54 protein-coding genes (1 of these 54 only partly in view) are annotated in these 55629 nt (G+C 69.2%); 36 read left to right on the top strand and 18 right to left on the bottom strand.

The window, feature by feature from the left end; genetic code table 11:
• A protein-coding gene (pulA, locus tag ACRDPS_RS11430; protein ID WP_431501757.1) for a pullulanase-type alpha-1,6-glucosidase crosses the window boundary here: on the top strand, positions 1 to 293 show its 3' portion. The gene continues 5068 nt to the left of window position 1, outside the view; the window shows 293 of its 5361 coding nt (coding positions 5069-5361); its start codon lies off the left edge, out of view; its stop codon occupies positions 291 to 293.
• Positions 294 to 822: 529 nt separating this feature from the next.
• Here the strand turns inward: pulA and ACRDPS_RS11425 are convergent.
• From ACRDPS_RS11425 to kstD, 3 genes are all read right to left on the bottom strand, one after another.
• On the bottom strand, positions 823 to 2289 hold the full coding sequence (locus tag ACRDPS_RS11425; protein ID WP_431501756.1) for an FAD-binding protein: 1467 nt from the start codon (positions 2287 to 2289) through the stop codon (positions 823 to 825).
• A gap of 78 nt (positions 2290 to 2367) precedes the next feature.
• Entirely contained in the window at positions 2368 to 3297 is a 930-nt protein-coding gene (locus ACRDPS_RS11420) for a MaoC/PaaZ C-terminal domain-containing protein (protein WP_431501755.1), read from the bottom strand.
• Complete coding sequence (gene kstD / locus ACRDPS_RS11415; protein ID WP_431501754.1) at positions 3297 to 5045, bottom strand: 3-oxosteroid 1-dehydrogenase; 1749 nt, start codon at positions 5043 to 5045, stop codon at positions 3297 to 3299. Before kstD ends, ACRDPS_RS11420 begins: the two co-directional genes overlap by 1 nt.
• A 183-nt stretch (positions 5046 to 5228) precedes the next feature.
• Here kstD and hsaA point away from each other — a divergent pair, with 183 nt between their 5' ends.
• From hsaA to ACRDPS_RS11395, 4 genes are read left to right on the top strand one after another with little or no spacing between them, the layout of a single operon-like run.
• On the top strand, positions 5229 to 6422 hold the full coding sequence (gene hsaA / locus ACRDPS_RS11410) for a 3-hydroxy-9,10-secoandrosta-1,3,5(10)-triene-9,17-dione monooxygenase oxygenase subunit (RefSeq protein WP_431501753.1): 1194 nt from the start codon (positions 5229 to 5231) through the stop codon (positions 6420 to 6422).
• Positions 6422 to 7351 carry a 4,5:9,10-diseco-3-hydroxy-5,9,17-trioxoandrosta-1(10),2-diene-4-oate hydrolase gene (gene hsaD, locus ACRDPS_RS11405; protein WP_431501752.1) on the top strand — a complete coding sequence of 310 codons (930 nt, stop codon included), beginning with the start codon at positions 6422 to 6424 and terminating at the stop codon, positions 7349 to 7351. The genes hsaA and hsaD overlap by 1 nt, the downstream gene beginning before the upstream one ends.
• The gene (gene hsaC, locus ACRDPS_RS11400; protein WP_431501751.1) at positions 7348 to 8247 is read left to right on the top strand and encodes an iron-dependent extradiol dioxygenase HsaC; all 900 of its coding nucleotides are present in this window, start codon (positions 7348 to 7350) and stop codon (positions 8245 to 8247) included. Before hsaD ends, hsaC begins: the two co-directional genes overlap by 4 nt.
• Before the next feature lie 30 nt (positions 8248 to 8277).
• A complete protein-coding gene (locus ACRDPS_RS11395) occupies positions 8278 to 8859 on the top strand; it encodes a flavin reductase family protein (protein WP_431501750.1) in 582 nt (193 codons plus the stop codon).
• 7 nt (positions 8860 to 8866) lie between these two features.
• Here ACRDPS_RS11395 and ACRDPS_RS11390 read toward each other — a convergent pair whose 3' ends face one another.
• The 3 genes from ACRDPS_RS11390 to ACRDPS_RS11380 are packed head-to-tail and all read right to left on the bottom strand — an operon-like array spanning position 8867 to position 10075.
• Positions 8867 to 9157, bottom strand: coding sequence for a hypothetical protein (locus ACRDPS_RS11390; protein ID WP_431501749.1), 291 nt, complete (start codon positions 9155 to 9157; stop codon positions 8867 to 8869).
• Between the two features lie 19 nt (positions 9158 to 9176).
• Positions 9177 to 9587, bottom strand: a complete 411-nt coding sequence (locus tag ACRDPS_RS11385; protein ID WP_431501748.1) for an RpiB/LacA/LacB family sugar-phosphate isomerase — start codon at positions 9585 to 9587, stop codon at positions 9177 to 9179.
• Between the two features lie 35 nt (positions 9588 to 9622).
• Positions 9623 to 10075 carry a nuclear transport factor 2 family protein gene (locus tag ACRDPS_RS11380; protein WP_431501747.1) on the bottom strand — a complete coding sequence of 151 codons (453 nt, stop codon included), beginning with the start codon at positions 10073 to 10075 and terminating at the stop codon, positions 9623 to 9625.
• A 131-nt stretch (positions 10076 to 10206) separates the two neighbouring features.
• On the opposite strand from ACRDPS_RS11380, the gene ACRDPS_RS11375 reads away from it, so the two are divergent.
• Positions 10207 to 11034: an alpha/beta hydrolase gene (locus tag ACRDPS_RS11375; protein WP_431501767.1), complete on the top strand. Its 828-nt coding sequence runs from the start codon at positions 10207 to 10209 to the stop codon at positions 11032 to 11034.
• Positions 11035 to 11060: 26 nt separating this feature from the next.
• Here ACRDPS_RS11375 and ACRDPS_RS11370 read toward each other — a convergent pair whose 3' ends face one another.
• Positions 11061 to 11900: an LLM class F420-dependent oxidoreductase gene (locus tag ACRDPS_RS11370; protein ID WP_431501746.1), complete on the bottom strand. Its 840-nt coding sequence runs from the start codon at positions 11898 to 11900 to the stop codon at positions 11061 to 11063.
• A 137-nt stretch (positions 11901 to 12037) separates the two neighbouring features.
• On the opposite strand from ACRDPS_RS11370, the gene ACRDPS_RS11365 reads away from it, so the two are divergent.
• The 13 genes from ACRDPS_RS11365 to ACRDPS_RS11305 all read left to right on the top strand — a co-directional run bounded on the left by ACRDPS_RS11365 (position 12038) and on the right by ACRDPS_RS11305 (position 23739).
• Positions 12038 to 12829 carry an enoyl-CoA hydratase/isomerase family protein gene (locus ACRDPS_RS11365; protein WP_431501745.1) on the top strand — a complete coding sequence of 264 codons (792 nt, stop codon included), beginning with the start codon at positions 12038 to 12040 and terminating at the stop codon, positions 12827 to 12829.
• 54 nt (positions 12830 to 12883) lie between these two features.
• Positions 12884 to 13450: a TetR/AcrR family transcriptional regulator gene (locus ACRDPS_RS11360; RefSeq protein WP_431501744.1), complete on the top strand. Its 567-nt coding sequence runs from the start codon at positions 12884 to 12886 to the stop codon at positions 13448 to 13450.
• Positions 13451 to 13483: 33 nt separating this feature from the next.
• Positions 13484 to 14710, top strand: a complete 1227-nt coding sequence (locus ACRDPS_RS11355) for a cytochrome P450 (RefSeq protein ID WP_431501743.1) — start codon at positions 13484 to 13486, stop codon at positions 14708 to 14710.
• A complete protein-coding gene (locus ACRDPS_RS11350; RefSeq protein WP_431501742.1) occupies positions 14707 to 15486 on the top strand; it encodes an SDR family oxidoreductase in 780 nt (259 codons plus the stop codon). Before ACRDPS_RS11355 ends, ACRDPS_RS11350 begins: the two co-directional genes overlap by 4 nt.
• Positions 15483 to 16868: a cytochrome P450 gene (locus ACRDPS_RS11345; RefSeq protein WP_431501741.1), complete on the top strand. Its 1386-nt coding sequence runs from the start codon at positions 15483 to 15485 to the stop codon at positions 16866 to 16868. Before ACRDPS_RS11350 ends, ACRDPS_RS11345 begins: the two co-directional genes overlap by 4 nt.
• On the top strand, positions 16865 to 17089 hold the full coding sequence (locus tag ACRDPS_RS11340) for a ferredoxin (RefSeq protein ID WP_431501740.1): 225 nt from the start codon (positions 16865 to 16867) through the stop codon (positions 17087 to 17089). The genes ACRDPS_RS11345 and ACRDPS_RS11340 overlap by 4 nt, the downstream gene beginning before the upstream one ends.
• A complete protein-coding gene (locus tag ACRDPS_RS11335; protein WP_431501739.1) occupies positions 17090 to 17797 on the top strand; it encodes a hypothetical protein in 708 nt (235 codons plus the stop codon). It abuts the gene before it with no gap.
• On the top strand, positions 17794 to 19275 hold the full coding sequence (locus tag ACRDPS_RS11330) for an aldehyde dehydrogenase (protein WP_431501738.1): 1482 nt from the start codon (positions 17794 to 17796) through the stop codon (positions 19273 to 19275). Before ACRDPS_RS11335 ends, ACRDPS_RS11330 begins: the two co-directional genes overlap by 4 nt.
• 265 nt (positions 19276 to 19540) lie before the next feature.
• Complete coding sequence (locus tag ACRDPS_RS11325; RefSeq protein ID WP_431501737.1) at positions 19541 to 20287, top strand: SDR family oxidoreductase; 747 nt, start codon at positions 19541 to 19543, stop codon at positions 20285 to 20287.
• Positions 20265 to 21185, top strand: a complete 921-nt coding sequence (locus ACRDPS_RS11320; RefSeq protein WP_431501736.1) for an NAD(P)-dependent oxidoreductase — start codon at positions 20265 to 20267, stop codon at positions 21183 to 21185. Before ACRDPS_RS11325 ends, ACRDPS_RS11320 begins: the two co-directional genes overlap by 23 nt.
• 17 nt (positions 21186 to 21202) lie before the next feature.
• A complete protein-coding gene (locus ACRDPS_RS11315; RefSeq protein ID WP_431501735.1) occupies positions 21203 to 21640 on the top strand; it encodes a carboxymuconolactone decarboxylase family protein in 438 nt (145 codons plus the stop codon).
• The gene (locus ACRDPS_RS11310; protein ID WP_431501734.1) at positions 21637 to 23250 is read left to right on the top strand and encodes an FAD-dependent oxidoreductase; all 1614 of its coding nucleotides are present in this window, start codon (positions 21637 to 21639) and stop codon (positions 23248 to 23250) included. The genes ACRDPS_RS11315 and ACRDPS_RS11310 overlap by 4 nt, the downstream gene beginning before the upstream one ends.
• A gap of 63 nt (positions 23251 to 23313) precedes the next feature.
• Positions 23314 to 23739 carry a nitroreductase/quinone reductase family protein gene (locus tag ACRDPS_RS11305; RefSeq protein WP_431501733.1) on the top strand — a complete coding sequence of 142 codons (426 nt, stop codon included), beginning with the start codon at positions 23314 to 23316 and terminating at the stop codon, positions 23737 to 23739.
• Between the two features lie 6 nt (positions 23740 to 23745).
• Here the strand turns inward: ACRDPS_RS11305 and ACRDPS_RS11300 are convergent, their stop codons facing one another.
• Positions 23746 to 24453 (bottom strand): class I SAM-dependent methyltransferase, encoded by a 708-nt coding sequence (locus ACRDPS_RS11300; RefSeq protein ID WP_431501732.1) that lies wholly within the window; start codon positions 24451 to 24453, stop codon positions 23746 to 23748.
• 98 nt (positions 24454 to 24551) lie between these two features.
• Here ACRDPS_RS11300 and ACRDPS_RS11295 point away from each other — a divergent pair, with 98 nt between their 5' ends.
• The gene (locus ACRDPS_RS11295) at positions 24552 to 26129 is read left to right on the top strand and encodes an alpha/beta fold hydrolase (protein ID WP_431501731.1); all 1578 of its coding nucleotides are present in this window, start codon (positions 24552 to 24554) and stop codon (positions 26127 to 26129) included.
• Here ACRDPS_RS11295 and ACRDPS_RS11290 read toward each other — a convergent pair.
• From ACRDPS_RS11290 to ACRDPS_RS11275, 4 genes are read right to left on the bottom strand one after another with little or no spacing between them, the layout of a single operon-like run.
• Positions 26126 to 27391 carry a hypothetical protein gene (locus tag ACRDPS_RS11290; protein WP_431501730.1) on the bottom strand — a complete coding sequence of 422 codons (1266 nt, stop codon included), beginning with the start codon at positions 27389 to 27391 and terminating at the stop codon, positions 26126 to 26128. The two genes, ACRDPS_RS11295 and ACRDPS_RS11290, sit on opposite strands and share 4 nt — an antisense overlap.
• Positions 27392 to 27402: 11 nt before the next feature.
• Positions 27403 to 29013, bottom strand: coding sequence for a succinic semialdehyde dehydrogenase (locus ACRDPS_RS11285; protein WP_431501729.1), 1611 nt, complete (start codon positions 29011 to 29013; stop codon positions 27403 to 27405).
• A gap of 42 nt (positions 29014 to 29055) precedes the next feature.
• Positions 29056 to 30678, bottom strand: coding sequence for a GMC family oxidoreductase (locus ACRDPS_RS11280; RefSeq protein ID WP_431501728.1), 1623 nt, complete (start codon positions 30676 to 30678; stop codon positions 29056 to 29058).
• Between the two features lie 2 nt (positions 30679 to 30680).
• Entirely contained in the window at positions 30681 to 31844 is a 1164-nt protein-coding gene (locus ACRDPS_RS11275) for a steroid 3-ketoacyl-CoA thiolase (protein WP_431501727.1), read from the bottom strand.
• Positions 31845 to 32076: 232 nt separating this feature from the next.
• Between ACRDPS_RS11275 and ACRDPS_RS11270 the strand changes: the two genes are divergently transcribed.
• On the top strand, positions 32077 to 33300 hold the full coding sequence (locus tag ACRDPS_RS11270) for a cytochrome P450 (protein WP_431501726.1): 1224 nt from the start codon (positions 32077 to 32079) through the stop codon (positions 33298 to 33300).
• 23 nt (positions 33301 to 33323) lie between these two features.
• On the opposite strand, the gene ACRDPS_RS11265 is transcribed toward ACRDPS_RS11270, so the two are convergent.
• Positions 33324 to 33821, bottom strand: a complete 498-nt coding sequence (locus ACRDPS_RS11265) for a GNAT family N-acetyltransferase (protein WP_431501725.1) — start codon at positions 33819 to 33821, stop codon at positions 33324 to 33326.
• Between the two features lie 11 nt (positions 33822 to 33832).
• Entirely contained in the window at positions 33833 to 34453 is a 621-nt protein-coding gene (locus tag ACRDPS_RS11260; RefSeq protein WP_431501724.1) for a TetR/AcrR family transcriptional regulator, read from the bottom strand.
• A gap of 118 nt (positions 34454 to 34571) precedes the next feature.
• Here ACRDPS_RS11260 and ACRDPS_RS11255 point away from each other — a divergent pair, with 118 nt between their 5' ends.
• The 8 genes from ACRDPS_RS11255 to ACRDPS_RS11220 are packed head-to-tail and all read left to right on the top strand — an operon-like array spanning position 34572 to position 42511.
• Positions 34572 to 35393 (top strand): MlaE family ABC transporter permease, encoded by an 822-nt coding sequence (locus ACRDPS_RS11255; RefSeq protein ID WP_431501723.1) that lies wholly within the window; start codon positions 34572 to 34574, stop codon positions 35391 to 35393.
• Positions 35393 to 36226 (top strand): ABC transporter permease, encoded by an 834-nt coding sequence (locus ACRDPS_RS11250; RefSeq protein ID WP_431501722.1) that lies wholly within the window; start codon positions 35393 to 35395, stop codon positions 36224 to 36226. The genes ACRDPS_RS11255 and ACRDPS_RS11250 overlap by 1 nt, the downstream gene beginning before the upstream one ends.
• On the top strand, positions 36223 to 37263 hold the full coding sequence (locus ACRDPS_RS11245) for an MCE family protein (protein ID WP_431501721.1): 1041 nt from the start codon (positions 36223 to 36225) through the stop codon (positions 37261 to 37263). Before ACRDPS_RS11250 ends, ACRDPS_RS11245 begins: the two co-directional genes overlap by 4 nt.
• The gene (locus ACRDPS_RS11240; protein WP_431501720.1) at positions 37263 to 38300 is read left to right on the top strand and encodes an MCE family protein; all 1038 of its coding nucleotides are present in this window, start codon (positions 37263 to 37265) and stop codon (positions 38298 to 38300) included. Before ACRDPS_RS11245 ends, ACRDPS_RS11240 begins: the two co-directional genes overlap by 1 nt.
• Positions 38297 to 39271 (top strand): MCE family protein, encoded by a 975-nt coding sequence (locus ACRDPS_RS11235; RefSeq protein WP_431501719.1) that lies wholly within the window; start codon positions 38297 to 38299, stop codon positions 39269 to 39271. Before ACRDPS_RS11240 ends, ACRDPS_RS11235 begins: the two co-directional genes overlap by 4 nt.
• A complete protein-coding gene (locus ACRDPS_RS11230) occupies positions 39271 to 40362 on the top strand; it encodes an MCE family protein (protein WP_431501718.1) in 1092 nt (363 codons plus the stop codon). Before ACRDPS_RS11235 ends, ACRDPS_RS11230 begins: the two co-directional genes overlap by 1 nt.
• On the top strand, positions 40359 to 41417 hold the full coding sequence (locus ACRDPS_RS11225; protein WP_431501717.1) for an MCE family protein: 1059 nt from the start codon (positions 40359 to 40361) through the stop codon (positions 41415 to 41417). Before ACRDPS_RS11230 ends, ACRDPS_RS11225 begins: the two co-directional genes overlap by 4 nt.
• Positions 41417 to 42511, top strand: coding sequence for an MlaD family protein (locus ACRDPS_RS11220; RefSeq protein ID WP_431501716.1), 1095 nt, complete (start codon positions 41417 to 41419; stop codon positions 42509 to 42511). The genes ACRDPS_RS11225 and ACRDPS_RS11220 overlap by 1 nt, the downstream gene beginning before the upstream one ends.
• Before the next feature lie 23 nt (positions 42512 to 42534).
• Here ACRDPS_RS11220 and ACRDPS_RS11215 read toward each other — a convergent pair whose 3' ends face one another.
• The gene (locus tag ACRDPS_RS11215; protein ID WP_431501715.1) at positions 42535 to 43173 is read right to left on the bottom strand and encodes a TetR/AcrR family transcriptional regulator; all 639 of its coding nucleotides are present in this window, start codon (positions 43171 to 43173) and stop codon (positions 42535 to 42537) included.
• 101 nt (positions 43174 to 43274) lie between these two features.
• Here ACRDPS_RS11215 and ACRDPS_RS11210 point away from each other — a divergent pair, with 101 nt between their 5' ends.
• Positions 43275 to 45143 carry an acyl-CoA dehydrogenase family protein gene (locus tag ACRDPS_RS11210; RefSeq protein WP_431501714.1) on the top strand — a complete coding sequence of 623 codons (1869 nt, stop codon included), beginning with the start codon at positions 43275 to 43277 and terminating at the stop codon, positions 45141 to 45143.
• 30 nt (positions 45144 to 45173) lie between these two features.
• Entirely contained in the window at positions 45174 to 46286 is a 1113-nt protein-coding gene (locus ACRDPS_RS11205; RefSeq protein ID WP_431501713.1) for an oxygenase MpaB family protein, read from the top strand.
• 87 nt (positions 46287 to 46373) lie between these two features.
• Here the strand turns inward: ACRDPS_RS11205 and ACRDPS_RS11200 are convergent, their stop codons facing one another.
• The 3 genes from ACRDPS_RS11200 to ACRDPS_RS11190 form a co-directional block, all read right to left on the bottom strand.
• Positions 46374 to 47537: a thiolase domain-containing protein gene (locus ACRDPS_RS11200; protein ID WP_431501712.1), complete on the bottom strand. Its 1164-nt coding sequence runs from the start codon at positions 47535 to 47537 to the stop codon at positions 46374 to 46376.
• Between the two features lie 85 nt (positions 47538 to 47622).
• Complete coding sequence (locus ACRDPS_RS11195) at positions 47623 to 48678, bottom strand: thiolase domain-containing protein (protein WP_431501711.1); 1056 nt, start codon at positions 48676 to 48678, stop codon at positions 47623 to 47625.
• 10 nt (positions 48679 to 48688) lie between these two features.
• Positions 48689 to 49642: a Zn-ribbon domain-containing OB-fold protein gene (locus tag ACRDPS_RS11190; protein ID WP_431501710.1), complete on the bottom strand. Its 954-nt coding sequence runs from the start codon at positions 49640 to 49642 to the stop codon at positions 48689 to 48691.
• A gap of 150 nt (positions 49643 to 49792) precedes the next feature.
• On the opposite strand from ACRDPS_RS11190, the gene ACRDPS_RS11185 reads away from it, so the two are divergent.
• From ACRDPS_RS11185 to fadD8, 5 genes are all read left to right on the top strand, one after another.
• The gene (locus ACRDPS_RS11185) at positions 49793 to 50836 is read left to right on the top strand and encodes an LLM class F420-dependent oxidoreductase (RefSeq protein ID WP_431501709.1); all 1044 of its coding nucleotides are present in this window, start codon (positions 49793 to 49795) and stop codon (positions 50834 to 50836) included.
• Positions 50837 to 50964: 128 nt separating this feature from the next.
• A complete protein-coding gene (locus tag ACRDPS_RS11180; RefSeq protein ID WP_431501708.1) occupies positions 50965 to 51819 on the top strand; it encodes an SDR family oxidoreductase in 855 nt (284 codons plus the stop codon).
• Positions 51816 to 53066 (top strand): NADH:flavin oxidoreductase, encoded by a 1251-nt coding sequence (locus tag ACRDPS_RS11175; RefSeq protein WP_431501707.1) that lies wholly within the window; start codon positions 51816 to 51818, stop codon positions 53064 to 53066. Before ACRDPS_RS11180 ends, ACRDPS_RS11175 begins: the two co-directional genes overlap by 4 nt.
• The gene (locus ACRDPS_RS11170) at positions 53067 to 53783 is read left to right on the top strand and encodes a PaaI family thioesterase (RefSeq protein WP_431501706.1); all 717 of its coding nucleotides are present in this window, start codon (positions 53067 to 53069) and stop codon (positions 53781 to 53783) included.
• Positions 53784 to 53838: 55 nt separating this feature from the next.
• Positions 53839 to 55452, top strand: coding sequence for a fatty-acid--CoA ligase FadD8 (fadD8, locus tag ACRDPS_RS11165; RefSeq protein ID WP_431501705.1), 1614 nt, complete (start codon positions 53839 to 53841; stop codon positions 55450 to 55452).
• The last annotated feature ends 177 nt before the right edge of the window (positions 55453 to 55629 follow it).

The following is a 55629-nucleotide window of genomic DNA, read 5'->3' as shown; positions in this document are numbered from 1 at the left end:
CCGAGTTCCACCTGTCCACCACGGGAGAGGTCCAAGATCAGCTCCGGTTCCCGCTCTCGGGCGAGGACGAGACGCCGGGCGTCATCACGATGCGCCTCGGAGACCTCGTGGTCGTCTTCAACGCGACCACCACGGTCCAGCAGCAGACGGTGACGGAGGCCGCGGGGGCCGATTACGGCCTTCACCCGACACAGGCCGGTGGCGCCGACGACATCGTCAGGTCGGCCACGTTCGAGGCTGGTTCGGGCACCTTCACAGTGCCTGCCCGGACGGTCGCGGTCTTCACCCGCTGACCACGAAAAAGGACGCGGCCCCGGCGATGAGCCGGGGCCTGCGGCTCCTGAACCGAGCTCGGCCGCAGAGGGCTGTGGCTCAGGAAGGGCTGTTGCCGGCGATCGCGCCGACCACCACGAGCGTGATGACAACCAGGGACGCGATGACCATGAGGGCGACCGGGCTCCGGAAGTCGAACATGGGGATTCCTCTCGGCTAGTTCGGCGACAGGCGTCGAGCGGGGATCGATGGCCTGCGGACGCTTCGGGAATGCCAGGAACCGGCGACCCGGCTGGCGGTCCCGGTGTTCTCCGGGGCGTCCATGCCGAACTGAGACGATGACCTGAGCCCGTGGCGTCGCGTATACGTAACCAGACGTCGTCGGGACCGCGTAGGGCCCAAAGTCCCGATTTTACTCCGGGCCATTTATCTATCGAGCGATATGTGATATGGCAACAGTCTGCCGCTCGCGAGACAATCCAAACTTTACCGGGCCGCCGCCGGGGCCACGAGGCGCCCCCGCGCAGCCGGACGGAATCGTGGGGCAGATCACCTCGCCCCGGCCGCATGCCGGCCGGCGCGGCGCCCGAAGTACGACCCGTCTCCGAGCTGCATCCCCGAGGCGTACCCCTTGGCGTCCTGGGCGAGGTTCGCCGCACAGGCGCCGGCGGCGTAGAGGCCTTCGATCACGGAGCCGTCCCCGCGGCGTACCTCGCCCTCGATCGTGGTGGCCAGACCACCCATGGTGAACCCGGCGTACATCGCCTTGCCCAGGGAGAGGTCGTAGGCGCCCCACGGGCCGGTGCCCTGGGCCTCGGTCCACTCCGATGCCTTGTGGAGCTCCGGGTCCTCACCGGTGGCGGCGTGGGTGTTGTAGGAGGTCAGCGTCTGGTTCAGCGTGTCGAAGGGGACCCCGAGCCCGGCGGCCATCTCCTCGACCGTCTCCCAGCCGTCGATGAACGGGCACAGCGGCATCTGCGGGTGCTCGATGTGCAAGGAGTCGACGATCAGGTACGCCGCCGAGTCCGGTTGCTCCATGACGAAGGCCGCCGTACGCGCGTGGTAGGAGTCCTCGGGCACGAACCGCTTGCCGTGCTTGTTGACGATGATCCCGGTCAGCAGGATCGAGGGTGGGTAGAACGGAGCGGTCTGGAACGGCTCGTCCATGAACCGCCACTGCCCGCCCGCCGAGGCGCCCAGGCGCAGCCCGAGGCCGTCGTCGTAGGTGGAGGCCAGCGGGAAGAGCTTCTCGCCGAGCCGCGGCGTGTGCTCGGTGACCATGTCGGCGTTACCGACGAAGCCACCGGCGGCGACGATGACCGCGTCGGCGCGGATCGCGCCCCGCTCCTCGAAGCGGCGCCAGGCCAGGCCGACGACCTTGCCCGACTCCACGACCAGGTTGGTGGCGCCGGTCTCGTAGCGCACCGTCGCCGAGGTCTCGGCCAGCCGGTCCGCCATCCGGTCGACGACCAGCTTGGCGCCGCCGGTGTCACCGGGGACCGGCACCTTGTGTCCGCGCGGCGCCGGGACCGCGATGTCGCGGAACGGGTGGACCTTCTCGTTCCCGGTGTACATCAGTCCTTCGGTGCCGGGCTGGATGACGGCCTTGCCGGGCCAGAAGGTGCGCTCGAACTCGAAACCGAGGCCCTCGAGCCAGTCGAAGTGCTCAACCGAGTCCTCGCAGTAGGCCCGGATCTTGTCCTCCTCGGGCTCCTTGCTCACCGCACGGATGTACTTGAACATCTCCTCGGCCGAGTCCTCGATCCCGGTCGCCTTCTGCACCGCCGTGCCGCCGCCGAGGTAGAAGTGACCGCCGGCCATCGCCGAGGTGCCGCCGGGCTCGGCCGCGCGCTCCAAGAGGATCGTGCGGGCTCCGGCCCGGGCCGCCTCCAGCGCCGCGGCGCCGCCGGCCACGCCGAAGCCGACCACGATCACATCGGTCTGCTCCGTCCAGCCGCCGAAGCGCTCCTCGACGTCGGCGGGCGAGAGTACGTCGGGGAGTGTCGTTCCGCTCATGCCATCCTCCCGTGTAACACGTCGTTCGTAGGACTATCCGGTCGTTCTGATAGGGCGAGTAGTCCTACGAACAGCGTGTTACAGCTCGCGCGGCTCATCGCACCTCCTCGCTTCGGTCGCCTCCAGGTAGCAGTCGGCGAGGACCGGGGCGCCGTCGCGAGCTTCGTCGGCCGACGAGATCGTGGCTCTGATCAGGATCTTCCCGGCTTCTTGACCAGTTTCGTCCCAGGCCTCGATCGAGATCGTCTCGCCAGGGAAGACGATCCCGGCGAACCGGGCACCGAACCCGGCGACCCGGGTCGCGTCCCCGTCCAGGAGGAGGGCGGTCGCCTCGCGCAGCACGATGCCGTAGGAGCACAGCCCGTGCAGGATCGGCTTGGGAAAGCCGGCCTGCGCGGCGAACTCCGGGTCGGCGTGCAGCGGGTTGCGGTCACCGCACAGCCGGTAGAGCAGCGCCTGCTGCTCCGTGACGTCGTACGCAGCCACAGCATCGGGCGCGCGGTCGGGAACCGGCAGCGACGTCGACGGCCCGCGCTCGCCCCCGAAGCCGCCCTCCCCGCGTACGAAGATCGAGCTCCGGACCGTCCACAGGGGGTCGCCGGACGGGGTCGTGGCGACACCCTCCTGGACGATGACGGCGGCCTTGCCCTTGTCCCAGACCTCCACGATCCCGGTCGAGACGACGGCGTCGCCAGAGGTGGGGATCGGGCCGTCGACGTGGATCTCCTGGGAGCCGTGGAGCACCGAGGCGAGGTCGATGTCGCAGCCCGGCAGGTCGAGAGAGGGCGGCTCGGTGACGTGGAAGGTCGGCGCCACGACGCCGAAGGACGGCAGCACCGTGAGCGCCTCGGAATCCAGGGTGTAGCGAAGAGCGGCGGGGTCGGTCGCGTCGCCTGGCCGGGAGCCGGCGCCGATGCCGAGGTGGTAGAGGAGCACGTCGGACGAGCTCCACGAGAACGACTGGGACGGCAGCGAGGCGCCGATCGCCTTGGCGGGATCGATGGGCATCAGTTCCCCTTCTCGTTGGTTGGCACGGACTCGTCGTCGAGCTCTTTGAGGGAGGTGGCGCAGTCCTCGGCGGCGAGATAGCCGAAGACGAGAGCCGGTCCGATGGTGGCGCCGGGGCCGGCGTAGGTGCGGCCCATGACCGCCGAGGAGACGTTGCCGGCGGCGTAGAGGCCCTCGATGACGGAGCCGCCGGGCCGCAGGACGCGGGCTCGCTTGTCGGTGACCAGCCCACCCTTGGTGCCGAGGTCGCCGGGGGCCATCTTGACCGCGTAGAAGGGCGCCTGGTCGATGACGTTGAGCGAGCAGTTCGGCTTGACGGTCGGGTCGGAGTAGTACTTGTCGTAGGTCGACTCGCCCCGATGGAAGTCCTCGTCGACACCGGACTCGGCGAACCCGTTGAAACGCGTCAGCGTCTCGCGCAGACCGTCCGCGGGCACCTCGATCTTCTCGGCGAGCGCCTCGACCGAGGAGGCCTTCACGACCACCCCGCTCTTGAGCCAGCGGCCCGGGAACGGCTGGCCGGGCCCGAGGCCGGCGAAGATGTAGCGGCTGCGGTAGCGCTGGTCGAAGACCAGCCAGGCCGGGACGTGCGAGACACCCGTCCGTTCGCCCTTGTAGATCTCGTGGACGGCCTCGACGTAGGGGAGCGCCTCGTTCATGAAGCGCTTGCCCGCGCTGTTGACGATGATCGAGCCCGGCAGGTTGCGCTCGGCGAGCGCGAACCACGGCCGACCCGGGAACGGGATCGTCGGACCCCACCACGACTCGTCCATCAGGTCGGTGTCCGCGCCGGCGGCGATCCCGGCGAGGATCCCGCCGCCGGTGTTCGTGGCGGCGCCGGTGGTCCACTCGACCGAGGTCGGCGCGGGCAGGTACTTCTCCCGCATCTCCAGGTTGCGCTCGAACCCACCCGAGCCCAGGATCACCCCGCGGCGCGCCTGGATCACCTCGGTCGGACCGTCCTCGCCGCGGCGTACCTCGACGCCGACGACCCGGCCGCCCTCGGTGACCAGGCCGACGAGCTCGGTCTCGTAGCGGATCGGGACGCCGACGTCGTGCAGCCCCTTGCGCAGTCCGATGGCGAGCGCCGCGCCCATGGCGTACATCTTCTTTCCGAGCAGACCGGCGAGGATCCTCGCCACCGCGATCTTGACCATCGTGATGGGGCCCTTGAGGGTGCGCATCCCGAGGCTGATCTTGCGGAAGTCGGCCTGGGTGACGACCATGTTGGCCGGCGACTTCGTATAGGGCGGGTGCAGCCGCTTCAGCTCCTCGCCGATCACCCGCGCATCGAGCGGGACCGGTTCGACCGAGCGTCCGGCGCCGCGGCCTCCGGGCGCCTCGGGGTGGTAGTCGGCGTAGTCCGGAACCCATCTGAAGCGGGTCGGTGTGGACCCGGTGACGAAGGAGAGCACCTCGGGGCCGCGTGCGAGGAAGGTCTCGCGGCGCTCGGCCGGCACGACATCGCCCACGATCGACTCCAGGTAGAGGCTGGCCGCCTCGGGGGTGTCCTTCTGGTGCGCCGCCTCGAGGGCATGGTTGCCCGGGATCCAGACACCGCCGCCGGATCGGGAGGTCGATCCGCCGAAGTAGGCGCTCTTCTCGATGATGACGGTCTCGAGCCCGTGGCGGCGGGCGGCCGCGAGCGCGGCGGTCATCCCGGCACCACCGGCTCCTACGACGACGACGTCGTAGGTCTGGTCGCCGCCGGGCGCTTCGCTCCCCGGCTGCTCCGCATCGTCGCTCATTCCCATGGTGCTCCCTCAACCTCGTTGTCCCAGAACTGAAACACGTTCTACCATAGACGAATGTGAGTGAAACATGCCCGAGGACTCGACAAAACTGAAACGTGTTCTAGTATTGGTTCATAGGCAGCGTCCGATGCGCGCCGCCCGAGAACATCTGGGGACACCATGCAGGAAGGCAGAGCGGTGAGCGAAGTGACACAGCGCGCCCACAAGGACACACAGGCCGTCAAGGACGGGGTGCAGGACCTGCTGCCCACCATCCGCGAACGCGCCGAGGAGACCGAACGCCTTCGGGTGGTGCCCGAGTCGAGCGTCAAGGAGCTGGAGGAGGTCGGCTTCTTCAAGCTGCTGCAGCCGGCCCGTTTCGGCGGTCTGGAGGCCGACCCCGTCGACTTCTACACCTGCGTACGCGACATCGCCTCGGCCTGCGGCTCGACCGGCTGGGTCTCGAGCGTCCTGGGCGTGCACCCCTGGCAGATCGCGCTCTTCGACGACGAGGCGCAGCAGGCGGTGTGGGGCGAGGACCCCGACACCAGGGTCTCCTCGTCCTACGCCCCGGTGGGTAAGGCGGCGCTCACCGAGGGCGGCTTCAACCTCTCCGGTCGTTGGTCGTTCTCCTCGGGCTGCGCGCACGCCAGCTGGGTGCTGCTCGGCGGCCTCGTCTTCAACGACGAGGGTCAGGTGGTCGACTTCCGTACGTTCCTGGTGCCGCGCGAGCGCTACGAGATCGTCGACGTGTGGAACGTCGTCGGTCTGGCCGGCACCGGCTCCAACGACATCGTGGTCGAGGACGTCTTCGTCCCGGAGACCTTCACGCTCTCGATGGCCGAGACCGGGCGCTGCAAGGGGCCAGGTCAGGCGGTCAACACCAGCGACCTCTACAAGCTGCAGTTCCACTCGCTGTTCACCACCACGATCACCACACCGATCATCGGGATGGCCCGGGGCGCGTACGACGAGCACGTGACCATGCAGCAGAACCGGGTGCGCGCCTCCTACGGGGAGAAGGCGTCGTTGGACCCGTTCGCCGCGGTGCGTGTGGCGACGGCCTCCTCCGACATCGACGCCGCCTGGGCGCTGCTGATGAGCAACATCCGCGAGCAGCAGGCCCTGGTCGCGAACGGCGAGAAGATCCCGATCACCCAGCGGCTCCGGATCCGCCGCGACCAGGTCCTCGGCACCCAGCGGGCGATCGACGCGATCGACCTTCTCTTCGAGGCCTCCGGCGGCCGGGCTCTGGCCAACGGCACCCCGCTGCAGCGGGCGTGGCGCGACGCCCACGCGGGACGTGTCCACGCCGCCAACGACCCCGAGCGGGCGCTGCAGATGTACGGCGCCTCCGAGTTCGGGCACAAGGTCGACCCGGGGATGTACTGATGGCTCTCGCCAAGGACGACGTCGCCCACGACGTCACGATCAAGACCGAGGCGGCCGGCGAGATCTCGCTGCGCTACTACGACTTGGCGTTCAGCCAGGCGCGAGTCGAAGCTGACCAGCACCCCCTGGTGATGCTTCACGGCGGGGGTCCCGGGGCCTCGTCGTGGTCCAACTTCGGCTCGGCGCTGGAGGGCTTCGCAGCCGACTTCCGCACGATCCTGGTCGACCAGCCGGGCTTCGGCGCCTCCGACAAGCCGGAGGTGGTGGGCAACTACTACCGCTTCGCCGGCGACGCGGTGATCGCGCTCCTCGACAAGCTGGGCATCGAGAAGGTGCACCTGCTGGGCAACTCGCTCGGAGGCGGGACGGCGATGCGGATCGCGCTGACCTATCCCGACCGGGTGGGCCGGCTGGTGCTGATGGGGCCGGGCGGGCTCTCGCTCAACCTGTTCCACGCCGACCCCACCGAGGGCGTACAACGCCTGATGGACTTCTCCGGCGACCCCACTCGTGAGTCGCTGAGGGCGTTCATCTCGACCATGGTCGTCAACCAGAAGCTGGTCACCGACGAGCTGGTCGAGCAGCGGTTCGCCGACGCGACCGCACCCGGTGCGCGTGAGGCGATGGCTTCGATGGGCTGGTCGTTCTACAACCCCGAGACGGCCGAGGACGGCATGCTGTGGCGCGAGGCGCACCGGCTGCGTCATCACACGTTGCTCACCTGGGGACGCGAGGACCGGGTCAACCCGCTCGACGGCGCGTTCCCCGCTCTGAAGCTGATCCCCAAGGCGCAGCTGCATGTCTTTCCGCGCTGTGGGCACTGGGCACAGATCGAGGCGGCCGACGAGTTCCGCGAGGTCGCGGTCACGTTTCTGAAAAGGCACAGCCTGAAGGGGCACCGCGAACGTACTCCCAAGGAGAAGTCATGACGATCGACATCAAGTCCATGGGCTACGTACGCGTCACCAGCACCGACCTGGAGGCGTGGCGTACGTTCGCGGAGAAGGTCCTCGGGCTGGTGACCGCCAAGGGCCCGAATCCGGAGCATCTCTACTACCGCATCGACGAGGTCTCGGCGCGGCTCGTGATCGAGCCCGGCGAGGTCGACCAGCTCGGCTGTGTGGGCTGGGAGGTCGCCGATCACACCGCGCTGGCCCAGGCGCGCGAGCACCTGGAGAAGTCCGGCGTTCAGGTCGAGGAGGGCACGCCCGAGGAGCTCGCTGAGCGCCGCGTGCAGGAGATGCTCCGCTTCCGCGACCCCTTCGACAACGTCTTCGAGCTCTTCCACGGCATCACCTACGAGCGCCGCCCGGCGGTCTCGACGTACGGCCACACCTTCGTCACCGGTGATCAGGGGATGGGCCATGTGGTGATCCCGGTCAGCGACGACGTCGAGGCCCTGGAGTTCTACCGGGACACGCTCGGGTTCCGGCTACGTGACTCGATGAGCATGCCCGGCGAGTTCGCCGGCAAGGAGCCCGGCACGAAGATCTGGCTGCGGTTCCTCGGGATCAACCCGCGTCACCACTCGCTGGCGTTCCTGCCGTTCCCCAACGACTCCAAGTGCGTCCACATCATGCTCGAGGTCGACAAGCTCGACGACGTCGGCCGGGCGCTGGAGCGGGTCAAGAAGCACGGCGCCAAGCTTTCCGCGACGCTCGGGCGTCACATGAACGACGAGATGGTCTCCTTCTACGTGAAGTCGCCGGGCGGTTTCGACATCGAGTTCGGCACCGAGGGACTGCAGGTCGACGACCACAGGTGGGTCGCGCGGGAGTCCACTGCGGTCTCCTACTGGGGCCACGACTTCGGCGTAGGCCAGTGATCGGGTATGCGTATAGAGGTGCCAGACGGAATGTCTCCCGATGCCGCTGAGAGCTGGCCGCATCCGGAGCTGATCGAGTCCTTCCATGGTCGCTTCGACTTCGAGGCGCCACCGTCGCCTCCGGAGACCCCTGCCGACGCCGAGGCGGACGCGCTGTTCCGTACGGTGCTGGGCCGGTTCGCCTCAGGAGTGACCGTGATCTCCGCCCAGACCGCGGACGGACCGGTCGGGATGACCTGTCAGTCGTTCTCCTCGGTGTCGCTGCGGCCACCGCTGATCCTGTTCGCGCCGACCAAGTCCTCGCGCGCCTGGGCCCGGATCCGTCGCGCCGGACACTTCTCGGTCAACATCTTGGCCGCGGGCCAGGAGGCGGTCTCCAACCAGTTCGCCTCGCGCGCCGCGGACAAGTACGCCGACATCGCCTGGACCCCCTCGGCCCACCACGGCGACCCGCACCTCGATGGCGCCGTCGGCTACCTCGACTGTGCCGTCCACGCGGTCCACGAGGAGGGCGACCACTACCTCGTCGTCGGCCGCGTCCTCGGGCTCGAGGAGGGCTCCGCCTCCGAGCCGCTGCTCTTCTTCAGGAGCGACTACCGCGAGCTGGGTTGACGCTTCCTCAACCGTCGATGCCGCTGTTTGCCGCCCACAGCTGCCCCGCGCGGGCGGCGGCCGTGTTCACCAGGTCCACGATCTCGGGCCGGTCGGGGACCGGGAAGGAGACGTACGCCCCGCGGCCTCCCGCCGTCGGCCGTCCGTAGGCCTTCGCGGCGAGCCTGCCGTCGGGCAGCAGCCGTACGTTGAGGGTCATCAGTGTGAACTCCTCCTCGCGGCGTACGTCGGTCCAGCGGAGCTCGGTGGGGATGTTGACGTTGATCGCGAGGGCGCTGACCTCTGGTGCATCGCTCATGAGCCGAGTCTGCCAGGCCTCAGAACTGGTTGAGCCGGTCGATCGCCGCTGCCTCGTCGGGGTCGGTCCCGGTCTCGTCGAGGAACGCGTGGGTCACCTCGACGGCGACGTCGGGGGAGAGGCGCTTGAGGCTCATCGCGAGCACGTTGGCGTCGTTCCACAGCCGTGCGCCGCGGGCGATCCAGGGCTCCCACGCGAGGGCGGCGCGTACGCCAGGGATCTTGTTGGCGGCGATCGCCGTGCCGGTGCCGGTCCAGCACATCACCACGCCTACCTCGGCGCGGCCTTCGACGACCGCCTTGCCGACCCCGGCGCCTAGGTCGGGCCAGGAATCGTCGGCCAGGACCTCGACCTCACCGCGCTGCCGCAGGGCCGCGAGCACGGCTCGGGTGGTCTCGTTCTCGTCGTCGGCACCGAACACGATTCGCATGCTGTCGAACCTAGCCGGTTCCCGGCGTGCGCGTCTCAGGCGTGGGTGGCCGGTCCGCCGGGCCCGGTGAAGCGTGCGCTGGGGAGATCCTTCAGGCTGGTCGTGAGCTCCCAGGTGCGCTGGTAGCCGGTGTGGGCGATGCGCCAGCCCTGGGACGTACGGACGTAGTGGTCCTCGTAGAAGGCGGCACCCTCGAGGGCGAAGTCGAAGGCCGGGGCGAAGACCTTGTCGTAGAGATACCAGCGCCCCGTGGCCCGGTCTCCGTCGACCGCGATCTCGGGATGGTGGAGGTGGTGCATCGTGATGATCTCGGCGGCCAGGTTGGTGCGCATGTAGTCGACCAGTTCCTTCGGCGAGGCGAAGGAGAGACCGGCGTAGTCGGCGGTGGCGTCGTCGCTGAAGCAGGTCGCGAACTCGTCCCACTGCTTGGTGTCGAGGAGGCGTACGTAGCGGTACTTGAGCTGCTCGATCTCGCTGATGTCTCCCATCCCTCGATCATAGTAGAACGTGTTCTATGTGGGGTGGTCTAGGCGCCAGCTGTGGCGTGACGTTCGGCCGTCGGTCGGCCGAAGGTCATGACGGGATCGTCGTCCGGGGGCAGGATCGCGGTGTGGACGGGATGCTCGAGCTCCGCCGGCGGAGGGCACGGCTGCTGGCGAACCGCTACCTGACCTGGGTCTTCGGTTCGGACGATCCTGGGGTCGAGGTGCGCGAGGCGTGGGCGGGGGAGGTCCGGCTCCGTGTCCACCTCCCGCGAGCCCGCACGGACTCGGCGCGACCGATCGTGCTCGCCTTCCACGGCGGCGGGTGGTGCTGGGGATCGCCCGAACAGTCCCGCTGGATGACCGGGCGGATCGCCGCCCGCACGGGCGCCGTGGTGGTCGCTCCCGCCTACCGGCTCGCGCCGGAGCACCCGTATCCGGCCGCCGTCGAGGACTGCTGGGCCGTGCTGCGATGGGCCGTGGCGAACGCCGATGGCCTCGGCGCCGACGCCGACCGGATCGCGGTGCTGGGTGACAGCGCCGGGGGTACGTTGGCGGCGGCCGTCGCTCTGCGTGCACGCGACGAGGGCGGGCCGCGGCTCCGCGCCCAGGTCCTCGTCTACCCGCTCGTCGACCTCGTCGACCTGCGTGGCCCGGGGCTCGGCGGAGTCGTGGAGACCTACCTCGGCGGCGACGACTCGCTTGCCCGGGAGTGGCCGGCCTCGCCGTTGCGAGCCGCCTCCCATGTGGGCCTGCCGCCCGCCCTGGTCCTCACGGCGCGGTTCGACCCGCTGCGCCCGCAGGCCGAGCGCTACGCCGCGGCGCTGCGTACGGCTGGGGTGGAGGTCGCCGTGCACTGCCCGGTGACGGCGACCCATGCCTATCTCACCCTGCCGGGCATCTCGCCGGCCTCGCGAGGTGGCCTGGACCGGATCGTCGCCTTCCTGCGGACGCAGTTGGGCTGATCAGCCTGCGTGAGCGGCTCGCCTGATCAGCCGAGCTCGAGCCGTCCGGCGAGCTTGTCGAGATAGGTGAGCACGGCATCCGGCTCGGAGTCGGGAACGCCCCAGATCAGCTCGTCGGCGACCGCCCACTCGATGAGGTCCTCCGGCGTCGGCCGCTTGGCGACCAGCACCCGCACCTCGGGCTTGCCCTCGCGCCCGGCCGACTCCCACTCGTCCTGCAGCGTCTTCACCTTGTCGCCGATGCCGTCCTCGGTCGGGGTCGACATCCAGCCCTCGGCGTTCCGGGCGATCCAGCGCAGCGTCTTGGGGCCGCCGCCGGCGCCGACGATGGTCGGGATCCGGCCCTGGGGTGGCTTCGGGTAGGCCCAGGACGGACCGAAGTCGACGAACTCCCCACGGTAGGACGCCTCCTCCTCGGTCCACAGCGCCCGCATCGCCTCGAGATACTCCTTCAACGCGGTCCGCTTGCGGTCGCCCGGGATGCCGTGGTCGGCGAGCTCGTCGGTGTTCCAGCCGAAGCCGACGCCCAGCGAGACCCGTCCGCCGGAGAGATGGTCGAGCGTCGCGATCGTCTTGGCGAGCGTGATCGGGTCGGACTCGACCGGCAGCGCGACGGCCGTGGAGAGCCCGATCCTAGAGGTCACCGCGGCGCACGTCCCGAGCGTGACCCAGGGGTCGAGCGTACGCAGGTAGCGGTCGTCGGGGAGCTCGGTGCCGCCGGTGGGGTGCAGGGCGTCACGGCGCACCGGGATATGGGTGTGCTCGGGCACGTAGAACGTGTCGAAACCGCGCTCTTCGGCGGCTGAGGCGAGCTCGGCGGGCGCGATGCCGCGGTCCGAGGTGAACAGAACGATCCCGTGACGCATGGCACAACATTAGAACGTGTTCTAGTCTTTGGGGAAGGGGTCGCCGGAGTTCGAGGCCGGCGGCGATCAGAGGCGACGAGCAGGGAGAAGTGACATGGAAGCCGACCGCATCGTCGTGGCGTGCTGGAGGGGTGGACATGTCCGACCTGCTGCTGAGTGAGGACCGCGACCGCGTCCGTACGCTGACCCTCAACCGCCCGGACCAGCTCAACGCGTTCAACCAGGAGCTCTACGTCGCGCTCGCCGAGGCGCTGCGCGAGGCCGACGAGGACCCTGGCGTCGCCGTCGTACTGCTGACCGGCACCGGGCGAGCCTTCTCCGCGGGCACGGACCTCGTCGAGATGAAGCAGACCGCTGCCGGTGCCGACGATGCCGGTGCGTCACACGGGTTCGTGGGGCTGGTCGACTCGCTGGCCTCGTTCTCGAAGCCACTGGTCGTCGCGGTCAACGGGCTCGGCCTCGGCATCGGGGTCACGCTCATCGGCTTCGCGGACCTGGCGTTCGCCTCGACCGGGGCGAGGTTCAAGACCCCGTTCACCACCCTCGGGGTGGCTCCCGAGGCGGCCTCCAGCTTCCTGATGCCGCGGCTCGTTGGGCGCCAGAACGCCGCCTGGATGCTGTTGTCGGCGGAATGGATCAGTGCCGAGGAGGCGCGCGAGATGGGTCTGGTCTGGCGGGTCACCGGGCCGGACGAGCTGCTCGCGACGGCCCGGAGCCACGCCGCCACCCTTGCCGCGCGCCCGATCAGCAGCCTGGTCGCGGTCAAGGAGACCATGACCGCGCCCCTGCGCCCCGGCATCGCTGCCGCGCGGGAGCTGGAGAACGCCAAGTTCGCCGAGCTGATGGGTGCTCCGGCGAACGTCGAGGCACTGGTGGCCTTCGCCGAGGGGCGAGAGCCCGACTTCGCCAGCCTTCCGCCCGGTGCCTGAAACGTGTTCCAGAAAGTCCTTGCGAGAAGATAGAACACGTTCTAAGTTGGACACATGTCCAGTCAGACGTACGACACGAGCCGCTGCGGTCGCGACGGCCGCCAGGCGCGTACGGTCGACAGGCTTCTGGCCGCCGGCGCGGAAGAGCTGCGGGCCGTCGGACACGAGGCCCTGACGGTCCGCGGCGTGGCGCTGCGCGCCGGAGTCTCCTCGGCGACCGCCTACACCTACCTCGCCTCCAGGAACCACCTCTTCGTGGAGCTCTTCTGGCGACACCTCGCCGAGACACCGGCGGTCGATGCCCCCGGGTCCCGTGCGGAGCGGGTGCAGGCGGCCGTACGCGGACTGACGACCCGGATCGCACAGGAGCCGGCGCTCGCGGCGGCGGTCACGCCGGCGCTGCTGGGCAGCGACTCCGGTGTCGAGCGGCTGCGGCTGCGGATCGGCGCGGAGTTCGCGGCGCGGTTCGACTCGGCGCTGGGGGAGGGGGCTGAGGACGCCGTACGTGAAGCCCTGCTGCTCGCCTTCTCCGGAGCGCTGCTGCAGGCGGGGATGGGCCTGATGACCTACGACGAGATGGCCGACCGGCTCGCGCCGGTCGTCGCAGTGATCGTCGGATGATGCGATGTATCGAGCCTGTCGAGATGGAGTGAGATGACCAGCACCACCACCGAGATCTTCGATCCCTACGACTACGACTTCCACGAGGACCCTTACCCGGTTTACGCGCGGCTGCGGGAGGAGGCGCCGCTCTACCGCAACGCCTCCGACGACTTTTGGGCGCTCTCGCGCCATGCGGACGTGCACGCCGCGATGAAGAACGACTCCGCCTTCTCCAACCGGATGGGCGTCTCGCTCGACGCGAGCGCCTGGAACCAGGACGCCCACCGGGTGATGTCGTTCCTGGCGCTGGACGGGAAGGAGCAGACCAGGCTGCGCAAGCTGGTCTCGGCCGGCTTCACGCCTCGCCGGGTCCGCGAGCTCGCCCCTGGGGTGCAGGCGCTGACCGACCGATACCTCGACGGCCTGCTCGCCGTGAACGAGGACAGGGGGGAGGCCGACTGGATCGCCGAGCTCGCCGGGAAGCTTCCGATGGACGTCATCTCGCAGATGATCGGCGTCGCCGACGCGGACCGCGACGAGGTGCGGCGGCTGGCAGACCTGATGGTGCATCGGGAGGACGGCGTCCGCGACGTGCCCGAGGCCGGGATGGCGGCCGCGCTGGAGCTGATCGGCTACTACACGACGATGGTCGCCGAGCGACGGAAGCGCCCGAACGACGACCTCACCTCGGCTCTCATCCAGGCCGAGGTCGACGGCGACCGTCTCCGGGACCACGAGATCATCGCGTTCCTGATCCTGATGGTCGTGGCCGGCAACGAGACCACCACCAAGCTGCTCGGCAACGCACTCCTCCATCTCGGTGCGAACCCGTCCCAGATGAAGGACGTGTTCACCGGAACCGACCTCGTCGGGTCATGGATCGAGGAGACGCTGCGCCACGACACCTCGACCCAGATGTTGGCTCGCTGTGTCGCCGACGACATCGAGCTGCACGGCCAGATCGTCCCGGCCGGTGCCAAGCTGCTCGTCCTGATCGGCTCGGCCAACCGGGACGAGCGGGTCTTCACCGCGCCCACCGTCTTCGACGTCCACCGCTCACCCGAGGAGCTCGCGAAGAGCATGAGCTTCGGCGTCGGCCGCCACTTCTGCCTCGGCGCCAACCTCGCCCGGCTCGAGTCCCGGGTTGTGCTGGAGGAGCTGGTGCGGCGTACGTCCGGGTTCGAGGTCCACGCCGACCGCGCCGTCCGCGTGCATTCCACGAGCGTGCGCGGGTTCGCCGAGCTGCCCGTCACGTTCACCAGGAGGGCCGGACGATGAGCAAGTACGCACAGCCGGACCGACGCCCGGCGGTGATCACCGGCGCTTCCTCCGGGATCGGCGCGGAGACCGCGAAGGCGTTGGCGACGGCCGGTTTCCCGGTCGCGCTCGGCGCCCGGCGACTCGACCGGGTCGAGGAGATCGCGGCCGCGATCCGCGCCGACGGGGGAGAGGCGGTCGCGCACCCGCTCGACGTGACCTCGGACGAGTCCGTCGCCGAGTTCGCGGCGAAGGCGACCGCGGACCTGGGCGAGATCGAGGTCGTGGTCAGCAACGCCGGCGTCACCCACCCGGGCGCGACCGTCGATGTCCCCACGGAGACCTTCGCCGGCCAGGTCGACATCAACCTGCTCGGCGCGCACCGGATGATCCGTGCCTTCGGCCCGGGGATGGTCGAGAGGCAGCGCGGGGACCTCGTCTTCGTCTCCTCCGACGTGGCCCTGCGGCCGCGACCGTTCATGGGAGCGTACGCAGCCTCCAAATGGGGCCTCGAAGGCATGGTCAACGCACTCCGGATGGAGCTCGAGGGCACCGGTGTCAGGGCATCGATCGTGCGGCCCGGTCCCACCCACTCCGACATCGGCAACGAGTGGCCCGGCGAGCTCGGCGGCTTCGTCCTGGAGCAGTGGGTCAGGTGGGGTCTCGCCCGGCACCCGCACTTCCTCAAGGCCCGGGCGCTGGCCGACGCGATCGCGACGATCGTGACCGCCAGACGCGGGGTCCACATCAGCACCATCGACGTCGACCCCGAAGCGCCTGTGCAGGAGGCACGATGACGATCCCTACCGTCTCCACCGTCCTGGACGACCAGGACCCGAGCGTCCCCGAGATCATCCGCGGCACCGGGCACCTGCCCGAGATGCGGGTCGACCCGATCTCGCTGTTCACCCGGGTGCGCGAGGAGTGCGGCGACCTCGGTCGCTTCCGCCTCGCTGACAAGGATGTCGTCCTGGTCACCGGGGCCGAGGCCAACGAGGCGTTCTTCCGGGCGCCCGACGACGTGCTCGACCAGGCGGCTGCCTATCCGTTCATGACGCCGATCTTCGGCAAGGGCGTCGTATTCGACGCCTCTGCGGAGGAGCGGCAGCAGATGCTGAAGAACCAGGCGCTGCGCGGCGACATGATGCGCGGGCATGCGCAGACGATCAAGGCCGAGATCCGCCGGATGATCGCCGACTGGGGTGAGGAGGGGGAGGTCGACCTGCTCGACTTCTTCGCCGAGCTGACCATCTACACCACCTCGTCGTGCCTGATCGGGAAGCCGTTCCGCGAAGAGCTCGACTCGTCCTTCGCCCGGCACTATCACGAGCTGGAGCACGGGACCGACGCGATCGCCTACGTCGACGCGTACGCGGACATCGAGAGCTTCCGGATGCGCGACGCCGCTCGGGAGAGGCTGGTCGAGCTGGTGCAGGGGATCATCGACAAACGGGTCGCGCGAGCCAAGGCGAACGGGGGCAGCGTCCCGCGCGAGGAGCGCGACCTGCTCGACGTGCTGATCTCGATCGACATGGACACCGACACCATCACCGGGATCTTCATCTCGATGATGTTCGCCGGGCACCACACCTCCTCCGGCACCGCGTCCTGGGCGATGATCGAGCTGCTGCGCAACCCGTCGGTGATGTCTGATGTGGTCGCCGAGCTCGACGAGCTCTACGCCGACGGCAGCGATGTCTCCTTCCAGGCGCTGCGCTCCATCCCGGTGCTCGAGGCGGCGCTGAAGGAGACGCTGCGGCTGCACCCGCCGCTGATCATCTTGATGCGGCTGGTGCGCGAGGACTTCGAGCTGCTCGGCGAGACGATCCCGGCCGGGACTCTGCTCGCTGCCTCGCCACGGGTCTCCAACCGGATCGAGGCCGACTTCCCTAGGCATGCGTCCTTCGATCCGAGCCGCTACATCGACCCGCGTCAGGAGGACATGCAGAACCGCTGGACCTGGATCCCGTTCGGCGCCGGCAAGCACCGCTGCGTCGGCAACGCGTTCGCGATGATGCAGATGAAGGCGATCTTCTCGGTCATCCTGCGCGACTACTCGTTCGAGGCGGCACAGCCGCTGGAGTCGTACGCCGACGACTTCACCAAGATGGTCATCCAGCTCGAGCAGCCGTGCAAGGTCCGCTACCGGCGGCGGCCGCAGCGAGGTGGCTCCTCGTGAGACTCGCCGCTGACCTGGGGCTCTGCCAGGGCCACCAGGAGTGCCTCGTCGAGGCCCCGGAGCTCTTCGCTTTCGACGACGACGGCTACCAGGTCGTCGTACGCATCGCCGAACCGTCCGAGGAGCAGCTTCCCGCCGCGCGTGCGGCCGTGAGGTACTGCCCTGCTTTCGCTCTGACCTTGGTCGAAGCGGAGCCCGAGACAATCAATAGGGAGGACTGAATGGACCGCGCCGAGATCGAGGGGTTCTGGGCCCACTGGCTCGACCTCAACCGGCAGGCGGAGGCCGACCGCGACTGGTCGCCGCTGGCCGACGTGTATGCCGAGGACGCGACGTACGGCTGGATGTACACCCCCGACGAACACTTCATGGCTGTCGGTCGCGAGCAGATCCGCGAGTGGGCGCTCGGCACCGAGATGGCCGGGCTCGAGGGCTGGCACTACGACTACCAGGCGACGGTCATCGACGACATCAACGCGATGGTGATCGGCTTCTGGCGCCAGCGGGCCGGGATCACCGACGACGCGACCGGTGAGGAGTACGAGATCCTCGGGATCGGTGGCTCCTGGTTCGGGGTCGCGTCGCGGCCCGACGGCGACGGGCTGGAGTTCGCCTGGCAGCGGGACTGGTTCGACCTCGGCTCGACCGCGACCACGTTCCTCGACATCGTCAAGGCGAAGAAGGCGCCGCAGGGCCTGCTCGACCGGATGTCGCTGAACGGCATCGAGCAGCCCGGCCACTATCGGCGCGCCGACCTGCCGAGCACCGTCTGGCCCCCGCCGGTCGCCGCAGGCGTCCATGTGACCCAGCAGAAGCCGAGTCGGCTCGTCCTGACCGAATCCGTCGCCGAGCCGGCTCGTTCTGACGAGCCGACTCGACGCGATCTCACGTCAGGACGAGCCGACTCGACGGGGGAGGGGGAGCGATGAGGCGGGTTCCTGGCTGTCCGGTTCCTCAGCAGCTGGTCGACGGGAAGCTCGGCGCGGCCGGCTCCGGTGAGACGTACGCGATCCTCAACCCGGCCACCGGAGCCGAGATCGGGCGCGCTCCCGACTCCACAGAGGAGGACATGGACGCCGCCATCGCCGCCGCACGCAAGGCGTTCGACGAGACCGACTGGTCGACCGACCTGGCGCTGCGGATCCGGTGCCTGCGCCAGCTGCACCAGGCGATCCTGGACAACGCTGACGCGCTGCGCGAGCTGACGACCGCCGAGGCGGGGGCGCCCTCGTTCCTGGTGGCGGGGCCGCAGTTCGACACCCCGGTCGAGACGTTGAGGTGGACGATCGACCTGGCCGAGTCCTACGAGTGGGAACGGGATCTCGGCATCGGAGTCATCATGGGCATCTCCTCGCGGCGTACGGTGCGGCGCGAGGCCGTCGGGGTCGTCGCGGCGATCACGCCGTGGAACTTCCCCAACCAGATCAACCTGGCCAAGATCGGCCCCGCCCTGGCGGCGGGCAACACGGTGATCCTCAAGCCCGCCCCGGACACGCCGTGGTTGGCCGCGGAGCTGGGGCGGCTGGCGGCCCAGCACACCGACATGCCGCCGGGTGTGTTCAACGTCGTCACTCCACGCGACAACCAGGTAGCCGCGAAGCTGGCCGAGGACCCACGGGTCGACCTGGTCTCCTTCACCGGCTCGACGGCCACCGGTCGGGCGATCATGGCGGCCGCGGCGCCCAGCCTGAAGAAGGTCTTTCTCGAGCTCGGCGGCAAGTCCGCCGCGATCGTCCTCGATGACGCCGACGTCGCCTCGGCCGCCTCGATGGCAGCCTTCTCGGTTGCTGTTCACGCCGGGCAGGGCTGTGCTCTGACCACTCGGCTGCTGGTGCCTCGCGCGTCCTATGACGCGGCCGTCGAGGCGGCTGCGGCGACGATGGCCTCTCTCGGCGCGGGCGATCCGGCCGATGCCGGCACGATCTGCGGCCCGGTGATCTCCGCCGTCCAGCGGGACCGGATCCTGGGCTATCTGAGGCTCGCGAAGGAGGAGGGCGGACGGTTCGCCCTAGGCGGCTCCTCAGCGGTCCAGGACGGCGACCTCGCCGCTGGCTTCTGGATCGAACCCACCGTCATCGCCGGCCTCGACAACACCGCCCGCGTGGCCCGCGAGGAGATCTTCGGCCCGGTGCTCACGGTCATCCCGCACGACGGGGACGACGACGCCGTACGCATTGCCAACGACTCGCCCTACGGCCTCTCCGGCTCGGTCGAGTCCGGCTCCCTGGCTCGCGCCAAGTCCGTCGCCGCCCGGATCCGCACCGGCACCATCGGCGTCAACGGCGGCCAGTGGTTCGGCCCCGACGCCCCCTTCGGCGGCTACAAGCACTCCGGCCTCGGCCGGGAGATGGGCGTCGAAGGCTTCGAGGAGTACCTCGAGACAAAACTGATCGCAGAGCCAACATGATGCCGACCCGGCGCAACTGTCCCAAGAAATCCCGTCGAGTCGGCGCAAATGTCCCAGATTTCGATGCCGAGTCGGCGCCACTGTCCCAGGAATTCGCGTCGAGTCGGCGCAACTGCCCCACGGCGCCCGCGGGGGTGGGATGGGGTTGGGACAGACGCGCCGACTCGGCACCGAAATCTGGGGCAGACGCGCCGACTCGACGCCGGATCTTGGGGCAGTTGCGCCGACTCGGCATCAGAAGAGGGTTAGGAGAGAGGGGTAGGGGATGAGGTTCAGGGACAAGGTGATCGTCGTGACGGGGGCGGCGCAGGGGATCGGGGAGGCGTACGCGAAGGGGTTGGCTGCTGAGGGGGCTGCCGTCGTGGTCGCCGATCTGAACGAGGAGAAGGGGGAGCGGGTGGCGAAGGAGATCGAGGCTGCCGGGGGAGCCGCGACGTACGTGGCCTGTGACGTCTCCTCGCATGAGTCGGCGGCGGCGTTGGTGGAGGCGACGACGAGGACGTACGGCGGGATCGACGGGCTCATCAACAACGCCGCGATCTACGGTGACATGGCCTTCGACCTGCTGATCACGGTGGACTGGGACTACTACGAGAGGTTCATGAGCGTGAACCTCAACGGTGCCCTGGTGATGACCCGCGCGGTCTACCCGGCGATGCGGAAGCGGGGCGGCGGGGCGATCGTCAACCAGTCCTCGACCGCCGCTTACCTCTACTCCGGCTTCTACGGCCTGGCCAAGGTTGGCATCAACGGGCTGACCCAGCAGCTCGCCCACGAGCTCGGCGGGATGAACATCCGGGTCAACGCGATCGCGCCGGGGCCGACGGACACGGAGGCGACCCGGACGCAGGCCGGTGATGCGGCCAAGGAGATGACGAAGTCGATGGCGATCAAGCGGCTCGGTACCACCGAGGACATGGTCGGAACCGCGAAGTTCCTGCTCTCCGAGGAGTCGTCGTGGATCTCGGGCCAGATCATCGCCGTCGACGGTGGCGGGACGTTCCGGCTTTGATCACCACACGACCACTGCGGCCACTCGACCGGCGGAGGAACCGGCTGTGACGCGCGCAGGCTTTGTCGGACTCGGCAACATCGGCAGGCCGATGGCGCTGCAGCTTGCCGGCACGGACGGCATCGAGGTGTCGGTCTACGACGTCGTGCCGGAGCCCGTCGAGGAGCTGTGCGCCGCGGGCGCGAAGGCGTCTGCGTCGGTCGCGGAGCTGGCAGCGTCCGTCGAGGTGCTCAGCGTGATGGTGCGCGACGACGATCAGGTGCGCCAGGTCCTCTCCGAGGTCCTGGCGGCCCGCCGGCCAACGGGAGGCCGACTGACCGTCCTGGTGCACTCCACGGTCGCGCCGGACACGCCCGCGGAGCTGGCGGCCATCGCCGAGCCGCACGGGGTGGACGTGCTCGACGCCCCCGTCTCCGGCGGCCCGATGGGAGCCGCCGAAGGCACCCTGGCGATCCTCGTGGGCGGAACCCCTGAGGCGTACGCAGCCGCGGGACCGGTCCTGACCGCGATGGGCTCCAAGGTGGTCCATGCCGGCCCGGTCGGTGCCGGGACCAGGTTCAAGCTGGCCCGCAACCTGCTCCACTTCGCCTCCTTCACCGCCGCCACCGAGGCCCAGCGCCTCGCCGAGGCGGCCGGGCTCGACCTGGTGGTGCTCGGCGACGTCGTACGCCACACCGACGCGATCACCGGAGGCCCGGGCGCGATCATGCACCGCGACACCACCGCGCCGATCGCCCCCGACGACTTCTGGCACGGCGTCTTCGGCCATGTGGTCGCGCTGGGGGAGAAGGATCTCGGCTTCGCGATCGCGCTCGCCGACGAGCTCGGCGTCGAAGTGCCGCTCGCCCGGCTCGCCCTCGACCAATTGGCGCCCGGCCTCGGGCTCCCCAAGGACTGAACAAGGAACACGGAAAGATGAGTACTGGACACATGAGTGAGGGCACCGACAAGTTCGCTGACCTGCCCGAGCAGCGCGCCAAGGGCCTGCGCAAGATGGAGGAGGTCTACGGCTTCGACATGGCCGATGGCGAGGGCGACTTCTTCGGCTACACCGCCGACCACCTCTTCGGTGACATCTGGCAGCGCCCCGGCCTGACCACCCGCGACCGCCGGCTCCTGCTGATCGGCCTGCTCGCCGGCCAGGGGGCCGCCGACGTCCTCGGGATCCAGATCCCCGCGGCGTACGCCAACGGCGAGCTCTCCGAGGAGGAGCTGCGCGAGATCGTGGTCTTCCTGAGTCACTACGCGGGGTGGCCCAACGGTGCCAGGATGAACACGGTCGTCGAGGAGACGATCGGGAAGGCACGGAGGAAAGCTCAGGAGAAGGCTCAGCGGAAGGCGCAACACCCATGACGTACGTGATCACCCAGTCCTGCTGCAACGACACCTCCTGTGTGGACGTCTGCCCGGTCGACTGCATCCACCCGGCGGCCGACGAGCCGGGCTTCGCCGCCGCCGAGATGCTCTACGTCCATCCCGACGAGTGCATCGACTGCGGGGCGTGCGAGGACGCCTGCCCGGTCAACGCGATCTACCCCGACGACGAGGTCCCGGACGTCTTCGCGCCCTACACCGGTATCAACGCCGCGTTCTTCGAGTTCGTCGGCGAGCCGGAGGAGCCCCTTCCCGCGCCCCCGAAGGGCGCCAAGATCACCGGCAGCGGCCCGCTGAAGGTCGCCGTGGTCGGCGCCGGCCCGGCGGGCTGGTACGTCGCCGACGAGCTCGCCACCACCCGCCGATGTGACGTCGAGATCACCGTCATCGACCGGCTCGCGACGCCCTACGGCCTGGTCCGCTACGGCGTCGCGCCCGACCACCTCGACACCAAGGAGGTCGTCTCGGGGTTCGCGAAGACGGCTCGTCACCGCCGGGTGAGCACCCGCTACAACGTCGCGGTCGGGCGAGACGTCACCCACGCCGAGCTCCTCGCCGCCCATCACGCGGTCGTCTACACCACCGGCGCCGGTGAAGGCCGGAGCCTCAGCCTGCCAGGGGAGGACCTGCCGGGCTCGACCTCGGCGGCTGAGCTCGTGGGCTGGTACAACGGCCACCCCGACCGCGCCGAGCTGACCTTCCCGCTCGCCCACGAGCGTGCCGTCGTGATCGGCAACGGCAACGTCGCCCTCGACCTGGCCCGGCTCCTGCTGGCCGACGAGGCCACGCTGACCTCCTCCGACCTGGCCGACTACGCCTTGGCGGAGCTGGCCGCCAGCGGCATCCGCGAGGTCGTCGTCACCGCCCGCCGAGGCGCGGAGCACGCCGCCTTCACCAGCCCGGAGCTCCGGGCCCTCGCCGATGACCCCTCGATCGACGTCCTGGTCGACGAGGCCGATCTGGCCGATCTGCCGAACGAGGAGGACGTGGTCGAGCGCGATGCCGCCACCTTCGCCGCCCTCCAGAAGGCGGCCCTGCTCCGTGACCTGGCCGCCCGGCCGCGTACGGACGCCGCGAAGCGGCTGGTCCTCCGGTTCGGTCTGACACCGGGCGAGATCCTCGGCGACGACTCCGTCTCGGGGATCCGCTTCGCCTCCGGCGAGGAGATCGACGCCGGGCTGGTCGTCCGCGCCACCGGCTACCGCTCGGCCGCCGTCGACGGGGTCCCCGCCGAGGAGGCCACCGGTCGCTTCCCGCACGAGGCCGGCCGGGTGATCGGCGCCGATGCCACCTACACCGCGGGCTGGGCCAAGCGCGGTCCCACCGGCGTGATCGGCACCAACCGGGCCTGCGCCGCCGAGACCGTACGCACCCTCCTCGACGACTACGCCGCCGGATCCCTCGCCGACCCGACCGGCGAGACCCTGGACGCCCTCCTCTCCGAGCGCGGCGTGACCGTCGTCGACCACACCGGCTGGGACACGCTGGACACCCACGAGCGCGAGTCGGGCAAGGAGACCGGCCGGCCGCGGTCGAAGGTCACCGACAAGGCCGAGCAGGTACGCATCGCGGCACTCGCCCGCGTATGACCGCTGTTCGTTGGGAATGTCTGTAAGAGTGGGTGAAAACCGATCCTCGGGGAAAGGCACTCGATGTCAGGCAGCGACTACAAGGACTGGAACCAGTCGATCATCGACGAGTTCCGCGCCAACGACGGCAACGTCACCTCGGTTCCGTTCGGGCGCGGGTTGGTGCTCGTGCACCACACCGGAGCCAAGACGGGCACCGAGCGGGTCTCGCCGGTGGCCAACCTCCGCGAGGACGCGGACACCTGGCTGATCGCCGCGTCGAAGGCGGGCGCGCCCGACAACCCGGCCTGGTATCACAATCTGCTGGCACACCCGGAGACCAAGATCGAGACCCCGGATGACGGGGTGGTCGAGGTGGCCGTGACCGAGCGGACCGGCGACGAGCGCGATGCGGCGTGGGAGAGGTTCAAGCAGATGAGCCCGGGATTCGGCGAGTACGAGGCGAAGACCGACCGGGTCATCCCGGTCCTCGCGCTGCGCCGCCGCTGATCCTCTTCACCCCGTAGCACTTCTGGCCGGCCAGTCGGCAGGTGTCTCGGAGTCCTCGTCCAACCACCCCGCGAAGAGTGCGACCGCGCCCACCACCTCAAGCTCATATCGCGGGAAACGCTTCGCAAGAGCCAGGTCGAGGTCCGCTCTGGTGTCGTCGTCGTTGGAGAAGATGCCCTTGCGGTTGTACAGCGCCATGAGACGCTGTCCGACCCCGGTGTGCAGTTCGGGGTCGCCGAGGATCGTCGTCCCGAACACGACTCCGCCAGGTGCGAGCAGGGGCAGCACGTGGTCGAGTGCGACCGTCTTCGCCGCGATGTCGCCGGGCAGACAGTGCAGGAGGTAGCTCATACCAACTGAGGCGTAGGAGCGGTCCTGAAGCTCGATCGGCGCCAGCGCATCGCCCTGCCGAGTGTCCGGTCGGTATCGGGCGATACGAGCGGCGGCATGCTGGAGCACGGTGAGGTTCGGGTCGAGCAGGGTGATCCCGGGCTCGTGCACCGGGAACCGGCAGCGGTCGAGAAAGTACCCGGTGCCGGGACCGATGTCGAGGTGCGTCCCACCCACGTGCCGGTCGTAGTGGCGGAGTATGTGATCAGCCGGACAGCGCCATATGAAGCTGCTCGACATTCGCAGGACCACGGCGTCGTACGACTTCAGGACCCGCTCTGTATAGACGGCCTGGCCCGCGTGGGCCGGGTTCGAGACATCCATGTTGGTGCTCCATCTCCAAGGTTGATCGTGTCCGGGCCATGGGGTTGACTCGGCCCATGGGTGGAGCATCGTCCGGTCCGCTCAAGGACCGCTCAAGCGTGGTGCGCCTGCTCGGAGGGGTTGATGTGCTCACCGAGTCCGGAAAGCTCCAGGTCGGTGGCGAGCGGGCCCGCACCTTGTTGGCGGCACTTGCGCTACATCCGAGCCGCGTCGTGTCGGCCGACAGCCTTCTCGAGGCCATCTGGGGCGACGCTGCCCCCCGTACGGCGACGCACGCACTGCATGTGCATGTCTCGAACCTGCGCCACGTCCTTCCACCCGATCTCGTCGTGGAGGCGATCTCAGGCGGATATCGTCTGGCAGCCGGTCCGTCCGCTACGGACGTGGGTCTCTTTCGCCAGCACGCCGCGAAGGCTTCTTACGAGCTGGGGAAGGGGCGGGCGACGGCCGCTTTGGCTCACCTGCGGACGGCGCTGGAGAGCTGGCGAGGTGCTCCGCTGGCCGATGTTCCCTGGGAACGATTCGCCGGCGCGGATGTCCAGCAGATGGAGGAGATGCATCGTGTCGTACAGGAGGATCTGGTCGAGGCGCTGCTTCTCGACGGACGCCCAGAGGACGCGGCGGGCGAAGCCGAGACCCTGGTGCGAACCGAACCCTTCCGGGAGCGACGGTGGGGTCAGTTGATCCTTGCGCTCTACCGCGCGGGCAGACAGGCCGAGGCGCTGGAGCGTTGGATGGAGGTCCGGGCGCTGCTCGCCGACCAGCTGGGCGTGGAGCCCGGTCCGCAGATCCAAGAACTGGTCAATGAGATTCTCCGTCATGATGCCGCGTTGGGGGTGGCCGTCAACGTGCCATCTCCGAAGACGAGGTTCGCGAGTGGTTCGGCCGGCCGTGTCGCCTATCAGGTCATCGGCGACGGCCCGACGAATGTGCTCGTCGTACCGGGTTTCGGCGGCAATCTCGAGATCCGATGGGAGGACCCTGGCCTGGCCGGCTTCTATCGCCGTCTCGCCCGCTCGACCCGCGTGATCATCATGGATCGGCGCGGAACCGGCCTGTCCGACCGCGATGGCGGGATCCCTCCGATCGAGGCGCAGGCAGATGATCTGCTGACCGTGCTCGACGACGTGGGTGCGGAGCGGTCAGCCCTGTTCGGGGTCATGGATGGTGGTGCGATCGCACTGCGGTGTGCGGCTGTGGCCCCGGATCGAGTCACAGGCGTCGTGACTTATGCGACGTGGCCCGCGTGGCATCTGGTCGCGCCCTCCGCCTCTGGCGTCTTCGACGACGCTATCGCCAGTTTGGACGATGGGCTGTGTTTGGATCCGGTGATTGCATTGATGGCACCGAGTCGGGTCGATGACCCGGTGTTCAGCGAATGGTTCGGACGGTACGTCCGACTCGCCGCAGGCGGAGGCGGCACCGCGGCGGCGGTGACGAGGTTCCGCGAGGTGGACGTCCTGGGCGTTCTCGGCCGCGTGGAGTCGCCGGTCCTCGCCATGAGCCGGGCCAATGATCGGTTCATCCCGCCCGAGTGTGCTCGGACGATCGCTGCCGGGGTGCGCCACGGTCGGACGGCGTTTCTTCCTGGTGAGGACTCAGTTCTCTGGGCCGACGATGTCGACGGCGTCGCCACCACGGTCGAGGACTTCCTCGAGGGCCTCGAGTCTGGCTAGACCGGTGTGATCGGCAGCGACCGCCGCGGCTCGAAGGCGAAGTCCGCTCCGGTGCTGAACCTCACCACCGCGACCTCGGGCGCCTCGGGCGCGGGTTCGGGGCGGCGTACGACCTCGATCCGCCAGCCGTCGCGGTTTCCTGGGCCTGTCGAAGGGTCGACCGCCCTCACCTCGACATCGAGGTGAGGGTCGAGGGCCTGCACCGCCGCCTGTAGCGGAACGAACCATTCCGGCGCCATCAGCGACACCCAGGCCGCGTCCTCGTCGGCGGCCGAGGGCCGCACGACCAGGGCCTCATCGTCGACGACCACCGAGACGTACGCGGCGGGGTTGAGCATCGGGTGGAGCGCGAGGAGCCGCAGGGCGCTCTCGACATCCGGCCGGAGATCGAGGACCCGGGCGAGACGCCGCCCGGCGATGCCCGCGACGCCGATGAGCTGCTTGCGGCGGATCTCGGCCAGCTGCTCGGCCGAGGAGACCCGTGACGTCAGTGCGAGGGTGAACCCGCGGTCGAGCAGCGCCATCTGGAGGCAGACCTCGTCGGCGATGCGCACCAGGGCGGAGCGGGAGAAGGCGGCCAGGTCCAGGTCCGAGACCAACGGTCCGGAGTAGTCCGCTGCGCCGTCGTCGGCAGGATCGATCGGCGCCAGCTCGAGGCTCGCGGCCCGCGACATCTCGTTCGCAGCGAGCTCCGGGATCGCCACCGCCTCCGGGTGGGCGTCGTCGATCACCACGGTCCAGCGACAGTGCGGCGTCCGGTCGGCAGGCGTCCGTGGTGGCCGGTGCACCGGACGCACCTGGGCCCGGGGATGGGTCGCGATGGCGGTGGCGTCGAAGGTCGGGTCCTCGATGTCGTGGCACATGCCGCGGACGTACGCCTCGCCCATCGGCTCGACGTCCATCAGCGCTCCGCAGTGGTCGAGGTGGAACTCGCCGTGACGCCCGTCGTGCACGGTGTAGCGGAAGTCCATGAACTGTGGCGGGGCGCCGATGTCGAGCTGGAGCCCCTTGAAGATGGTGGGTACGTCGCCCTGTCCCGGCACCTCGGGTGCGTAGCCCAGCGCCCGCTGCATCCGTCGGGTGTAGATGGGGGAGGCGGCCGCCCACTCCACGATCGCGATCCGCACCATCTCCTCGCGCCCGAAGGCGGAGATGCACCACGCCATCCCGGACCGGTCGATGAGCTGACCGACCAGAAGGAGCTCGCGTACGACCTCGGCGAGCTCTTCCCTGGTCAGGTCGGCATAGCGGGACGGAGTCAACGCACCCGAGATCAACGAATCTTGAGCTTCCGCATCCACCGCAACGACATCTGCATCTGCTTGGCGTAGTCGTCGAAGGTCTGCTTGCCCTGCGGTCCCATGACCTGCTTCTTCAGGGTCGCGACGTTCTGGGTCTCGGTGTACTTGAGCAGCCCCTGGTCGCCGTGCCTGGCACCGACACCGGACTGCTTCATGCCTCCCGACGGGGTCGACTTCGACGCGTACGCGGCGGCCAGGCCGTCGTTGATGTTGACGTTGCCCGACTCGATCCGCGCCGCGACCGCCTGGGCGCGCTTGAAGTCGGTGGTCCACACCGAGGCGTTGAGCCCGTACTCGGTGTCGTTGGCGAGCTCGATCGCCTCATCGAGGGTGGAGTAGCGATGCAGCGAGACGACCGGCCCGAAGGTCTCGGTCACCCCGTGGAGCATCTCCTTCGTGGTGCCCTCCAAGATGGTCGGCTCGAAGAAGGTCGGGCCGATGTCAGGGCGTGCCTTCCCGCCGGTCAGGACCTTGGCGCCCTTGGCGACCGCGTCCTCGACGTGCGACTGGACCCGGGTCAGATGGTCCGGCGAGATCAGCGCTCCGAGGTCCGGTCCGAAGGCGTACGCCGCCTCGATCCGCATCCCTTCGACCGCTGCCACGAACCTGTCGCGGAACTCGTCGTACATCGCGTCGGGGAGGTAGATCCGCTCGATGTGCATGCAGATCTGACCGGTGTTGCCGAAGACCGCGAACATCGACCCACCGACGGTCTCGTCGATGTCGGCGTCGTCGAGGACGACCATCGGGTTCTTGCCGCCGAGCTCGAGGCAGGCGCCGATCAGGTTGCGGCCGGCCTGCTCGCCGATCACCCGGCCGGTGGCGGTGGATCCGGTGAACATCGCGTAGTCGACGTTGTCCATGAGGCTCGGCCCCACGTCCGGACCCTCGCCGCAGACCACCTGGAAGAGCCCCTTCGGCAACCCGGCCTCCTCGAGCAGCGAGATCCCGAACAGCGGCGAGAGCGCGGTCTTGTTGTCGGGCTTGAGCAGCACCGCGTTGCCGGCCATCAGCGCTGGGATCGCATCGGAGAGACCGGTCGCGAACGGGAAGTTCCACGGCGCGATGATCCCGATCAGGCCGCGCGGCGGGTGGCGCTCGATCGAGCTCGACAGCAGCGGCATCACGCCCGGACGCTTCTTGTCCTTCAGCAGCTTCGGCGCCCGCTTGAGGTAGTGCGAGATCACCATCGGCGGGTCGCACACCTCCTCGAACGCGATCCGCCGCGCCTTGCCCGACTCGGCCTGGATCAGGTCGGCGATCTTGTGCTGGTTGCGCAGGATGAGCTCGTGGGCGCGCTTGAAGACGGCCAGCCGCTCGGTGAGCGGCGTCGCCGCCCACCTACGCTGCGCGGCCCGCCCCGCGGCAGCCGCACGCTCCACATCGGCCGGCGACGACTGGGGCAGCGCGACCAGCACCTCGCCGGTGTAGACCTCGGTGAGCTTCCAGGACGCAACCGTCGACGAAGGCACCCGGGAGACCAGCCCGCGAAGCACCTCCTCGGTGATCCAGTCGGGACGGCGCGATGTCCTGAGCTTGTCGAAGGGTACGCCTGCTTCGGGCTTGGCTGTTTCAGTGCTCATGTCTGATCCGATCGGCTCTCGAGGACGGCTCTACGAATTGCTCTACGAGTTTTCGGCAAGGACGAAGGCTGCGCAACGGTCACCGATCATGACCGCGGGAGCGTTCGTGTTGCCACCGGTGATCGACGGCATGATCGAGGCGTCGGCGACGCGGAGACCCTCGACGCCGCGTACGCGAAGCTGTGGGTCGACCACGGCACGCTCGTCGACGCCCATCCGGCAGGAGCCGACGCCGTGGTAGATCGTGGTGGCCCGGTTGGTGACCTCCTCCTTCATCGCCTCGGAGTCGATCGCCTTGCCGGGGTGGATCTCCGACTTGACCTGATCACCGAAGGCCGGAGCTGCCATGATCTCGCGGATCATCTCGACGCCCTCGAGCAGGACGCGCTTGTCGTCGGGCTCGGCGAGATAGTTGAAGTCGATCAGCGGTGCCGCGGTGGGGTCGGCGCTGCTCAGCCGGAGGGTGCCGCGCGAGCGGGGGTAGATCAGCGAGGACATCACCGTCAGCGCCGCCCGCGGGTCGACGTCGTGGCGGATCGGCGCGTCCTGGTTGGGGGAGGGGTAGGCCCAGGGGAGGACGTGCAGCTGGAGATCGGGTACGTCGGTCGCCAGTGACGTACGCACGAACCCGACCGTCTCGAAGACGGTGTGGCCGAGGATCGACCTGCCCACGGTCTGCTCCTTGAGCACCGCCTTCGCGAAGTAGCCGGCGGTGCCGCGGTGGACCGCGGAGGGCATCTCCCAGGTGGTGGGCACGAACATGTGGTCGTGCAGGTTGTCACCGACCGGGAGCTCGTGGAGGGTCTGGATCCCGTGCTCGGCCAGATGGCCGGAATGACCGATTCCGGAGAGCATCAGCAGCTGCGGGGAGCCGAAGGCGCCGGCGGAGACGATGACCTCCTTGGTGGCCGAGATCGTCTGCCTACCCTGCTTGGAGAGGATCTCCACGCCGGTCGCGCGGCCGGCCTCGATGACGATCCGGCTGACGTGCACGCGGGTGAGCGTGGTCAGGGTCGGCAGCTCCTGGTCGTGGAGATAGCCCCGCGAGGTCGAGTAGCGCAGCCCGTCGGTGCCGCTCTGCTGGAAGGTCGAGACGCCCTCCTGCTCGGCGGCGTTGTAGTCGTCGAGGACCTTGACGTCGAGGGTCTCCGAGGTCGCCCGCTGGAAGGTCAGCGACGCCTCCGTCGGTCGCGGGTGCTTGATGACCTTGATCGGCCCGCCCGCACCGCGGAAGTCGGAGGCACCGCCCTCGTAGTCCTCGATCCCTCGATAGGCCTCGTTGACGGAGCTCGCGTCCCAGCCGGTGTTGCCCTCGGCCGCCCAGGAGTCGTAGTTGGCGCGGTTGCCCCGCACCCACAGCAGGCCGTTGATGGAGGAGGACCCACCCAGCACCTTGCCCCGGGGCTGCGGGAGCTCACGGTTGCGGGCGTGCTTCTGGGGGACCGTGTGATAGCCCCAGTCGACCAGCTTCTTCAGCCGGGGCTCGGCGTGCATCGGACCGATCATCCCGGGCTTGGTCACCAGGTAGTTGTGCTTGTCGCTCTTGCCCGCCTCGAGCAGGATGACCGACCTGCCGGCGGCCGCCAGGCGGCCGGCGACGGCACAGCCGGCAGAGCCGGCTCCGACGACGACGTACTCGGCCTCTGAGACTTTGGTGTCGGGCACGATCAGATCCTCTCGATGATGGTCGCGGTCGCCTGGGCGCCACCGGCGCACATCGAGACCAGCGCGGTGGTGGCGTCACGCCGTTCGAGCTCGTGCAGGGCGGCGGTGAGCAGCCGGGTCCCGGTCGAACCCACGGGGTGGCCGAGGGCGATCGCGCCGCCGTTGACGTTGATCTTCTCCTCGGGGACCTGGTGCACCTTTGCCCAGGACATGACCACGCCGGCGAAGGCCTCGTTGACCTCGGCGATGTCGATGTCGCCGATGCTCATCCCGGTGTCCTTCAGCGCCTTCTCGGTCGCCTGGACCGGGCCGTCGAGGTGGTAGTAGGGATCGGCGCCGACCAGGTTGGAGGTGACGATCCTGGCCCGGGGCGTGAGTCCGAGGGAGGCAGCGACGTCGGAGTCCATCAGGAGCAGCGCGGAGGCGCCGTCGGAGATCTGCGAGGAGGTCCCGGCGGTGTGGGTGCCTCCCTCACGTACGGGGCTCAGCCCGGCAAGCTTCTCCAGGGAGGTCTCGCGGATGCCCTGGTCCTCGGTGACGGTGCGTACCTCCCCGGTGGGCCTGCCCTCGTCGTCGAGCATGGGGGCCTCGACGGCGAAGATCTGGCTCTTGAAGTGGCCCGCGTCGCGCGCGTTGCGCGCCTTGACCTGTGACCAGAGGCCGAACTCGTCGACCTCGTTGCGGGAGAAGCCACGATCCTTCACGATCCGGTCGGCTCCCTGGAACTGGTCCGGCAGATCGATGTTCCAGTCGGCGGGACGCGGGTCGCCGGCGCCCTTGGGGACGTTGGCGCCCAGCGGGATGCGCGACATCGACTCGATACCGCAGGCGATGCCGACCTTGATCTGGCCGGCCGTGATCATCGCGTTGATCAGGTGGGTGGCCTGCTGGGCCGAGGAGCACTGCGCGTCGATGACGGTCGAGCCGGTGTGGATCGGCAGCCCGGCGTGGAGCCAGGCGCGGCGGACCATGTTGTTGGACTGCTCGCCGGCCTGTGACACGCATCCGCCGATGACCTGGTCCACCAGCTCAGGGTCGACTCCGGCGCGCTTGAGCACCTCGACCTGGGCGGCGCCGAGCAGGACGCCCGGGTGCAGGCCGGCCAGCCAGCCCTTCCGCTTGCCGATGGGGGATCGGACGGCTTCGACGATGACGGGCGTGCCCATGGAACCTCGCTCTTCGGGGGTTACGACTGGTCGCGGGTGCGCGGCCGTGCACAGTCACACCTTGATGACGTGACACCGGTTACACTCGATTGTCCCAAAGTAGAACGTGTTCTCGTTCGACGCAACCCTTGTGTACTGAGCCTTGTGTGACGGCGAACACTGTGTGACGATAAACTAGAACGTGTTACAGAAATGCTTGAGCTGACAGAACGCCTGCCGAAGGAGCACCCCCGTGACCGCTCTCCCCGTGGATTTCGATCCGACTGATCCCGTGCTCAACGAGGAGCGCGTCCCGCTTCAGGAGTTCCTCGAGCTTCGCAAGACCGCGCCCGTGTGGTGGGTCGAGCAGGCGCCGGAGGCCCGCGCCGGCTTCCTGGATACTGGCTTCTGGGCGGTGAGCAAGCACGAGGACATCCTCGCGGTCTCCAAGGACAGCGAGAACTTCGGCACCAACGAGAACGGCGTGATCATCCGGTTCGCGCCCGACATGACCCGCGAGCAGGTCGAGATGCAGCGTGCGATGCTGATCCATCACGACGCTCCCGACCACACCAAGCTGCGCCAGATCATCAGCCGCGGCTTCACCCCGCGCGCGATCAACGCCCTCAAGGACCGCCTGGTCGAGCGGGCCAACAACATCGTCGACGACGCCCTGGCCAAGGGCGAGGGCGACTTCGTCTCCGAGGTGGCCGCCGAGCTCCCGCTGCAGGCGATCGCCGAGCTGCTCGGGGTGCCTCAGGAGGACCGCCGCAAGCTCTTCGACTGGTCGAACCAGATGCTCGCCTACGACGACCCGGAGTACGACGCGGACCCTGAGGCCGCGTCGATCGAGATCCTGACGTACGCCATGGGGCTGGCCGCCGAGCGAAAGGCCGACCCCAAGGACGACATCATCTCCAAGCTCATCAACGCCGAGATGGAGGGCGGTGCGCTGGGCGAGGACGAGTTCGGATTCTTCGTCATCCTGCTCGCGGTCGCCGGCAACGAGACCACCCGCAACGCGATCTCCCACGGCATGCAGGCGTTCTTCGAGAACCCCGAGCAATGGGAGCTGTGGAAGAAGGAGCGCCCCGACACGATGGTCGACGAGGTGATCCGCTGGGCGACCCCGGTGACCGTCTTCCAGCGTACGGCGCTCAACGACGTCGAGGTCGGCGGGCAGCTGGTCAAGAAGGGCCAGCGCGTCGGGATCTTCTACGCCTCGGGCAACCACGACGAGGACGTCTACGACGACCCGGACAGCTTCGACATCACCCGCGAGCACAACCCCCACCTCGCTTTCGGCGGCCACGGCGCTCACTACTGCATCGGCGCCAACCTGGCCCGGATGGAGGTGCGGATCCTCTTCGACGTGATCGCCGACCGGATGCCCGACCTCAAGCCCAACGGCGCGCCCCGGCGACTGCGCCACTCCTGGATCAACGGCATCAAGGAGCTCCCGGTCACCTACGCGTGACCCGGCTGATCCAGAGCTGACCTCTAGGGGACCACCACATTGGAGAAGTGGGGCCGGCGGAACGGATAGTTCGCCGGCACCCACTTCTTCAGTGCTTCATAGGCCACCGCGTAGAGCCCCTGCTCATAGGCCGCGCTCGTCACCCACCAGCTGACGTCGACGTCGTACGCCACCAGGTCCTCGCTCAGCTCCTGCCGGACGCCCAGCGGGTAGAGATAGGCGCACCCGACGTAGCCGAGCCCGGGCGTCTCCAGGACGTAGGAGAACGACTTGTTCTCCTTCCACTCGCCCTCGTGCCAGACCAGGTCGATGTAGTCGTCTGCCTCCGAGGTCGGGCCGGTCGGCCATCCGCCGCCCCGGGTCGCGTCGATGAGATCGCGGTCGTCGTTGATGGCGCGTACGTCATCGGCGAGGCACTCGCGCGACAGCGGCCGCGCCGTCAGGTCGCCGTGGGTGAGCACCCGCGGCGCCTCGAACCCTTCCGGGACGGCGAGCAGCCTGCTCAGTCCTGCGTAGCTCATGGACACGAAGGTTACGGGTGGCGCAGAGCCAGGATCCCGGCGTACGCGGACAGGAGCCGCTCCTTCGGGTAGTCGTCGGGCTTCGAGAGGAGAAGGCGGGCGAACTCCTGCACCAGCGCGACGAGCGAATGGGCGACCACCTCGACATCGAGCTCAGCCCCGGGGTCGAGGTTGGTGCGAAGCACCTCGGCGACGTACTTCCGCAGAAGCACCAGGGTGCTCTCGATCCGCTCGCGCACGGCCGGCGGCGCGCCGTCGGTCAGGCCGAGCACCGGGGTCCAGGTCTCCGGGTCGGCCTGGACCGCCTGGAGGAACCCGTCTGCCGCCTCGACCAGCCACCGGTCGATCTCGACCGGGGTGCCGCCGGTCGGGATGAGTGCCAGTGCCGCGTCGGCGGCACGCTGCTGAGTGCGGTCCAGAAGGGCATGGAGGAGTGGGTCGATCCCTCCGTACGCGTCATAGACGACCGGTCTGGTCACGCCTGCCTCGGTGGCGATGGCGCTGATCGTGAGCTGGCCGTAGCCGTCGCGCACGAGCACGCGCAGCGCCGCGTCGAGGAGTGCCTCCCGGCGCTCCTCGAGGGGCATCCGGGCGGCGTAGCGCCGCCGGGCGGCGGGTTGGTCGGTGGCCATCAGACAGAACGTTACGGGCTGGCGGACGGACTGGGAAAGGGGTGACACGGGCCACAGAGTGTGCGAATCTACACGCGTGTAGTAATTGGTGCGGAGTGTCGACGAGAGGGAGTTTCGGGTGACTGCGACTCTGCCCGAGAGGCTTGCGACCAGCGTCTGGCGGCGCTTCGCCGACGGGCTCCGGACCGTGGGAGAGACGATCGCGCTGGGCGCCGGGGCCTGCGCCTACGCCGTCACAGACATCGTCACCGGCCGGTTCGACTGGGCGCAGGCGGCCGACCAGGCCTGGTTCATGGCGCGCGTCTCGCTGCTGCCGACGATCCTGGTGGCGATCCCGTTCGGGGTGGTGACCTCGATCCAGGTCGGCGCGGTGGCCAACAGCATCGGCGCCTCCTCGTTCAGCGGGGCCGTCAACGGCGTCGGCGTGCTGCGTCAGGCGGCGCCGCTGGTCACGTCGTTGATCATCGCGTGCGTGGTCGGATCGGCGATCTGCTCCGACCTCGGGATGCGCGCGATCCGAGATGAGATCGCTGCTCTGGAGGTGATGGGTACCAACCCGGTCCAGCGGATGGTCGCGCCCCGGATCGTGGCCGCGATCTTCCTCTCGGTGATGCTGACCGCGATCGTCGCGGTGGCGGCGATCGCCACGGGCTACGTGATGAACGTCGGCCGGGGCGTGGTCGGCAGCGGCACCTATCTCGATGCGTTCACGAGCTTCAGTCAGTCCGCCGACCTGTGGCTGGCCGAGGGCAAGGCGGTCCTGTTCGGGCTGATCGGCACGACGGTAGCCGCCCACAAGGGTCTGGGCGCCACCGGAGGCCCGCGCGGGGTGGCCGATGCGGTCAACCAGACCGTCGTCGTGAACGTGATCGTGCTGGCCGTGGTGAACGCGGTGGTCACCCAGGGATACCTGGTGCTCGCTCCGGGCGGAGCTGTGTGATGGCCGCGGTCGAGACCGAGGGGCCGGCGACCGGATGGTGGGCCGCGTTGGTGCCGCTGGGATCCTTCCTCACCTTCAGTGCCGCCGTCCTGCTGGCGGTGCCCTCCACGCTGGTGCACCACTGGCGCACCTGCCTGGCGCACTTCTGCGACATCTGCTGGGGCAGGGGCGCGATCATCGTCGGTGGCGGCACGATCGGGGTGATGGTGCTGCTCTCGGTCTCGGTCGGCACCTCGCTCGGCATCGAAGGGTTCAACGGCCTCGAGCTGGTCGGCCTCGCGCCGCTGGTCGGGTTCATCTCGGCGACCGCCAACACCCGCGAGCTCGGGCCGCTGGTCGCGGCTCTCGCGCTGGGCGCGCAGGTGGGCTGCCGGTTCACCGCCCAGCTCGGCGCGATGCGGGTCAACGAGGAGGTCGACGCGCTCGAGGTGATGTCGGTGCGCCCGGTCAACTACCTGGTCGCCACCCGCCTGGTCGCCACCATGCTCGCGATCGTGCCGCTCTACGTGATCGGCCTGCTCGGCTCGTATGTCGCCTCGGAGTCGACCGTGGTGATGATCTTCGGCCAGTCGCCCGGCCAGTTCGACCACTACTTCCTCGAGTTCCTGACCATGCGCGACATCGGGTTCTCGCTGGTCAAGATCCTGATCTTCGCCGCGATGGTGGTGCTGATCCACTGCTGGTACGGCCTCTCGGTCTCGGCCGGCTCGCTCAACGTCGGCGAAGCCACCGGCCGCTCGATCAGGGCCAGCTTCGTGGCCATCGTCGTGCTCAACATGCTGCTCACCGTCGCCATGTGGGGCGGCGACCCAGGCTTCAGGATCTCCGGATGAGCCGCACCACGAAACCCCAGACCCTGGCCGTACGCGGCGCCGCCGGCGTGCTGGCCTGTGTGCTGCTCGCCGCCGGGATGATCGTGCTCTCCGGACGTCCGTTCTCCGACCACGTCTCGGCTCGTGCTGCCATGGTCGACCTGGGCGCCTCCCTGCGTACCGGGTCGGACGTGAAGATGGGCGGGGTCATCATCGGCAAGGTCACCGGGATCTCCCAGGCCGCCGACTCCTCGAAGGCATCGGTCGCGATCCGGCTGGACGGCGAGGCCGCGGACATGCTTCCGGCAGACGTCGCGGCGCGGGCGCTGCCGGCGACCGTCTTCGGCACCGCGTACGTCGACCTGGTCTCCACCGGATCCGGCCGTGAGAGGTGGACGGGCGGGACGATCCCGCAGGATCTGCGCCAAGGCACCGTCGAGCTGCAGCAGGCCCTGGACAGCATCGACCAGCTGGTGAAGGCCGTCGGTCCGGCCGAGCTCAACGCCGCGCTCGCCGCGGTCGCCGGTGGCCTCGACGGGCGCGGCGACGACATCCGCAGGACCCTCGAGCTCGCCGCGAAGGTGCTGGAGCAGGCCGAGGCGGACATGCCGACGATCCGGTCGACCGCGGCGCTGCTGGCGGCCAACCTGGAGACCCTGGAGGCCTCCGCGGCCGACCTCTTCGCCGCGCTGGAGTCCGGCACCGCGACCGCGGAGACCATCGCCGCCAAGCGAGAGCAGCTCGCGGCGCTGCTCTCCGGTGGCCTCACCCTGACCGCGGACGCGCAGGTGTTCCTCGACGAGCACGGCGCCGAGCTTGTCGAGGCGATGGACCAGGCGGCGGTGGTCGCCGACGCCGTCCATGACAACAGAGAGGACGCGGTGGTGGAGAGCTTCCGAGCCAACCGCGAGATCGGCCAAGAGATCCCCACCGTGATCGACGACGGTCGAGCCGTGCTGGACCTGATGCTCCACCGGGTGGCGCCGCCCTACTACACCCGCGACCGCGACTGCCCGACCTACGCCAGCGGTAGCGGTAGCGCGAAGGGAGACTGCTGATGTCCGGGCTCCGCGGCTCCTCGGGCCGCCCCACCGCGACCTACCTCAAGCTGGGTGGCTTCACCCTGGTGGCGGCACTCGCCTTCGCGCTCGTCCTCGGCACGCTGAAGGCGCCGGTCGCCGGTGAGCTGGTCACCTACACCGCCGAGTTCGCCGATGTGAACGGCCTGCACGAGGACGATGCCGTACGCATCGCCGGGGTCAGTGTCGGCAAGGTCACCGACATCACCGTGACCGCCGCCGGGAAGGCGACGGTGGAGCTGAACGTGTCGCGGAAGCAGCCGGTACTGGCCACCGCACGGCTCTCGGTCCGCTACCAGAACATCGCAGGGCAGCGGTTCCTCGGGATCGAGCAGACCCGCGGATCCGGCAAGGCACTGGCGGCCGGCGCACGGATCCCGGCGAGCCGGACCAGCGCCGGGTTCGACCTGACCGAGCTGCTCAACGGGTTCCGGCCACTCTTCGACGTACTCGATCCTGCCGAGGTCAACCAGCTCTCCGCCACGATCTTGAAGGTCCTCCAGGACGAGGGAGGCAGCATCCCGGTGCTGCTGGAGCAGACCGCCGAGCTGACCAGGTTCGTGGCCACCCGCGACCAGGTCTTCGAGCGGGTGCTGACCAACCTGACCCCGTTCCTGGCCGACCTGGCCGCGCAGGGGGAGGAGTTCGAGACCACGGTGCGCGAGCTGGAGAAGCTGATGAAGGGCCTGGCCCAGCAGCGCGACGCCCTCGGTGCCTCCGTCGAGGAGCTGTCGGGGCTGCTGGCGACCGGCGCCGACTTCGGTACGCAGATCGAGGCTCCCGCGCGCAAGCTGAGCCACAACCTCAGGATCTCGGTGACCGCCTTCGCCGCCAACCTCACCAGCTTCAAGGGCGCCGTCGTCGCCTTCGCCGAGCTGATCGAGACGCTGGGGAGGATCACCTCCTACCGCAACGCGCTCAACATCTACGTCTGCCGCTACGACTTCTCCGTCGACGAGCTCGTGCTGGCGCTGCCACCGACCGATGACCGCTACTCCGAGGTGTGCTCCGAATGACTTCGTTACGGACCATGGACCCGCTCAAGGTCGGGATCGTCGCCGTTGTGCTGGCCGCTCTGGTGGTGGTCTTCGTGTTCCGCGCCGGCGCGCTCGGCTTCGGCGACCGCGTCTGCGTGGCCCACTTCGAGCACACGGCCGGCCTGCGGGTGGGCGAGGACGTGACCGTGGCGGGCGCGCGGGTCGGGGAGGTGCGCTCGATCTCGCTGGGGGCCAGGGACGTGATCGTGGAGTTCACCGTCGAGGACCACATCCGGCTCGGGGCACGCACCAGCGCCGAGATCGAGGTCGCCACCCTGCTCGGTACACACCTGCTCGCCGTCACGCCCACGGGCGGGGGCGAGCTGGCCGAGGACACCATCGCGCTCTCGGCGACCAGCGTGCCCTACAACCTCCAGGACATCGTCGACCGTGGCAGCGCCTCGCTCGACGAGCTCGACCCCGAGCTCCTCTCCAACACTCTCGACGAGGTCGGCCGCACGATGGCGAGCTCACAGCCCGATCTGGCAGCCGCGCTCGACGGGGTCTCCGCGGTCTCCGAGGTCGTGGTCACCCGAGCCGACCAGGCCGATGCCCTGGTGAGGTCGGCCACCGATGTGACCAGGCGGCTCAACGCCAACAGCACCGAGATCGTCTCGCTGATGAAGCAGTCCAACGCGGTGATGTCCGAGCTCCAGAGCCGACGTGAGGCGATCAGGACGCTGCTCGCGGACGCCGAACGTCTCACCACCACCCTGAAGCGGGTCGTCACCGACAACCAGGAGGACCTCGACGTCGCCCTGGAGAAGCTGGCCGTGGTCATCAGGGGACTGCGCGCCCAGGAGAAGGAGCTCAGCGCCGGGCTCGACGTGCTCGGGCCCTCGGCACGCTACCTGGCCAACGCCACCGGCAACGGCCCCTGGATCGACACCCGGCCCGACGACCGAGCGTTGCCCGACGGGCTCACCTGCCACCTGAAGGGACTGTGCTGATGAAGACCCGGCTGAGGACCCGGCTGATGAGGACCCGGCTGCTCAAGAGCCGCCTGGGGACGCGCAGGCTCGTCGCGACCGTGGTCGCGCTGACCGCCGCTCTCGGCACGAGTGCGGCAGCGATCCCGTTCGCCGGCACCTACTCGGTGACCGTGACGTTCGCCGACACCGCCGGCCTCTTCGTCGGCAACGATGTCGGTGTGCTCGGGGTCAAGGTCGGCGAGGTCGAGCGGATCGCCCCGGCAGGAGCAGGAGTCGAGGTGGACCTCGAGCTCGACCAGGACGTCGCCGTGCCCGCCGACGCCCAGGCGCTGATCGTCTCCCGGTCGGTCGCCAACGACCGCTATGTCGAGCTCACCCCGCGCTACGACGGCGGCCCGGTGCTCGCCGACGGTGACCTGATCGCGAGTGAACGCACCCGCACCCCGGCCGACTTCGACGCCATCTTGAACGCGTTGGACCGGTTCAGCAGCGGGCTCGCCGGAGGCGACGGCAAGAGCGTCAACCAGTTCCTCGAGGCCGGCGCGGAGACGCTGGGGCCCAACGGGCAGCGTGCCGGTGCCGCGCTGGCCGATCTCGCCGCTGCTCTGAGCGAGATCAACGGCAACACCGACTCAGCCGTCACCGCTCTGCACGAGGTCGACGAGCTGACCAGCGCGATGGTCGCCCACGACGCGCTGATCGAGCTGTTCATCGAGAACGTCGCCGCCACCTCCGACCTGCTCGCCGAGCAGCGCACGGAGTTCACCACCACGCTACGCACCACCCGGGAGGCGATCGAGGCGCTGGCCAGGTTCACCCAGGCCAACGACAAGGACCTCCAGGCGGCGTTGACGCAGGTCAACGCCGTGCTCGACCTGCTCCTGGCGCACACCGACGACATCGAGGAGTTCGTCGAGGTGCTCCCGCTGGCCCTGCAGAACCTCGAGCAGGCTCGCGCCCCCGGCGGCGCGATGTTCCGCGTACCCCTCACCGACGCGCTCAGCGAGGAGCTCGCGGGCCGGTGTCGCGAGTCGCTCTCGGACGTGTGCGAGATCGTCGGCACCGACCCGCTCAGCGCCGGTCCGCACGGCACGGGGGAGAAGCCATGAGGCGGGTCGTGGTGCTCTCCGCCGCCGCGGGCATTCTGCTGACAGGTTGCGGCATCGACGCGCGTACGCTGCCCCTGCCCGGCACGGGCGCGGGTGCTGATACGACCACTGTCGAGGCGGGCTTCGATGACGCCCTCAACCTCAGCGTCGGCTCGAAGGTGACCGTCAACGGCGTCCATGCCGGCCGGGTCACCGCTCTGTCCACCGACGGCTATTCCGCGCTGGCCGAGATGAGCGTCCAGGAGGACGTACGCATCACCGACCGCTCCGCGGCAAGGCTGCGCTACGACACCCCGCTCGGCGAGGTCTACGTGGAGGTGACCACGCCCGAGGGCGGCGCGGTGATCCGTGAAGGAGGACGCCTCGACCCGGCCAGGTCCACGACGGCGCCGACGGTGGAGGACGCGCTCGCCTCGGCGTCCCTGCTCATCAACGGCGGTGGCATCGGAGACCTGGGCAGGATCATCGATGAGCTCAACCGGGCGATCGGCGACGGCACCGACCTGGCGCAGGTCCTCGACCGTAGCGCCACCTTCCTGACCGAGGCGAACCGGACCACGGCCGAGATCGACCGGGCGCTCACCTCCCTGGACGCCGTCTCGGCGACGCTGGCGCAGGAGAAGGACACCATCGACGATGCTCTGGAGGCGATCGGCCCCGCGGCGCGCACCGTACGCCAACAGACCCGGCAGATCATCTCCCTGCTCAACCGGCTGGTGAGGCTCTCCCGCGACGCCAACGGCGTGCTCGACCGGATGGACGACGACACCGTCGCCGTGGTCCGCGACGCCGGGGCGATCCTCGCCCAGGTCCGCAGGATCGGCGGCGATCTCGGGCCGGGACTGGACACCTTCAGCGCAGCGATCAACGAGCTGCTCGACGCCGTGCCCGCAGACCACCTGCCGATCGAGCTCCGCGTCGACGTCGGCGACTCCATCGCGCAGGATCCGCTCAACCCGCTGCCGCAGCTCGAGGGGTTGGCGGGATTCAACCAGCCGCAGATCGAGCCGCCGCCCGGACTGCCCGACCTGCTCGGGCTCGGAGGTGAGAGCTGATGGCGCTCCGTTCGACCGACCGGCCGCTGTTCATCGGTTTCGGGGCAGCCGTCGTCGTGTTCGTCGCGGCCACGGCGTACCTCTTCCTGGTCACGCTCGAGGTCCCGATCCTGTCCCGGCCGAGCACGGTCACCGTCGATCTGAAGCGCACCGGAGGTCTGTACGAGGGATCGTCGGTGACCTACCGCGGCGCCAAGGCCGGTGTCGTCGAGACCGTCGAGCTGACTGACGACGGAGGGGCCCAGGCGCGGATCAGGCTGGAGCCGGAGGTCCGGATCCCTCAGGACTCCCCGGCCAAGGTACGCAGTCTGTCGCCGGTGGGGGAGCAGTACCTCGACTTCCAGCCCACCACCGACTCCGGCCCCTACCTCCGCGACGGCAGCCGGGTCCGCGCCGAGGCGGTCGACCTGCCCACCACCCTCGCAAGCACCGTCGTCAGCCTCGACAAGCTGATGAACCAGGTCGACCCCGACCAGCTGCGGGCCGTGGTCACCGGCCTGCGCACCACCTTCGCCGGCCGCGAGGACGAGCTCGCCGACCTGGTCGAGGGCAGCCAGGTCCTGCTGGTCACTCTCGATGAGGAGTGGCCCACCATCTCGCGGGTCCTGGTCAACTCCGAGTCGCTCCTGCGCATCGGCGACCGACACGCCTCCGACGTCCGCGCCGCCGCCCACGACCTCGCCCTGCTCACCGCGGAGCTGGAGAAGGCCGACCCCGAGCTGCGGCGCGCCTTCGACCGCGGCCCCGAGCAGTTCGCCGACCTCGTGCGCCTGATCGGAGTGCTGGACCGTACGCTGCCGCCGACCCTGGAGCGCACCACCGCTCTCACCGACATCCTCGTCGTACGCGACCCGCACCTGCGCGAGCTCCTGGCCGACTATCCCGACGCGATCCGCTCGTTGGCGGATGCGATGTACGACGGCGCCATCCACGGCGGTCTCGTCCTGGACACGGACTACCAGTGCGACTACGGCGGCCCCAGGTATCCGGCGACCGACACCACCCCCAAGCCGCTCTACGAGGACGGCCACTGCTCCGCGCCGCCCGACCGCGTCGTACGCGGCGCGGAGAACGCGCCGGACTCGACCCAGTAGGGCGGCTGCGGGGGACGCGCGGGTCAGGCTTCCGCGAACGCGCGGTGGATCGCCTTGCCGACGAGGGTGCCGAGGTCGTCGGGGCCCCAGTCGTTGCTCGTGTCGAGGAGCGACCGCACCGCAGACTCGCAGGCCGACAGGAAGAGGTCGATCAGGACCGGGAGCTTGCGCTCCAGGTCGGCAGTCTCCCACCACCGCTCCATGGCCGGTCTGATCCACTCGGTCGCTTGGGTCTGGACATGGGCCTTGGCAGCACGGAAGCGCTCGGCGATGGCCGGGTCCGGCTCACCGGAGAAGACGAGGCGCCAGGTGTCCGGCGCAGCGGCAGCGGCGCTGAGGAGTGCCCGGAAGCCGTCGACGAACGCTCGCTCCGGATCGTTGATGTCCGCGGAGCTGTGGAGTGCGGTGAGGATCGCGTCGAGCAGGTCGGCCGACTCTCGGTCAAGGAGAGCGTCGACCAGCTCGACTCGGTCCGAGAAGCAGGCGTAGACGACGGGTCGGGTCACGCCCATCGCCGTCGCGACGGAGCCGACGGTCACGGCGCCGATCCCGTCCGCGACCGCGATCGCTCGGGCCGCGTCGAGCACATGGGGACGCCGGCGCTCCGGGCCCAGGTGAGGGGCGCGTCGGCGCTGTGCACGATCGGCTGTGGTCGATGACATGGCCCAAGCGTAGGTGATCGGGCCATTTCCTGCACGGCAGTAGCAATTTCCTGCATCAATGTATTAACGTGGCGGAGTCCCCTTCAACACGGAGCGTGCACATGCAGCTGTTCAACCCTCACAAGCCCGACTTCAGCGAGTTCGATGACGAGACCCGCCGGATCTTCGAGGCGACCATCGACTTCTTCGAAGGCAAGGGCAAGGAGTGGCTGCTTCAGCAGGACCGCGACCGGGTCTGGTTCGACGACTTCCTCGACTTCCAGAAGAGGGAGAAGGTCTTCGCGACGCTCCTGACCCCCGCTGCGCAGGCAGACGGTGACCCGAACAAGCGTTGGGACGAGGCCCGTGTCACCAAGTACAGCCAGATCCTCGGCTTCTACGGCATGTCCTACTGGTACGTCTGGCAGGTCACGATCCTCGGCCTCGGGCCGATCTGGCAGACCGGCAACGAGGCGGTCAAGCGCAAGGCCGCGCAGCTGCTCGACGACGGCGAGATCTTCGCTTTCGGCCTCTCCGAGCGTGAGCACGGCGCAGACGTATACACCTCCGACATGGTTCTGACCCCCGACGGTGAGGGCGGCTACCGGGCCAACGGCGGCAAGTACTACATCGGCAACGGCAACAAGGCCGGGATGGTGTCGGTCTTCGGGCGCATCGAAGGTCTCCCGACCGGTCCGAAGACCCAGGACGGCTACGTCTTCTTCGTCGTCAACAGCCAGCACCCGGCGTACAAGCTCCGCAAGAACGTCGTCAACTCGCAGATCTACGTCGCGGCCTTCGACCTCGAGGACTATCCGGTCCGCGAGGAGGACATCATCCACGTCGGCTCCGAGGCCTTCGACGCGGCGATCAACACCGTCAACGTGGGCAAGTTCAACATCGGCTTTGGTTCGGTTGGTGCCACCCAGCACGTCTGGCACGAAGGCCTCACCCACGCCGACAACCGGGTCCTGTTCGACACCAAGGTCACCGACTTCGCACAGGTGCGTGCCAACTTCACCGAGAGCTGGGTCCGGCTGCAGGCGATGGACCTCTACTCCGAGCGCGCGGTCGACTACATGCGCTCGGGAACGGCCGATGATCGTCGCTATCTTCTCTTCGACGCGATCGAGAAGATGACCGTCAGCCGCCAGGGCGCCCGGGTCTACGACCTGATCTCCGACTGCATCGCGGCGCGCGGTTTCGAGAACGACATGTACTTCCCGGTCGGCGCGACCGCCATGATGGGGCTGCCCCGCCTGGAGGGCACTGTCCACGTGAACATGGCCCTCGCGCTGAAATTCCTGCAGAGCTACCTCTTCAGCCCTACCGACCCGAGCCTGGCCCTGCTCGCTGCCCGCAGGCCGGGCAAGCCGAGCCGGGTGCCGGATGCGGCATTCGTGCCCGCGTTCAAGGCGTCGCGCGCAGCGATCCGCGCCGTGGGCCCGCTGCTGGCGAAGGTCCCGAACACGCACGCGCCGGCGCTGCCGCCGCGTCGACGCGACATCGTCGACGACAGCTACCTGTGGAACCAGGGGCCGGCCCAGGGTCTGGGCAAGGTCACCTTCCATGACTGGCGTGCGGTGTACGCCGAATGGGCGCACCTGCCGAACGTGAGACTCCTCCTCGCGCAGATCGACGCGTTCCAGGCGCTGCTCGGCACGACCCCGCTGAGCAAGGTGCAGATGCGCGACCTGGACCTGCTGCTGGTCGTAGGCGACATCTTCACCACCGTCGCCTACGGCGACCTCATCCTGCAGCAGTCCAAGATCTCGAGCGTTGACGACGACCTGGTCGAGAGCATCTTCGAGGTCCTGGTCGGGGACGTCTCTGCCCATGCGCTGACGCTGACGCGTAAGCCGTCGCTGACCGACGCCCAGGCGAAGGCCGCCGACGCGATCCAGCGCCGCCCCGTCTTCGACGCCGAGCGCACCGCCCGAGTGTGGGCGGACGCGCGTGCCACCGCCGGTACCTACGCGATGAACCCCTGAACCTGAGTCACCCATGAATCGAATTCACCCATGAGCCGAAAAGTCACCCATGAGCACAGCCGCCGAGCCCGCAAGGAGCGCGCGATGAAGAAGACACGCAGCGAGATCAAGCCGCACGAGGACTACGGATTCTTCGGGCCGGACTCGATCACCCACAAGGTGTGGGGCTATCCCACGAGCCCGCTGATGGGCATCGTGCGCGCGGTGACGATCGAGGAGCTGGATCCCAACCTCCTCGCTGCCGTGCACAACACCGGCGCGAACTACGACCGGCTCGACACCCGCTACGCCCGGACGGTCCAGTACTTCGCCGCGGTGGCGTTCGCGGACAGCCGGACGGTTTCGAGCATGGCGGACGTGCTGGTCAAGATCCACTCCAAGGCGATCGGCATCGAGCCGGTCAGCGGCAACCGGTACGACGCCAACGACCCCGACTCCCAGCTCTGGATCCTCATCACGGGCTGGCACTCGGTCCTCACGGCCTACGAGACGTTCGGACCGGGCAGGCTGAGCGACGCCGAGGTCGAGCAGTTCTGGGCCGAGTGCGCCGTCGCCGCCGAGTTCCAGACCTGCGACCCCGACGACGTTCCCCGCACCCGCGCGGAGGTGCGTGCGTACTTCGAGGCATGGCGCCCGAAGCTCGCCGCGAGCGAAGCCACCCAGCAGATGATGCATCACCTGCTGAACGGCACCAACGCGGTCGTCTCGCGCAAGGGGCTGCTGGGTCTGATCCGCCCGGTCGTGAACGCGTTGATCTGCAAGGCGACGATCGCGACCCTGCCGCGGCACATGCGGCGGCTCGCCGATATTCGGCAGTCGCGAGCGACGGACGTCGTGGTCACCTTGATCCTGAAGGTGCTGATGGGGGTCGCCCACCGGCATCGCCCGTTGCTGCGGTGGGTCTTTGGCATCCTCGCCCCGAAGGCCCTGCCGATCGTGGAGCCGCACTGGCAAGGCATCCCGCCCGTGAACCCGGTCGTGCTCACTCCTGCCGAGGCGCGGGAACGCTACGGGTACGTCAAGCCCGCCGAGGCGCACCTCGAGCTGCGCGCGCGTCAGCATGCACGCGTCTTCGACGACCACCAGGCACCGAGCGACGAGGGCCTGGTCGAGTCTCAGCCCATGCTCGGGACCCTTGGCTGATCGCGTGGGCCTTGCGGCCGGCGGCTCCGGGTCGCTCACCACGTGTGACCGACCCGGAGCCAGGCGCGCGTCAGGGCCGGCCGAAGGCTAGTTGCTTGGCTGTTCCGACCCCACGACCCACATCGAGAAGAACTGCGAGCCGCCGCCGTAGGCGTGCCCGAGCGCCCGGCGAGCGCCATCGACCTGGTGCTCGCCGGCCCGGCCCCGGACCTGCAGGGCGGCCTCGGCGAAGCGAAGCATGCCGGAGGCGCCGATGGGGTTGGAGGAGAGCACGCCGCCGCTCATGTTGATCGGCAGGCTGCCACCGATCGCGGTCTCGCCGGCCTCGGTGAGCTTCCAGCCCTCACCCTCCGGCGCGAAGCCGAGGTTCTCGATCCACATCGGCTCGAACCAGGCGAACGGGACATAGATCTCGGCGCAGTCGATCTCGCGCGCCGGGTCGGTGATCCCGGTCGCCTTCCACAGCGCGGCAGCGGCGTCACGGCCCGCCTGGGGGTTGACCTGGTCGCGCTCGGCGGCGCTCGTGGGCTCCGAGCGCATCGCGGTGCCGTGGATCCAGGCGGGCGCGTCGTACGACTTCGCGACGTCCTCCGAGGCGATCACCATCGCGCAGGCGCCGTCGGAGGACGGGCAGGTCTCGTCGTAGTGGATCGGGTCCCAGAGCATCTGCGAGGAGAGGACCGACTCGACCGTGGTGCCCTCGTTGTGCAGGTGGGCGAAGGGGTTCTTCAGGGCGTTGTTGCGATCCTTGGCCGCCACGATCGCGCCGATGTGCGACGGCGCCTCGGCGCGGCGGATGTAGGAGCGTACGTGCGGGGCGAAGTAGCCGCCAGCGCCGGCGTGCACCGGCATCACGAACGGGATCGGCACCGAGAGCGCCCACATCGCGTTGGACTCCGACTGCTTCTCGAAGGCGACGGTGAGCACGCGCTTGTGGACGCCGGCCTGGACGAGCGAGGAGGCGACGATCGCGGTCGAACCGCCCACGGAGCCGGCGGTGTGCACCCGCATGAGCGGTTTGCCGGCGGCGCCCAGCGCCTCGGCCAGATAGAGCTCGGGCATCATCACGCCCTCGAACAGGTCGGGCGCCTTGCCGAGGACGATGGCGTCGACCTCGTCGAGGGTCAGCCCGGCGTCCTCGAGCGCCCGGTCCATCGCCTCCCGGCACAGCCCGGCCATCGAGACGTCCTCGCGCTTGGCGCGGTGGTGGGTCTGCCCGATCCCGACCACAGCCGCAGGTGTCTTTCCCATCAGTCCTCTACCTTTCTGCGCCGAGTCGGCGCGTCATAACGAGCCGACTCGGCATGAATCTCGGTCAGGATGAGCCGACTCGGCTTCATGCTTCGGCCTCCATCACGCAGATCAGGTTCTGCTGGAGTGCGGGGCCGGAGGTGGCGTGGCCCAGGACCTTGTCGGCGCTGCCGTCCCAGATCCGCTTGGCGGCCTCTCCGATCCGGATCGCGCCGGCGCTGAACATCGGGTTGGCCGCGAGCGCCCCACCCGAAGGACTGATCTGTACGTCATCAGCGAGCCCGAGCGCCGAGCGCAGGACGAGCTCCTGGTGGCTGAACGGCGCGTGCAGCTCGGCTACCTGGACGCCCGCGGTTCCGCCCGCGGCGGCAGCGGCGCGCTCGGCCGACCCCGAGGTCGTCAGGTCGCGCGTGCCCAGGTGGAGACCGTCGGCGCTGTGCGCGATCCCGGTGATCCAGGCCGGCCGCTGGTTGGCCTCGTGCGCCCGGTCGCCGGCGGCCAGCACGATCGCGGCCGCGCCGTCGGTGACCGGCGCGCAGTCGTGCTTGCGCAGCGGGTCGGCGAACATCGGCTGGGCGAGCAGCTCGTCGACCGTGGAGCCACCGGCACGGACGGCGTACTCGTTCTTCTCCGCATCGCTCAGCGACCGGTTGACGACCTCGGCCAGTGTCGCCTCGTCCCAGAGCCCGGCGTCGAGCCCGAGCCGGGCCTGGAGCGCGGCCAGGGACACGGTGTCGGGCCACAGCGGCGTCATCGTGTAGGGGTCGAGCTGGAGCGCCAGGGTGCGGCGCAGGACGCCGGCCGACGCCTTGCCGAACCCGAAGACCAGTGCGGTGTCGACCTCGCCGCTCTGGATCTTGAGCCAGGCCTCATAGAGCGCCCAGGCGGCGTCCATCTCGACGTGGGACTCGTTGACCGGTGGCAGCACGCCGATCGCGTCGATCGCGCTCACGAACGAGAACGACCGGCCGGCCAGGTAGTCGGAGGAGCCGGAGCACCAGAACCCGATGTCCTGCTTGCTCCAGCCGGTCTGCTCGTAGCACTCGCCGAGGATCGGCACGAGCAGCTCGGCCATGCTCGGTGATCCGTCGAAGTCCTTCATCTGTCGCTGGGCGAACCCGACGACGGCAACGTCTCTCACTGAGCACTCCTCACAGGTGGTGCTTGTAGGTGTCGAAGTCCGCGTCCGGCTCGTCGGCCGGCGCGAAGTGGCTGATGTTCTCGATGCTGGTGCCCCACTCCTCGCGTGGCTTCCAGACCGCCTTGACCCGCATCCCCATCCGGACCTCGTCGGCCGCGATATCCAGGATCAGGTGCTGCAGCGCGATGTCGGCGCCGTCGAGGAGGACGTACGCGGAGACGTACGGCGGCTTGATCTTCTGCCCCAGGAACGGGACGTTCACGATGCAGAAGGTGGTCACCGTGCCGACCTGGGAGAGCTCGACCTCCTCCGCGGTCGGCACCCCGTCGGTGGGGCAGGCGCCGCGCGGGGGGACATAGACCTTGCGGCACTTCGGGCAGCGCTGGCCCAGGATCCGGCCCTCGGCCAGGCCACGGAAGAACGAGGACTCCTCGGGCGAGGCCGCGTACATGTAGTCGAGGCTGACCGGAGTGATGATCCGGCTGACGTCCTCGCCGTCGTCCTCCGCGGGTCCGCGTGCCTCACGGTCACCGCCGTCGGCCTCGAAGACGAGGTCGGTCACCGACCCGGTGCGCTCCTCGGCCCATCTCGCCCGAACTCTCATCCCGGTCTCGATGTCGTCGGGAGAGGCGACCTCGACGGCATGCAGCCACGGGACGTCGGCGCCGTCGATGGTGATCAGGGCGTACGCGAACGGCTTATCGAACGGCTGGCCGGCGACCGGCTCGCCGACCCAGGTCCACGAGGTGACCGTTCCGGTGTCGGGGAGATCGACGAACTCGGTCACGGCCCGGTGGGTGACCGGGTCGTACTCGGGTGGTGGGACCGCGACTCGACCGTCGCTGAGGCGTCCGCCGACGACGGTGGTCTGCCTCAGGCCGGTGAGGAAGCGCCCTAGCACCGGGCCGGTGGATCTGGTGTAGTCGAAGGCGACCGTCACGGGTGCCTGCAAGGTGCGACTCATGCCGCCACCTCCGTTGCGCCCGCGCCAGGATACGGAGGTGGCGGCAAGAGGGAGTCGATGGTCACTCGCTGGCGCTCGTTCATGACAGAAAGTGAAACACGTTCTAGTATTGCCCACAACCCGTACGCCGGACGAAGGAGTCGATCGCACGTGAAGCTAGGTCTGCAGCTGGGGTATTGGGGCGCACAGCCGCCGAGCGGGGTCGGGGAGCTCGTCGCCGCCGCGGAGTCGGCCGGGTTCGACGCGATCTTCGCCGCCGAGGCATGGGGGAGTGACGCGTTCACGCCGTTGGCCTGGTGGGGCCGGGAGACCTCACGCGTACGCCTCGGCACCTCGATCGTGCAGATGTCCGGCCGTGCGCCGACGTCGATCGCGATGCACGCGCTCACCCTCGACCATCTCTCCGGCGGTCGGTTCATCCTCGGGCTCGGCGTGAGTGGCCCGCAGGTGGTCGAGGGCTGGTACGGCCAGCCGTTCGCCAAGCCGCTGGCCCGCACCCGCGAGGCCGTCTCGATCATCCGGCAGGTGCTCGCGCGCGAGGCGCCGGTGACGAGCGCCGGACCCCACTACCCGCTTCCGTACGCGGGTCCGGGGTCGGTCGGCCTCGGGAAGCCGCTCAAGCCGATCGTCCATCCGCTGCGCTCCGACATCCCGATCTGGATCGGCGCCGAGGGCCCCAAGAACGTCGCCCAGACCGCGGAGATCGCCGACGGCTGGATCCCCATCTTCTACACGCCCAGGTCCGCCTCGATGTACGCAGACTGGCTGGCTGAGGGCTTCGCGCGACCCGGCGCGCGGCGCAGCGCCGACGACTTCGAGATCGCCGCGACCTGCCACCTCCAGATCGTCTCCGACGAGGCCGAGAAGCGCGCCACGCTCGAGGCGATGAAGCCGTTCGCGGCCCTCTACATGGGCGGGATGGGCGCCAAGGAGCAGAACTTCCACAACCAGGTCTTCGAGCGGATGGGGTACGCCGAGCTCGCCGGCCAGGTGCAGGCGCTCTATCTGACCGGGGAGAAGGACAAGGCGACCGCGCTCATCCCCGACGAGCTCGTCGAGGATCTGCACATCATCGGCACCGAGGGCGAGGTACGCGAGAAGGTGGCGCAGTGGGAGGAGACCGGTGTGACCACCCTGCTGCTGAGCCTCTCCTCGGCTGACGAGGTGCGGAGGATCGCCGAGGTGCTCGGATGAGCGGCGGCGGGCAGAATCCCGCCATGGCGGGAATCTGCTGGCGGTTGGCCGCAGATCGGGTGCCGTTTTCCCACCATGGCGGGAAAGTGCGGCCAGCCCGAACTGCTCCCGGCCGAGGCGGGTGCTGAATGGGTGTCTACGCGGTCACCGGGTCGGCGTCGGGGATGGGGGCCGCGGTGTGCGAGCGGCTGCGGGCCGCAGAGCACGATGTCGTCACCGTCGACATCCGCGACGCCGACGTCATCGCTGACCTGTCCACGCCGGCGGGCCGGCGGACCGCGGTCGAGAAGGTGCTGGCGGCATCCGGCGGCCGGCTCGACGGGGCGGTCCTCGCGGCGGGTCTTGGGCCCGCGCCGGGTCGCGAACGACCCGCCCTGGTCACGCAGGTCAACTACTTCGGGGTCGTCGAGCTCCTCGAGGGGTGGCGTGACGCGCTCGCCGCGGCCGGCAACGCGAAGGTCGTGGTGTTCGGGAGCAACTCGGCGACGACGATGCCGTTGATCCCGGCCCGGGCGGTCGCGGCTCTGCTCGCGGGCGACTCGGAGCGGGCCCTGAGGACGTACCGGATCTTCGGCAGGAACGCGCCCACGATGGCCTACGGCGCCTCGAAGGTGGCCATCTCGCGCTGGGTGCGGCGCCGTGCGGTCGAGCCGGAGTGGGTCGATGCCGGGATCCGGCTCAACGCGATCGCGCCGGGTGCCGTGCTGACCCCGCTGCTGGAGAAACAGCTGGCCACGCCGGGGGAGGCGCGGGCGATCAGAGCGTTCCCGGTGCCGGCCGGTGGCTACGGCGACCCGGGGCTGCTCGCCGACTGGGTCATCCACATGCTGAGCCCGGCCGCCGACTTCATGGTCGGCAGCGTCGTCGTGGTCGACGGCGGCAGCGATGCGTGGTTCCGGGCCGACGACTGGCCCGGACCGGTGCTCGCTCGGCGGCTGCGGGGATATCTGCGCAAGATGCGCGAGTTCAGGAGGGTCTCGTGACCGACGCGACCACAGACCCGCTCGGCCCCGCGACCCTGGGGCCGGTGACGCTGCGCAACCGGGTGATCAAGGCGGCGACCTTCGAGGGCGCCTCACCGCAGGCGCTGGTCTCCGACCGGCTGATCGACTACCACCTCGCCGTCGCCGAGGGCGGCGTCGGGATGACGACGGTCGCCTATCTCGCGGTCGCGCCGGAGGGACGTACGCATGCCGACTGCATCTACTGGCGCCCCGAGGCGCTTCCCGGCCTGCGGCGCCTGACCGACGAGATCCACAAGACCGGCGCGAAGGTCTCCGCGCAGATCGGCCACGCCGGTCCGGTGGCCAACGCGAAGTCCAACCGCGCGGCCTCGCTGGCGCCGGTGCGGTCGTTCAACGCGCTCGGGATGGCCTTCAACCGGGCCGCCACCGCCGAGGACCTCGCGCGGGTCGCGGAGCAGCACGCCGCCGCCGCCCGGATGGCGCTCGAGTCGGGGTTCGACGCTATCGAGGTGCACCTGGGGCACAACTACCTGCCCAGCGCGTTCCTCAGCCCGAGGCTCAACACACGCACCGACGAGTTCGGCGGGTCGCTGGCCAACCGTGCCGCCTTCCCGCGGCGCATCCTCGCCGCCGTGCGGGAGGCGGTCGACGGCCAGGTCGCCGTGCTCGCCAAGATGAACATGCGCGACGGCTACCGCGGTGGGTTCGACCTGCCGGAGTCGGTCGAGTTCGCCCGCTTGCTGGAGGAGGACGGCCATCTCGACGCGCTCGAGCTCACCGGCGGCTCCTCGTTCATGAACCCGATGTATCTCTTCCGCGGCGACGCCCCCTATCGCGAGATGGCCGCCAACATGCCGCTGCACCCGGTGATCAGGATGGGCATGCGGATGGTCGGGAAGGGCTTCTTCAAGGAGTACCCCTACAAGCCGCTCTACTTCCTCGACAACGCCCGCGAGTTCCGCCGCGCGCTAAAGATGCCGTTGGTGCTTCTCGGAGGGGTCACCGACCTGACCGGGATGCGGACCGCGATGGACGAAGGATTCGAGTACGTCGCGATGGCCCGCGCCCTGCTCCGCGAGCCGGACCTGGTCAACCGTCTCCGGGCGGATCCGGCGACCACCTCGCGGTGCATCCACTGCAACCTGTGCATGTCGACCATCTATCCGGGGACCCACTGCCACCTCGACACCGAGCACGTCTACGGTGAGGCTCATCCGATCCTGACCGGCGCAACGCCGGCCGACAGACCTGAGACGAGACCCTGAATGTCCACGCACTACGGACGCGCACAACACCTGGAGACGCCGCCCGGCTTCGTCCACGACGAGCTGACCAAGGCGGAGGTGAAGGAGCGCGAGGCCGCCCTGGTGCCGTTGACCGACTCGGTCCGCCGCCTCATCGACGCGCTCGTGCGCACCCAGGTCGCGGAGCAGGGGATGGAGGACGTACGTCACCGGGTCGACGCGCTGACCGAGGAGCTGCTCGCCGATGCGCTGCCGGGTCCGCACGGGGTGCGCTTCGGATCCGACGGTGGCTACCGCAACTACGGCAACCCGGTGGTGGGGAAGGGGAACGCGATCGCTCCGCCGATCGCGTTCCAGCGCGACGGCGAGGCGGTCTCTGCCGAGTTCGAGCTGGGCCCCGCGTACGAAGGTCCTCCGGGTCTCGTCCACGGGGGAGCCTCCGCGATGGTCCTGGACCAGATGCTCGGCGAGGCAGCCTCAGCGGGCGGGAAGCCGGGGATGACCGGCACCCTGACGGTCGTCTACCGGCAGGGCACGCCGTTGGGCCCGTTGCGCGGCGAGGCGAGGATCGAGTCGGTGGAGGGCGTGAAGTCGGTCGTACGCGGCCGACTGCTGACCCGCCCCGCCGACGGCTCCGAGCCGGTCGTGTGCGTCGAGGCCGAGGGCATCTTCATCCTGCCGCGCTGGGCGCGCCAGGACCCGGCCGGCGTCGACCGGGAGCATGTCGGCGAGGCCTGAATGCGGCGCCGCCAAATGTCTAGAACACGTTCTAGTTTCGCGGTAGGGTGCGAGCATGGATACCAGCCGCATCGGTCCCCACAACGGTCATCTGATGGTCTCGGCGCTGGAGCGCCACAGGAGCCGTCCGATCATGATGGTCTCGTCAGGCTCACAGAGTTCGACAGCGGGGGCCGATGCGCCGGTGAGCCTGACCGGGGGAGAGGTGTCGGCGCGGATCAGCCAGTACGTCCAGGCGTTCGAGGCGCTCGGCGTCGGCACCGGCACGGCCGCCGCACTGCTCGCGCTCAACCGGCCCGAGGTGCTCTTCATCCTCGGTGCCGGGCAGACGCAGGGATTCCAGCGCACGGCGCTGCACCCCCTGGGGAGCGCCGAGGACCAGGCGTACGTGATCAACGACGCCGGGATCACCGGCCTCATCATCGACCCATACTTCGCCGACCGTGCGGTCGAGCTGCTCGAGCTGTGCCCCGGGCTCAAGCGAGTGCTCACCATCGGTCCGGTGCCGCCGCAGCTGGCCGAGGTCGGGGTCGACCTGGTCGCAGCCGCGGCGACGTACGATGTCGAGCCGCTCCGGGCACGGCTGCTGCCGCCCGACCACGTCACCTCGATCACCTACACCGGTGGGACGACGGGGAAGCCGAAGGGCGTGATCGGGCGGGCCGGGTCGTTCGCGACGATGACCCAGGTGCAGCTCTCGGAGTGGGAGTGGCCCGAGGCGCCCCGTTTCCTGATGTGCACCCCGCTCTCGCACGCCGGCGCGGCCTTCTTCGTACCGGTCGTGATCAAGGGCGGCACGCTGTTCGTGCTCCCCAAGTTCGACCCGGCCGAGGTCCTGGAGACCATCGAGCGTGAGCGGATCTCATCGCTCATGGTGGTGCCGACGATGCTCTACGCCCTCCTGGACCACCCCGACTCCCGCACCCGCGACCTGTCCTCGCTGGAGACCGTCTACTACGGCGCCTCCGCGATCAACCCGGTGCGGCTGGCCGAGGCGATCGAGCGCTTCGGGCCGATCTTCGCGCAGTACTACGGCCAGTCCGAGGCGCCGATGGCGATCACCTACTTCGCCAAGGGCGACCACGTCGATGCCGACGGGAAGCCGCTCACCCATCGGCTCACCTCCTGCGGCCGGCCGTCCGCCCTGGTTCGCACGGCACTGCTCGGAGCCGACGGCACGCCCGTCGCCCCCGGCGAACCGGGCGAGATCTGCGTCGCCGGGCCCTTGCTCTCCGGCGGCTACTGGCAGCTGCCCGAGGTCACCGCCGAGACCTTCAGGGACGGCTGGATGCACACCGGCGACGTCGCCCGTGAGGACGAGGACGGCTTCTGGTACATCGTCGACCGCACCAAGGACATGATCGTCACCGGCGGCTTCAACGTCTTCCCACGCGAGGTCGAGGACGTCATCGCTCAGCATGCCGCCGTGGCTCAGGTCGCCGTGATCGGCACCCCGCACGAGAAGTTCGGCGAGGCCGTGACGGCCCTCGTCGTCGTACGTCCCGGGGCGGATCTCTCCGACGCGGTCATCACCGAGATCCAGGCCCTGGTCAAGGAGAGGAAGGGCTCGGTCCACGCGCCGAAGCAGATCATCGAGGTCGACTCGATCCCGATGACGGCCCTCGGCAAGCCCGACAAGAAGGCTCTCCGCGCGCGCTTCTCCGGATGAGTCATCAGGGGTAGCGCACCGCGTATCGAAGGTGGGTCACACCTCGGCCCTCGAGGCGTCGGACGGGCTCGAGCTCGATGGGCCCGGCCCCGTCGTCGGGGAAGAGCCGTCGCCCGGCGCCGAGGAGCACCGGCACGAGGTGGATCTCGATCTCGTCGAGCTGGCCAGCGGCCAGGA

This window comes from Nocardioides sp. (genome assembly GCF_050699375.1).
Lineage (GTDB): Bacteria > Actinomycetota > Actinomycetes > Propionibacteriales > Nocardioidaceae > Nocardioides.
The sequence above is the reverse complement of the archived record's forward strand: the minus strand, read 5'-3'. Positions and strand labels throughout refer to the sequence as shown.

Bases quoted from the DNA above. Each gene is read 5' to 3' on its own strand.
- ACRDPS_RS11250 (WP_431501722.1), top strand. From the start codon at position 35,393: ATGGCCGCGGTCGAGACCGAGGGGCCGGCGACCGGATGGTGGGCCGCG.
- ACRDPS_RS11420 (WP_431501755.1), bottom strand. From the start codon at position 3,297: ATGCCCATCGATCCCGCCAAGGCGATCGGCGCCTCGCTGCCGTCCCAG.
- ACRDPS_RS11385 (WP_431501748.1), bottom strand. From the start codon at position 9,587: ATGCGAATCGTGTTCGGTGCCGACGACGAGAACGAGACCACCCGAGCC.
- ACRDPS_RS11375 (WP_431501767.1), top strand. From the start codon at position 10,207: ATGCTCGAGCTCCGCCGGCGGAGGGCACGGCTGCTGGCGAACCGCTAC.
- ACRDPS_RS11380 (WP_431501747.1), bottom strand. From the start codon at position 10,075: ATGGGAGACATCAGCGAGATCGAGCAGCTCAAGTACCGCTACGTACGC.
- ACRDPS_RS11245 (WP_431501721.1), top strand. From the start codon at position 36,223: ATGAGCCGCACCACGAAACCCCAGACCCTGGCCGTACGCGGCGCCGCC.
- ACRDPS_RS11205 (WP_431501713.1), top strand. From the start codon at position 45,174: ATGAGCCGAAAAGTCACCCATGAGCACAGCCGCCGAGCCCGCAAGGAG.
- ACRDPS_RS11200 (WP_431501712.1), bottom strand. From the start codon at position 47,537: ATGGGAAAGACACCTGCGGCTGTGGTCGGGATCGGGCAGACCCACCAC.
- ACRDPS_RS11260 (WP_431501724.1), bottom strand. From the start codon at position 34,453: ATGGCCACCGACCAACCCGCCGCCCGGCGGCGCTACGCCGCCCGGATG.
- ACRDPS_RS11170 (WP_431501706.1), top strand. From the start codon at position 53,067: ATGTCCACGCACTACGGACGCGCACAACACCTGGAGACGCCGCCCGGC.
- ACRDPS_RS11335 (WP_431501739.1), top strand. From the start codon at position 17,090: ATGGACCGCGCCGAGATCGAGGGGTTCTGGGCCCACTGGCTCGACCTC.
- ACRDPS_RS11230 (WP_431501718.1), top strand. From the start codon at position 39,271: ATGAAGACCCGGCTGAGGACCCGGCTGATGAGGACCCGGCTGCTCAAG.
- ACRDPS_RS11215 (WP_431501715.1), bottom strand. From the start codon at position 43,173: ATGTCATCGACCACAGCCGATCGTGCACAGCGCCGACGCGCCCCTCAC.
- ACRDPS_RS11190 (WP_431501710.1), bottom strand. From the start codon at position 49,642: ATGAGTCGCACCTTGCAGGCACCCGTGACGGTCGCCTTCGACTACACC.
- ACRDPS_RS11425 (WP_431501756.1), bottom strand. From the start codon at position 2,289: ATGAGCGGAACGACACTCCCCGACGTACTCTCGCCCGCCGACGTCGAG.
- fadD8 (WP_431501705.1), top strand. From the start codon at position 53,839: ATGGATACCAGCCGCATCGGTCCCCACAACGGTCATCTGATGGTCTCG.
- ACRDPS_RS11300 (WP_431501732.1), bottom strand. From the start codon at position 24,453: ATGGATGTCTCGAACCCGGCCCACGCGGGCCAGGCCGTCTATACAGAG.
- ACRDPS_RS11235 (WP_431501719.1), top strand. From the start codon at position 38,297: ATGACTTCGTTACGGACCATGGACCCGCTCAAGGTCGGGATCGTCGCC.
- ACRDPS_RS11345 (WP_431501741.1), top strand. From the start codon at position 15,483: ATGACGATCCCTACCGTCTCCACCGTCCTGGACGACCAGGACCCGAGC.
- kstD (WP_431501754.1), bottom strand. From the start codon at position 5,045: ATGAGCGACGATGCGGAGCAGCCGGGGAGCGAAGCGCCCGGCGGCGAC.
- ACRDPS_RS11275 (WP_431501727.1), bottom strand. From the start codon at position 31,844: ATGGGCACGCCCGTCATCGTCGAAGCCGTCCGATCCCCCATCGGCAAG.
- ACRDPS_RS11210 (WP_431501714.1), top strand. From the start codon at position 43,275: ATGCAGCTGTTCAACCCTCACAAGCCCGACTTCAGCGAGTTCGATGAC.
- ACRDPS_RS11315 (WP_431501735.1), top strand. From the start codon at position 21,203: ATGAGTACTGGACACATGAGTGAGGGCACCGACAAGTTCGCTGACCTG.
- ACRDPS_RS11265 (WP_431501725.1), bottom strand. From the start codon at position 33,821: ATGAGCTACGCAGGACTGAGCAGGCTGCTCGCCGTCCCGGAAGGGTTC.
- ACRDPS_RS11350 (WP_431501742.1), top strand. From the start codon at position 14,707: ATGAGCAAGTACGCACAGCCGGACCGACGCCCGGCGGTGATCACCGGC.
- ACRDPS_RS11355 (WP_431501743.1), top strand. From the start codon at position 13,484: ATGACCAGCACCACCACCGAGATCTTCGATCCCTACGACTACGACTTC.
- ACRDPS_RS11390 (WP_431501749.1), bottom strand. From the start codon at position 9,157: ATGAGCGATGCACCAGAGGTCAGCGCCCTCGCGATCAACGTCAACATC.
- ACRDPS_RS11370 (WP_431501746.1), bottom strand. From the start codon at position 11,900: ATGCGTCACGGGATCGTTCTGTTCACCTCGGACCGCGGCATCGCGCCC.
- ACRDPS_RS11240 (WP_431501720.1), top strand. From the start codon at position 37,263: ATGTCCGGGCTCCGCGGCTCCTCGGGCCGCCCCACCGCGACCTACCTC.
- ACRDPS_RS11225 (WP_431501717.1), top strand. From the start codon at position 40,359: ATGAGGCGGGTCGTGGTGCTCTCCGCCGCCGCGGGCATTCTGCTGACA.
- ACRDPS_RS11305 (WP_431501733.1), top strand. From the start codon at position 23,314: ATGTCAGGCAGCGACTACAAGGACTGGAACCAGTCGATCATCGACGAG.
- ACRDPS_RS11325 (WP_431501737.1), top strand. From the start codon at position 19,541: ATGAGGTTCAGGGACAAGGTGATCGTCGTGACGGGGGCGGCGCAGGGG.
- ACRDPS_RS11365 (WP_431501745.1), top strand. From the start codon at position 12,038: ATGTCCGACCTGCTGCTGAGTGAGGACCGCGACCGCGTCCGTACGCTG.
- ACRDPS_RS11180 (WP_431501708.1), top strand. From the start codon at position 50,965: ATGGGTGTCTACGCGGTCACCGGGTCGGCGTCGGGGATGGGGGCCGCG.
- ACRDPS_RS11285 (WP_431501729.1), bottom strand. From the start codon at position 29,013: ATGAGCACTGAAACAGCCAAGCCCGAAGCAGGCGTACCCTTCGACAAG.
- ACRDPS_RS11395 (WP_431501750.1), top strand. From the start codon at position 8,278: ATGTCTCCCGATGCCGCTGAGAGCTGGCCGCATCCGGAGCTGATCGAG.
- ACRDPS_RS11220 (WP_431501716.1), top strand. From the start codon at position 41,417: ATGGCGCTCCGTTCGACCGACCGGCCGCTGTTCATCGGTTTCGGGGCA.
- hsaD (WP_431501752.1), top strand. From the start codon at position 6,422: ATGGCTCTCGCCAAGGACGACGTCGCCCACGACGTCACGATCAAGACC.
- ACRDPS_RS11360 (WP_431501744.1), top strand. From the start codon at position 12,884: ATGTCCAGTCAGACGTACGACACGAGCCGCTGCGGTCGCGACGGCCGC.
- ACRDPS_RS11330 (WP_431501738.1), top strand. From the start codon at position 17,794: ATGAGGCGGGTTCCTGGCTGTCCGGTTCCTCAGCAGCTGGTCGACGGG.
- hsaC (WP_431501751.1), top strand. From the start codon at position 7,348: ATGACGATCGACATCAAGTCCATGGGCTACGTACGCGTCACCAGCACC.
- ACRDPS_RS11310 (WP_431501734.1), top strand. From the start codon at position 21,637: ATGACGTACGTGATCACCCAGTCCTGCTGCAACGACACCTCCTGTGTG.